Source organism: Nocardioides sp. GXQ0305, from assembly GCF_050880345.1.
In the GTDB taxonomy this organism is placed as follows: Bacteria; Actinomycetota; Actinomycetes; order Propionibacteriales; family Nocardioidaceae; genus Nocardioides.
Window position 1 is genome coordinate 390,962 of sequence record NZ_JBNYXG010000001.1, and the last position, 54,789, is coordinate 445,750.

Below are 54,789 nucleotides of genomic sequence, written 5' to 3' on the forward strand. Positions count from 1 at the left end.
GTTCTACACGGCGACCGAGGAGATGCTGCTCTCCACCACCAGCCTCCGCGACCGGCTGGAGACCCTGGTCGAGTGGACCCTGGTCGCCGACAAGCAGGAGGGGCTCACCGGTGACTGGGGGCTGTGGTTCGACCTCTGGGCCCAGGCCTTCCGCCACCCGGAGGTCAAGAAGGACCGCGCCGACCTCGACGCGCAGTGGCGCAACCTGATCGTGCGCGTGGTCCGGGACGGGATCGACGCCGGCGAGATCGCATCGGTCGACGCCGAGTCGTTCGCGATCATGTGGACCTCGCTCCTCGACGGACTGGTCGTCCAGGTGGCGCTCGACGACCCCGTGGTCGACGTGCCCCGGGCCCGCGCGATCGCCCTCCGGATCGCCCACCAGGAGCTCGGTCTGCCGGCGCCCCGCAAGAAGGCGCGCCGCTAGGGAGACGTGCCCTGGTCGCGGTCGAGCACGTGCAGGGCCCGGGGTGAGACCTCCGCAGTCACCTCGCTGCCCTCGTGCAGCCACTCGGGCGGCGAGCCGGCCACGTTGCCGACCTCGGCCTCGACGCGCAGGCCCCCGCAGTCCAGCAGCACCGAGGTGTGGGCACCGCGGAAGGTGAGCGTGGTGACCCGCCCCGCCAGCACGTTCGCACCGTCGGCGGAGGCCGTCGGCGAGACCTGGACCCGCTCCGGCCGGACCATGAGGGCGACGGCGTCACCGGCACCCGCGCTCGCCGGGGCGACCACGAGGTCGACGTCGCCGACCCGGCAGCAGAGCCCGTCGGCGCTGCTCGAGACCACCTCGGCGTCCCACAGGTTGGTGGTGCCGAGGAACGTCGCGACCCGCGCGCTGGACGGGGCGCTGTAGACCTCGCTCGGGGTGCCGACCTGCAGCAGCTCGCCGGCGTCGAGCACGGCGAGCCGGTCGCTCATCGTCAGCGCCTCCTCCTGGTCGTGGGTGACGTAGACGAAGGTGGTGCCGACCGTCTTCTGCAGCGACCGCAGCTCGACCTGGAGCTGCTTGCGGAGCTTGGCGTCCAGCGCCCCCATCGGCTCGTCGAGCAGCAGCACGGTGGGCTCGAGCACGAGGGCCCGGGCCAGGGCGACGCGCTGGCGCTGGCCGCCCGAGAGCTGGTGGGGCTTGCGGCCGCTGAGGTGGCCCATCTGCACCAGCTCGAGCGCCGCCCCCACGCGCCGGCGGGTGTCCTCCTTCGTCGCGGACTGGTAGCGCAGGCCGAAGCCGACGTTGTCGGCGACGTCGAGGAACGGGAAGAGCGCGTAGGACTGGAAGACCGTGTTGACCGGGCGCTTGTGGGGCGCCACCTGCGCGAGGTCGCGGCCGTCCAGCAGGATCCGGCCCTCGTCGGGCTGCTCGAAGCCGGCGATCATCCGCAGGGTCGTGGTCTTGCCGCAGCCGGACGCGCCGAGCAGCGAGAAGAACTCGCCCTCCCCGATGTCGAGGTCGATCCCGGCGACGGCGACGGCGTCCCCGAAGGTCTTCCGCAGGCCGACCAGGCTGAGGGCGCCGGCCATCAGGGGCCGTCGCCGAGCAGCAGGTCGGCGAGGTGGTCGCAGTTGGCCACGAAGCGGTCCACGTCGTCGTCGGTGTGCTGCACGGAGACCAGCCACTGCTCGACCTTGCCCCACGGCGGCAGGAAGGCGCCGCGGTTGTGCTGGACCAGCCAGTGAGCGTGGCCGTAGCGGTCGTCGAGCTCGCGGAAGTCGCGGAAGTTGCGGATCGGGTGCGGGAGGAAGGACACGCAGCCCTTGGCGCCTGCGGTCACCACCCGCCAGGGCGCCCCGTGGCGGTCGATGACGCCCTGCAGGCCGGAGTGGAGCCGGTCCCGGAGGTGGTCGAGGTGGCGGTAGGCGTCGTCGTCGAGCACCTCGGTCAGCATCGCCCGTGCGGCCGCCATCGCCAGCGGGTTGCCGTTGAAGGTGCCGACCTGCTCGTAGGCGCCGGTCTCGATCAGGCCCATCACCTCGGCGGTGCCGCCGATCGCGGCGGTGGAGATCCCGCCGCCGAGGGCCTTGGCGAGGCAGACCAGGTCGGGGGTGACGCCCGATCGTCGGGTCACGCCGCCCGGCCCGGTCGTCAGGCCGGTCTTCACCTCGTCGAAGGCGAGCAGCGCGCCGTGCCGGTGCAGCAGGTCGGCGAGCCCGGCCAGGTAGCCGTCGTCGGGCAGGATGATGCCGGCGTTCATCATGATCGGCTCGACGATCATCCCGGCGACCTCGCCCGGGTGCCGCTCCAGCGCCGCCTCGACGGCGGCGAGGTCGTTGAAGGGCACCACGGTCACCAGCCCGGTGATGCCGTCCGGGATGCCGCTGTTGCTGGCGACGCCGTACGGCGCCTCGGCCGGGCCGATCTCGTCGTCCGGCTCGGGCAGCACCGAGACCATCACCGAGTCGTGGTGGCCGTGGTAGCCGCCCTCGACCTTGAGGATCCGGTCGCGCCCGGTCGCGGCCCGCATCAGGTGGACCGCGTCCATGGTCACCTCGGTGCCGGAGTTGCCGTACCGCCACCGCGGTAGGCCGAACCGCTCGGTGAGGTTGTCGGCGACCACGATCGCGTCGGCGGTGGGCTGTGCGAAGTGGGTGCCGCGGGTGACCCGCTCGCGCACCGCGGCGACGATCGCAGGGTGGGCGTGGCCCGCGAGGGAGACGCCGTACCCGCCGTGGAAGTCGGAGTACTCGTTGCCGTCGACGTCGTGGAGCCGGGACCCGCTGCCGTGGCTGATCCATACGGCGTGGGGCTCGGCGACCTGCCAGCTCGACGTGGCGCCGCCCGCGAGGGCGACGGCCTCCGCCGCGAGCTCCCGGCTGCGTGTCTGGCGCTCGAGGAACCGCGCTGTCTCGGCCTCGATCACGCCGTCGAGGCGGGACGAGAGCGTTGCTGCGGTCTGGGTCGCGGTCATGGGGCTCCTCACCCGGGGACGGGCCGTGGCCATCGTTGACTGATCGTTCAGTCTATGTGAGTCTGAGCGACGAGGACAAGGACTCCGGGAGGCACCCATGGGGGCACGGTCCGGACCTGCGTCGCGACGCGGCCCGCTGCTCGCTCGTCGCGCCCTGCTGCGGGGGGCGGCCGCTGCCGGGGTGGGGATCCCGCTGCTCGCGGCGTGCGACCAGCAGTCGAGCTCCACCCGGGCCCTGGAGATCCCCTCGCCCGACAATCCCGTGACCTGGCCGCTCAGCGAGGCCAACCCGGCGATCGAGTCGGGCCTGACCCCCGAGCGGGGAAGCACGCTGCGGATCTACAACTACGCCGACTACCTCTCCCCGCGGATGATGAAGGACTTCGAGGCCGAGCACGGCGTCAACATCCAGCTGACCACGTTCAACGACGCCGACGAGGCGCTGACCAAGATCGCGTCGAAGAAGCTCGGCTTCGACCTCTACTTCCCGAGCTACGACTCCCTCGGCAAGCTGGTCGGCGCCGACCTGCTGCGTCCCCTGAACGGCGACTACCTCACCAACCGGCCCAACCTGTGGCGGAGCTTCGACGACCCCTGGTACGACCAGGGCAACCGCTACACGATCCCGTACACGATCTACAGCGTCGGGATCGGCTGGCGCACCGACATGGTGTCGGAGGACATCCCGGCTCGGGACAACCCCTACGACGTCTTCTGGGACACCCAGTACGCCGGGAACATGGCCATCCTCGACGACTGGCACACCGCGATGGCGATGGTGATGCTGCGCAACGGGATCGAGGACATCAACACGACCGACCCCGACGACATGGAGCTGGTCCGCACCCAGCTGCTCGAGATCCGCGACACCATGAAGCCCCGGGTGACCATCTCGATGTACACCGAGCTGCCGGCGGGCCAGTACGGGCTGTCCCAGATGTGGTCCGGCGACGCGATCAACCTGCCCTACTACCTGCCGAAGTCGGACAGCACGGACATCCTGCGCTACTGGTTCCCGCCCGACGGCAAGGGCGAGGTCGACAACGACCTGTGCGTGTGCCTGGCCCAGGGCGACAACCCGGTCGCGGCGCACTTCTTCATGAACGCGCTCCTCGACAAGACCGAGGCAGGGAAGAACTTCGGCTTCACCGGCTACCAGCCGCCGCTGAAGCAGTTCACGCCGGACAACCTCGTCGCCCAGGGCTACCTGCCCCAGAACCTCTCCACGGCCATCGTCAAGGAGAGCGACTTCGAGGTGGGCTTCCCGCTGCTCCAGGTGCCGGCCGAGGCCGATGCCGAGTACCACCGGATCTGGCAGGAGTTCAAGGCCGGTGGCTGAGCGGGACACCCGCTCGGGCCCACCCGGTACCCGGGCCCTGTGGCCGCTCCTCGCTCTCCCCGGCGTCGTCTGGCTGGCGGTGCTGTTCGTCGCCCCGCTGTACGTCGTGCTGGCCATCCTGTTCGGCGGCGTCGACCCGATCCTCCGGCAGCCCGTGCCGGTCTGGAACCCGCTGGCGTGGAACTTCACCGAGCTCGGCTACGTGTGGGAGCACATCGTCGGCGACGACCCGTTCTTCCTGCCGGCCCTGGTCCGGACCGCGGTGTTCGTCGGCATCGCGAGCGCGCTCTGCATCCTCATCGCGTACCCGGTCGCCTACTTCACCGCCCGGTTCGCGGGTCGCTGGAAGGGGCTGTTGCTGGCCGCGCTCATCGCGCCGTTCTGGATCAGCTACATGATGCGGATGCTGGCGTGGGTGAACCTGCTGCAGACCGACGGCCTGGTCAACCAGCTGCTGAGCGGCGTCGGCCTGGTCGACGTGCACACCGCGTGGCTCAACGGGCGCGCCTCGACGGTCGTGCTGGGACTGGTCTACGGCTACGTGCCCTACACCATCCTGCCCCTGTACGCCGCCCTCGACCGGGCGCCGGCGGCGATGCTCGAGGCGGCCCGTGACCTCGGCGCCAGTCGCTGGGAGACCTTCTGGCGGGTGACCTGGCCGCTGACGCGGACCGCGGTCGTGGCCAGCCTGCTGCTGACGACGCTGCCGATGCTGGGCGACTACTTCACCGCCGACCTGCTCTCCGGCTCGCCGTCGACCTCCATGATCGGCAACCTCATCAACAACACGGTGCTCACCCCCGGCCAGACCGGCCAGGCCGGGGCCTTCGTGCTGCTGATCCTGGTCGTGTCGGTCGTGCCGATGGTGATCTACGTGCGCAGCACCCGGTCGGGGGAGGAGGTCGCAACATGACCGGGCCCCTGCAGTGGTGGCGGAACCCGTGGCGGCGGCCGTGGGGGCTCGCCCTGGTGACCCTCGGCTACCTGGTCTGGTCGCTGGCGCCTGTCCTGGTGGCCGTCCTGTTCTCCTTCAACGCCGGCCGGTCCCGGGTGACCTGGCAGGGCTTCTCGATGCGCTGGTACTACGGCGACCCGCTCCGCTCGGTCTGGCACGACCCGAGCCTGTTCAACGCGCTGACCCACACCCTGGTGCTCGGCGTGCTCGCCACCCTGGTCACCGTTCCGCTGGGCGTCGCGCTCGCGCTCGGGCTGGACCGGTGGCGGGGGCGGATCCCGGCGGGCGCCAACCTCGCCGTACTCGTGTCCTTCGTGCTCCCCGAGATCCTGATCGCGGTGGCGCTGCTGTTCGTGGCCACGGTGCTGACCACGCCGCTCCAGCTCGGCACCACCGGCCAGGTGATCGGGCTGGTGACCTACCAGCTCTCCTACCCGGTGGTGATCGTGCGCGCCCGGCTGCTCACGATCGGGCGCGACTACGAGGAAGCGGCGATCGACCTCGGGGCCTCCCCGCTGACCGCGACCAGACGCGTGCTTCTGACCATGCTGATGCCGGCGATCTTCGCCAGCGCGGTGCTGGTGTTCGCGGACGTGATCGACGACTTCATCATCGTCCGGTACCTCTCCGGCGACGCCGCCACGGAGCCGGTGTCGGTGAAGGTCTACAACACGGCTCGCGCTGCACCGACCCCGGCGCTCAACGCGCTGACCACGCTGCTGCTCCTCGCGTCGGTGCTCGCGGTGGTCATGGGGTACCTCATCCACCGGTGGCTCACCCGCGGCGAGAAGAGCGGTCGCGGCCTCGACGTGTTCACCGGCGAAGCCTAGACTGGGGCCACTGAACGGCCGTTCAGTGAGCCTCGAGACCCAGACCCGAGACAGGAGGTGCAGCGATGCGCCCGACCCCACCCGCACCCCTGGACCCGGACCAGCTCGCCCTGGCGTTGCGGCCGTTCGGCGAGAGCCGGATGCTGCCGCGCGACGCCTACCTGTCGCCCGAGGTGCTCGACTGGGAACGCCGACACCTGTTCGAGGGCTGGATGTGCCTGGGCCGGGAGAGCGACATCCCCCAGGGTGGGATGCGGGCGGAGTCGGTCGGCGACTACGGCGTGCTGCTCACGCGCGACCGCGACGGCGTGCTCCGCGGCTTCGAGAACGCCTGCCGGCACCGCGGTCACGAGCTGCTGCCGTGCGGCGGGGCGTCGACCGAGGCGAAGGCCATCGTCTGCCCCTACCACGCGTGGTCCTACCGGCACGACGGCAGCCTGATCGGGGCGCCCCACTTCCGTGAGGTCGAGTCCTTCGACCCCGGCGCGCTGTCCCTCAAGCCGGTGCGGGTGCAGCAGTGGCACGGCTGGGTCTTCGTCGACCGGTCGGGGGAGGCCCCGGACCTCACGCAGCACATCGGGGAGCTCGAGGGCATCGTGGCCGACTACGACGCGGAGTCGCTGGTGACCTGCGAGAGCCACGTCTACGACGTCGAGGCCAACTGGAAGGTCATCGTCGAGAACTACCAGGAGTGCTACCACTGCTCGATGATCCACCCCGAGCTGTGCAAGGTGACCCCGCCCGACAGCGGGGAGAACATCGAGCTCGACGGCAACTGGGTCGGAGGGTGGATGGAGCTCCGCGACGGCGTCGAGACGATGTCGTTCGACGGCCGCAGCGGCGGGGTCGCCATGGCGCGGCTGGACCAGCAGGAGCGGACCACCGTCATGTACGTCGCGGTGCTGCCCAACCTGCTGATCTCGCTGCACCCCGACTACGTCATGAGCCACCAGCTGGTGCCGCTCTCACCCGACCGGACCCGGATCACCTGCTCGTGGGCGTTCCCGCCCGACGTGGCGGCCCGCGAGGGGTTCGACCCGGCGTACGCCGTCGACTTCTGGGACCTCACCAACCGGCAGGACTGGTCGGCGTGCGAGTCGGTGCAGCGGGGCATGGTGACGCCACACTTCGAGGCGGGCCCGCTGGCGCCCGACGAGGACGGCGTCTACCACTTCGTCACCCACATGGCCCGGGCCTACCAGGGGACCTGACCCGCCACCCCGACCGGCGGCGGGTGGCCGCGCTCACTCGGCCGCGCGCCACGCCTGCTTGAGGGTGACCCGTCCCTGCGTCTGCAGCAGGGCCCGTCGGTAGAGGCGTTCGGCGAGCACGACCGTGACCGCCATCGCCCCGACCAGCAGCACGATGGCCGCCACCGGCTCCCAGGGGGCCGCGTCGCCCTGCAGCACCCGGATCGGCATCAGGACGCAGGAGAAGGGCGGGACGTACGACGCGACCGTCAGCGCCGTGCCCTCGAACAGGAACGAGCCGAAGAAGACGGCCATCATCAGGAACGACAGCGGGGTCGCCGTCGTCTGCAGGTCCTCGGCCCGGCTGGCCAGCGCCCCGGCGACCGCCCACCAGCAGGCGATGAAGCAGAACCCCACCAGGAAGAAGGCCACGAACCAGCCCACGCCCTCGGTGATCGCCGGCAGCAGGTCGGCGTGCTCGGTCAGGGAGATGCCGACCAGTCCGATCGCGACGATCACCGCGGTCTGGGCCACCGCGAGCACGGTGTTGCCGGCGATCTTGCCGATCAGCAGCTGTCGGACGGGGATCTTGGTGGTGATGATCTCGACGATCCGGTTGGCCTTCTCCTCGACGATGCTGCCGGACAGCGTGTAGCCGAAGCCGAGGGCCGCCATGTAGAACAGCAGCGCCAGGGCGATGCCCATGAACGTGGCGAAGCCCTGCTGCTCGGCGTCGCCGGCGAGGAGGTCGGTGTCGAGCCGGGTGCCCTGCTGGAGCTCCTCGACGGAGGTGCCGGCGGCCTCCGCGTTGGCGGCCAGCGCGGCGTTGCGCACCACGGTCTCGGCCGCGGCCGTCAACGCGTCGTCCGGTGGTTCCTCGTTGCCGACGAGGGCCCATCCGTCGTCGGCGGGCCGGAGCAGCACGTCGGCCGAACCGTCCTCGACGGCGGCGACGCCGGCGTCCTCGGAGTCGACCTCCGTGACCTCCACCCGCACGTCCTCGTCGACCTCGGGCACCTGGTCGGCCAGCAGCTGTGCGGTCCGCGCGGAGTCCGGGGTCGCCGCGACGCGGTAGGTGTCGGTGCCGCCCTCGGTGGCGATCTGCCAGCCCAGCAGGCCGACCACGATGCCGATCGTGAGCAGCGTCCCGACGAGGAACGCCTTGTCGGTGAGCTTGGTGATCACCTCACGCCGGGCCACGAGGAGCCAGGCGCGCTCCCCCGCGGGCGCGCCCGGCTCCCCCGTCGGGGTGGCGGTGCCGGTCGAGGTGTCGGAGTGCTGTGTGGTCGTCATGACGCGGTGACCTCCCGGTAGATCTCGGCCAGTGGTGTCTGGACGCGGGCGAGCTCGCGGACCTGTCCGCGCTGCAGTCCCTCGTCGAGCAGGGCCCGACGTACGCCGTCCCCGTCGTCGTCGGCGACCTCGAGCAGCGCGACCGGCCCGTCGACGTCGACGACGTGGAGGCCGCGCACGTCACGGACCCACCCGGCGTCGCGGTCGGTGACCAGCCGCAGCCTCTCCGGGCCGCGCGCCCGCAGGTCCTCGACCGTCCCCTGCGCGACCACCCGGCCGCCGGCCAGCACGACCAGCCGGTCGCAGAGCTGCTCGACGAGGTCGAGCTGGTGGCTGGAGAAGAGCACCGGCGTCGTCCGCGCCGTCTGCTCGCGCAGCAGGTCGACCATCGAGTCGACCGCGCGCGGGTCCAGGCCCGAGAAGGGCTCGTCGAGGATCAGCGCCTGCGGGGAGTTCATCAGCGCCGCGATGATCTGGACCCGCTGCTGGTTGCCCAGGCTGAGCTTCTCGACCCGGTCCCCGCTCCGCTCGCCGAGCCCGAAGCGCTCGAGGTGCTCCGACGCCGACGCGCGGGCGGCGGCCGCCGTCATGCCGGAGAGCTCGCCGAGGTACACGAGCTGGTCGAGGATCTTCTGCTTGGGGTAGAGGCCGCGCTCCTCGGGCATGTAGCCGAAGCGGCGGCGGTCGGCGGCGGTGATCGGGCGTCCCTCCCACAGCACCTCGCCGCCGTGCAGGCCGAGCAGCCCCATCATCATCCGCATGGTGGTGGTCTTGCCGGCGCCGTTGCCGCCGACGAAGCCCGTCAGCAGCCCCCGTGGGACGTCGAAGGAGACGTCGTCGACCGCGGTGGTGTCACCGAACCGGCGGGTCAGGCCTCGTGTCTGGATCATGGGCACCACGCTAGGGATCCCGCGGCGCTGCGTGATCCCTCGCAGGTCGGAGATCCGGTCTCCGGCTGGCGGTGGAGGGGGAGTCAGCCGGCCAGGCCGGCCCGGTGGGCGAAGACGACCGCCTGCACCCGGTCGCGCAGGTGCAGCTTGGCCAGGCAGTTCGAGACATGGGTCTTCACGGTCGCCTCGCCGACCACCAGTCGGGCCGCGATCTCGGCGTTGCTGAGTCCCTCGCCCAGCAGCACCAGCACCTCCCGCTCCCGCTCGGTCAGGAGGGCCAGCTGGGCCTCCTCCGCGGAGGCGCGGTCGGCCCGGCCGGCGCCGTCGGTCATCTGGGCGATCACGCGCCGGGTGACCTCGGGCGAGAGCAGGGCGTGCCCCTCGCCGACCGCCCGGACCGCGTCGACGAGCTGGTCGGGCTCGCAGTTCTTCAGCAGGAACCCGCTCGCACCGGAGTGCAGGGCCGCGAAGAGGTAGTCGTCGCGGTCGAACGTGGTGAGGATGACGACCTTGCCGAGGTCCTCGGCGACCAGGTCACCGGTCGCCCGGATCCCGTCGGTGCGCGGCATCTGCACGTCCATCAGCACCACGTCCGGCCGCAGCGCGCGAGCCTGCTCGAGGGCCTCGGTGCCGTCGCCGGCCTCGCCGACCACCTCGATGCCGGGCTCGACCGACAGGATCATCCGGAAACCGGACCGGACCAGTGCCTGGTCGTCGACCAGGAGCACGCGGAGCGGGTCAGCCACGCGTCGCCTCCGCGGCCCGGTCCCGCGCGTCCTGCTCGACCGGCGCGCCCGTGCTCCCCGCCACCAGGGGCAGCCGCACCCGCACCCGGTAGCCCCGGGTCGCCCGTGGCCCGATCTCGCACTCGCCGCGGTGGGAGGCCACCCGCTCGCGGATGCCCAGCAGCCCCAGGCCGGACCCGGACGTGCCGGAGCGCAGTCGCCCGTCGTCGAGCACCTCGACCTCGGCGAACGGCGTGGGACCGGACTCGCGCACCCGCAGCGTGACCGAGGCGTGCCCGGCGGTGGAGTGCCGGGTCACGTTGGCCAGGGCCTCCTGCGCCGTGCGGTAGAGGGACAGTCCGACCGCGGCGGGCAGCCGGCCTGCGGCTCCCGGCCGGTCCTCCACCGCGTCGTACGACGTCCGGAGACCTTCGCCGCTCCGGGACGACACGAGGTCGGGCAGGTCGGCGACGCCCGGGCCGGACGTGCGGGACGGCCCCGGCTCGCCCTCGGCCCCCGCCTCGATGTCACGCAGCGTCCCGAGCAGCGAGCGCATCTGGTCGACCGCCTCGCGGGAGCTCTCCTCGATCTCGCCGAGGGCGGCCGCGGCGGCGTCGGGGTCGCGGCCGAGCACCCGCCGCGCACCGGCGGCCTGCACCCCGATGACGGAGACGTGGTGGCCCACGACGTCGTGCAGCTCGCGGGCGATCCGCAGCCGCTCGTCGACCACCGCGCGGCGCCGCAGCGACTCCGCCTGCGCCGCGATGGTGCTGGCCTGGTCGGCGAGCTCGGCCCGCTGCCGGGCGCCGCGCCACGCGACCTGGCCGCCGACGATGGCGCCGAGGAAGTAGACCACGTTGACGACGAACGTCAGCAGCACCACCGCGGCGATGGGGCCGAGGAAGCCGGCGGTGTCGGGGACGCCCTCGTCGCCCAGCATCTCCTGCACGGCAGTCCCGAGCGCGAACTGCCAGGCGACCCAGCAGAGCATGAACACCAGGATCGCGCCGGAGACCAGCAGCGCCGTACGCCGGCTCCGGCCCCAGGCCATCGCCGAGAACAGCCCCACGAAGTAGCAGATCTGCAGCGACACCTGGCCCATGACCTCGGGCATGGTGACGCCGGTGACGAACATGTGGGCTGCCAGGTAGACGGCCACCACGAGGGGGAACCGGCGCCGCCAGATCAGCGCGAGCGCGCCCGCGGACAGCACCAGGTAGCTCACCCACCACGGGGCGTCGACGTCCTCGAGGGCACCCGCGCTGCGGGCCATCTCGAGGGTCAGCAGGCCCACCACCTCGACGACCGCACCGGTGACCAGGTCCCGCCGCCCGATCGCGGGGGTCGGCCGCGACCAGTCGTCGTCGAGCGCGAAGAACGCCCCGAGGCGGCTGCCGAGGGAGCGGCGGGTGGTGGGCATGCCTCCACCCTAGGGAGGGGACGGCCGCGCGACCTCCGTCGTACGGCGGAGATCGGTCTGCCGGCGGCGCGGTCCTCCGGCGACCAATGCGTGCGTCGCCGACATCGCGACACGTCGGCATCGCCGGCGCGTCGTCCGCTCACCTCTCGACGTTCTGGTCGGCCTGAGAGGTGCTCGGGGTGCCAGTGCCGGTGCCCGGAACGCGACGGATCCGGCCAGCGGGGTGGGCCCTGTACGTTCAGGAGTGTCGACGAGCGGAGGAGCGACCCGGTGATCGAGCTGACCGAGGGCCAGGAGGTCGCCCTCCCCGTCGTGGACGGCAAGCCCCTGAGCAAGGTGCAGATGGCCGTGGGCTGGGACCACGCCCCGACGGCCGGCTACATCGGCAGTGGAGCTGCGCCCATCGACCTCGACGCCTCAGCTGTGCAGTTCGCCGGTGGCCAGCTCTTCGACCTCGCCTTCTTCAACCATCTCGCGACCCGCGACGGCTCGGTGGTCCACCTGGGCGACAACACGACAGGCAAGGGCGACAGTGACGACGAGGTGATCACCGTCGACCTGAGTCGGGTCTACTCGAAGGTCGAGTCGATCCTGTTCCTGGTCACCAGCTATCAGGGGCACTCCCTGGAGTACATCCGCAACGCCTACTGCCGGCTCGTCGACGACAGCGACACCGAGCTGGCGCGCTTCACCCTCACGCTCGGGGTTCGGGAGACGGGACTCGTCATGGCGAAGCTGTTCCGCGACGGGTCGAGCTGGCGGCTCGGTGCGATCGGGACCGGCATCGACCTGAAGTCGCCGACGGACTCGATCGAGGCACTCCTTCCCTTCGTCTGAGCTTCACGGTCTCTTCGTCGGCGGGTACGGGGTCCTTCCCTGGGCGAGAGCGTCGGTGAGCTGCTCGATGCGGCGGGCGCGGGTCTCGGGGCGCACCGCGGTCTGGACGCGGTTCAGGAAGGCGAAGCGGTTGCGGCCGTCCAGCGCGGCGAAGGCGTCGGTGAGGCCGCGCGCGGCCAGGGCGTCGGCGAGGTCGTCGGGCACCACGGCGGCGGCCGGGCTGTCGTAGGCGGCGTCCCAGCGGCCGTCCGCCTTCGCCCTCTCCACCTCGGCCAGGCCGGCGGGGCGCATCCGCCCCTCGGCGGTGAGGCGCTCGATGCGCTCGCGGTTGATCTTCGACCAGACGCTCCTGGCGCGGCGCGGGGTGAACCGCTGCACGTACCACTCGTCGTCGAGCCGCCGGGCGATGCCGTCGATCCAGCCGAAGCAGAGCGCGACGTCCACGGCCGTCGTCCAGTCGATCGAGGTGACTCCGGTGCCCTTCTTGGCCATCCGCACCCAGACGTGCGAAGCGGTCGCCGCGTTGTCGACGAGCCATGCCTCGAACGCCTCGTCGTCCTCGAAGAACACCGCGTCGCTGTGGTCCATCGACATGACGGCACCCTAGGCCTCGCCGCCGACCGGCTGTTCCGTCGCAGCCATGACACCGCGACCGCGCACGAGGTGAAGGACGGCTGACGCCGTCAGTTGATGATCTCGCCCCGTTCGTCGGCGAGGATCGCGGCCAGCCGGTCGCGCCAGGCCTGCAGCGCCTCGGGGGTCTGACGGGTCCAGTCGAGCACCTCGCCGACCACCCGGAGCGGCTCGGTGCTGCGGTAGGACCGGGTGGGGTTGCCGGGGAACTTCTTGTCGGTCACGTTCGGGTCGTCCTCGAAGACACCGGTCGGCTCCACGGCGTACACCCGTGGCGGGGTGTCACCCGCGGCCAGCTCGGCGGCGAGGCCGGCGCCGTCGGGGAGCGCGGTGAAGTAGATGTGGTTCATCACCACCTCCGGTCGGTAGTTGGACCGGAAGCCGGCCGTGAGGAGGTCACCCACCCGCAGGTCCGCCTTCGTGCCGTGGAAGAACGGCCCCTCGTCCAGCACGTCGCTCACCGGGCCAGCCTAGGTGGACCCGACCGGGCCTGCGGGCCATGGCCGCTTCGGCGTTCGGGACAGAGCCTCACCGCGCGCCGACCGTGTCCAGCCAGTCGGCGAGAGCGTGCGCCCCGTGCGCCGATCGGTACCCGACATGACCGTCCGGACGCACGCCGGTGACACCGCGGCCCGGCCAGCTGTCGATGCGGTGGACGTTGACGCGCTGCCCGCGCAGGTCGGCGTGGAGTCTCCCTGTCTCCCGGGCCAGGAGCAGGTGGATTCCGGCCGAAGCGGTCAGGTCGTGCAGCCGCACCTGCCGACCCGCACACGTGACGACGCGGTCCGGCAGCCGGTCGCCGGGGCGCGGCCCTCGCCCCAGGCGCCCGTCGGTCACCGACAGGGCGCTCCCCGGGTAGCGAACCCACGGCTGCGAGAGCAGGGTGACCACGAACGCCATCGCTTGGGGCCGTCGCAGCACCGCCGGGAGCAGCGGCGCCACCCGTGGCAGCACCGAGCCCCGCAGGAGCCGGGGCAGCGAGTGGGTGGACGCCTCGGCGAAGAAGGCGACGTGGGTGAGCGCGAGCGCCTGCCGCGCCGCGGGGTGTCGTTCCTTGTCGTAGGAGTCCAGCAGTGAGACACCCGCGCGGTCGGCGTACGCGAGCTTCCACCCGAGGTTGACGGCGTCGACGATGCCCGTGTTCATGCCCTGGGCGGCAGCCGGTGAGTGCGTGTGGGCGGCGTCCCCCGCGAGGAAGAGCGGCCCTTGCCGAAACGCCCCGGCAAGGCGGTGCTGGAGTCGCACCCTCGCCGACCACGGCATCTCCACGATCTGTGCCTCCAGTCCGGCCTCGTCGATGAGGGCCTGCACCTCAGCGGCGGAGACCGCCCCGCCGGGCTGGCCGAACGGCTGGTCGCCGTCGCGGGACGGGCGGGTTCCGAGCAGTCGCCAGGTCGCCCCCTCGCCGAGGGCGAACAGGAACAGCAGGCCCGTGCGGCCGACGACCACGTGCAGGAGGTCCGGCGTGAGATCGGCCTCGATCTCGAGGTCGGCGAGCACGACCTCCTCCCGGTAGGGCCCACCCTCCCAGGCGATCCCGGCGGCGCTCCGCACCGTGCTGCCGGCACCGTCACAGCCGACGACGTACCGCGGTGACGCCGTCTCGGGGCCCTGTCGGGTCCTCAGGATGGCGTGCGTGCGCTCGTCGGCCACGTCGATCGCCTCGAGCTCCGAGCCCCACCCCACCTCGACGCCGCGCTGGCGCAGCGCCTCGATCAGTACCTCCTCGACGTCCGCCTGTCGCACCATCGTCAGGTGGGGGTACGGCGTGGCCCGCATCGGCGCCTCCGCCAGCCTGACCTCCACGACCCGGTGGTCGAGGTGAAGCTGGGCGCGTGGGCTCCGGTCGGCACGCTCGAGCAGCGCCGGCACCACCCCGAGCGGCCGCAGGCACTCGAGGGTCCGGGACTGCATGATCATGGCGCGCGAGCGGCGGAACGCCTCGCTCCGGCGATCGACGACGCGCACGGGTGCGCCGTGGTCGAGGGCCTGTAGGGCCAGGGTCAGACCGGTGGGCCCGGCCCCCACGACGAGCACGTCCGGGACGCTCATGACGTCCCGACCAGGCGCCACCATTGGGGGTCCGCAGGTCCCGGCCGGTCCCGGACGAGGAGGCCCGGGTCCGCGAGCAGGTCGTCGCGTCTGAGCCCGGGCACGACCTGGAAGTCGATCGAGCTCGGCTCGCTCACCAGCGCCAGCACCCGCCACAGAGATCGTGCGTAGTGCTCGGCGCGGTCGGCGCCGTCCCACTCGTAGACGCCGCGGTAACGACCGTGCTCGTCCTGGGCGAGCCACAGCTTGGACACGAACCCCGGGAACCCCACGAACAACGGGGTGTTCAACCAGCTCTCCCACCGGAACAGGACGTGTCCGGGGCCACGGACCAGGCGGAGCCTGAAGGACACGACCAGGAGGCACGGCTCGACCGGTGGCCGCACGACCACGGTCTCGCGGTAGACATCGCCGGTGCTCCCGTCGGCGAACCGCAGGCGACGGCCCACGTTGACGCGTGGCCAGCGGACGACACCGCTGGCCAGCATCCGCACCGACTCGAGGAAGCAACGAGCGACCGCACGCCACGCCACCGGAGGTGGCAGCGGTCCCTTCTGGTGGCCGACGGTCGATGCCGGCCCGTCCGGGCTCATCGGCGGATCCTCTCGTCCGACGGGTGGAGACGGAGTCCCTCCAACGCAACCTCACGAGCTCGTCGCCGACGAGGGGCCTTGGTCCCTACCGTGGATGACGGTCGACCGGGACGAGGTACGACGCGCAACGCACCTACAGCCAGCCGCGCTCCTCGGCGGCGCGCGCGGCCTGCGCCCGGGTGGTCGTGCCGGTCTTGCCGATCGCCGCCGACAGGTGGTTGCGGACGGTGCCGGCCGAGAGGTGCACGCGAGCGGCGATCGTGGCGACGGGTGCTCCCGAGAGCGTCTCGCGCAGGACCTCGCGCTCACGGGGGGTCAGCGGATTGGGTCCGCCTACGAGCGACTCGGTGGCGAGAGCGGGGTCGATCACGCGGAGGCCTGCGTGCACGCGTCGTACGGCGTCGGCGAGCTCCGCCGCGGGGGTGTCCTTGATGACGAAGCCGCTGGCGCCGGCCTCGAGCGCGCGGCGCAGGTAGCCCGGCCGGCTGAACGTGGTGACGATCAGCACCCGCGTGCGCGGGTCGTCGCGTCCCGCGAGGTCGGCCGCGACCTCGATGCCGTCGCGGCCGGGCATCTCGATGTCGAGCAGGCAGACGTCGGGACCGGTACGCCGGACCGCGTCGGCCACCTCGTCGCCGCGTCCGACCTCGGCGACCACCTCGATGTCGGGCTCCAGGCCGAGGAGGGCGGCCATCGCCCCCCGCACCAGGGCCTGGTCGTCGGCGAGCAGGACCCTGATCGGTCCGCTCACAGCTGCACCCGCAGGGTCGTGCCGGTGCCCGTCTCCGGGTCGCCGATGTCGACGGTGCCGCCCGCGGTGGCGGCGCGCTCCCGCAGCCCCCGCAGGCCGTTGCCCTCGGGCCGTCCGTGCCGACCGTGGCCGTCGTCGCTGACGACCAGCCAGTCGGACCCCACCTCGATGCAGCACCGCGACGCCCCGCTGTGGCGTACGACGTTCGTCACCGCCTCGCGCAACGACCAGGCGAGCACGATGCGGTGGCGCGGGTCGACCACCGTCGGGTCGTCGGGCAGCCGGGCGTCGATGCCGGCGTCGGTCAGGGCGGTGCGGCTGGCCTCGAGCTCGTCGGCCAGGCGGGCGACCCGCAGCCCACCGACCGTCGCCCGGATCTCGGCCAGGGACTGCCGGGTCAGGTCGCGGATCTGGGCCAGCTCGGCCTTGGCGCGCTCGGGGTCGGCGTCGACCAGCCGCTCGGCCAGCTCGGCCTTGACCGTGAGCACGGTCAGCGAGTGGCCCAGGACGTCGTGCACGTCGCGGGCCACCCGCTCCCGCTCGGCCACCAGGGCCAGGTCAGCGACGGTCTCCCGGTGCCGCAGGCCCCACGTCTCGAGCTGCCGCACCACGACGCCGACGGTGCCGACCAGCACGACGATCCCGACCAGGAACCACGCACCGTCCTGGCCGGACTCGATGACGACCACGACGACGGCGACCAGCAGGACGGCCCAGACCGCAAGCCCCTCGCGCAGGGGCAGCAGGAAGACGGCGAGGGAGACGACGAACGGCGCCATGCCGAGCGCCTCCACCCCCAGCAGGGCCGCCGTGCCGACCATCAGCGCAGTGGTGACCCCCACGTGGGCCCAGGCGCGCCGCGGCTCCTCGCTGAGCGCGCCCACCCGCACGAAGCCGTGGAGGTAGACCGCTGCGAAGACCACCACCAGCGCGACGGCGAGCGCCCGGAGGGCCACCGGCTGGTCGCTGGTGAACGCCGCGGCCAGCGGGAACCCGAGGAACACCAGCCAGATCGCGCCCATCACCCAGCCGTATCGGTCCCAGGGGTCCTGGGCCGGCTCGGCCCGGGCGACGGCCACGTCGGGCGGGGAGCTCACTGGCGCTCGCGACCCCGGCGCACCAGCCACACCGCCACCAGCGCGAAGATCGTCGCCCATGTGCTCACGTTAGCGACGGCCATCCACAGCGGATCGTGGTCGCCGTTCTCGAGGTGACCCTCGGTGAGCGGGTAGCGCGCCAGGGCGACGTAGCCGTAGAGCGGGGTGAACTTCGCGATGGCGAGCATCACGCCGCTCAGCGGGAAGAAGATGTTGCCGAGGAAGGCCAGCACCACGAGGATGCCGCTCGCGCCGCCGACCGCCGCCTCGGTGCGGAAGAACAGACCCACCGCCAGGCCGTAGAGCGCGAAGACGGAGGCGCCGACCAGCACGACGAGGGCGCTGAGCGTCCAGGCCCCGACGGTGCCCTCGGCGCCGGTGAACCACGCGAGCAGGTAGATCAGGACGACGGGGATGGCGGCGACCACGAGCCCGAGCAGTGCCTTGACGGCGACGAACGACGGGTCGCGCAGCGGGGTCAGGCCGAGCTGGCGGCCCCAGCCCTGGAGTCGCTCGACCGCCGCCATGCCGCCGACCCCGGTGGTCGCGGTGACCGCGCCGTACGCCGCCATCGAGATCGCGATGTAGAGCACGACGTTGCCGTTGCCGATGTCCTGGTCGGCGAACCCCTGGGTGCCGAAGATGAGGAAGAAGAACGCCGGCAGCAGCGCGATGAAGAAGACGCTGACCCGGTCGCGGAAGAAGCGTCTCAGCTCGAGCCGCAGGAAGGTGCGGTTCACCAGGCCCGGGGCGGTCTGCCGGAGCGGGTGGGTGCGGGGACGGTCCTCGGTGGTGGTCGTGGTGGTCATCGGGCGGCCTCCGTCTCGGGTTCGGGTCGGGTCGTGGGCGGGTGTGATGTGGTCTCGGCTGCGGCGGTGATGGCGAGGAAGGCGCTCTCGAGGCTGCCGGTGGTGATCTCCAGCTCCGAGCCGTGGAGCTCGGTGAGCAGGGCGAGGGCCACCGCGTCGGAGTCGGTGCAGCGCACACGCACCCGGTCGGCCAGCTGCTCCACCTCGGCGACGTCGGCGCGGGCGTGCAGCCGGGCCACGGTGGCGTCGTGGTGCGCGGCGGGAAGCGTGGCGGAGACGGTGCGACCCGTCGCCCGGGCGCGGATCTCGGCGGTCGGCCCGTCGGCGACGGTCCGCCCCTGGGCCATCAGCACGATCCGGTCGGCGAATGCGTCGGCCTCCTCGAGGTAGTGGGTGGCGAAGACGACCGTGCGGCCGGCGTCCGCGTCGGCGTGCATCGTCGCCCAGAACTCCCGCCGCGCCGTGACGTCCATCCCCGCCGTGGGCTCGTCGAGCACGAGCAGGTCGGGATCGGGCAGCAGCGCCAGGGCGAAGCGCAGTCGCTGCTGCTCCCCACCCGAGCACTTCGCGACCATGCGCCCGCCGATGTCGCTGATGCCTGCCCGGTCGAGCACCTCGTCGACGGGTCGGGCGTCCGGGTGCAGGCCGGCCACCAGATCGGCGGTCTCGCGCACGGTCAGGTCACGGAGCAACCCACCGGTCTGCAGGACGGCGGAGACCCGGCCGGCGACGACGGCCTCACGCGGATCGGCGCCGTACACCCGCGCGGTGCCGCCGGTCGGAGCGGTCAGGCCCAGCACGATGTCGAGCGTGGTGGTCTTGCCGGCGCCGTTCGGCCCGAGCAGCGCCACCACCTCACCGGTCCGGATCGTCAGGTCCAGCCCGCGTACGGCGTGCACGTCCTCGCCGTCGCGGGCCCGGAAGGTCTTGGTCAGTCCGGCGATCTCGATCGCGGGAGTCGGTGTCGTCGTCATGTGTCGAGCGTGCCCGTGCCCGAGCGAGGACACCTCGACGCAGCGTCACGCTCTGCCCATGACAGGTGTCATGCCCCGCTGTCCGGGGCGCGAGACCTCAGCTGGTCCAGGCGCGCCAGAGCGCGGCGTACTCGCCGTCCTCGAGGTCGACCAGCTCGTCGTGGCTGCCGAGCTCGGCGATCCGGCCGTCGATGACCACGGCGATCCGGTCGGCGTCGTGGGCGGTGTGCAGCCGGTGGGCGATCGCGACCACCGTGCGCCCGTCGAGCAGCGAGTGCATGGACCCCTCGAGGGTGCGCGCGGTGCGAGGGTCGATCAGCGACGTCGCCTCGTCGAGCACCAGGGTGTGGGGGTCGGCGATGATCAGCCGGGCGAGCGCGATCTGCTGCGCCTGCGCGGGCGTCAACGAGAACTGTCCGGACCCGATCCGGGTGTCGAGGCCCTGCGGCAGGCGCTCGACCCAGTCGCGGGAGCCGACCGCCGAGAGCGCGGCCCAGACCGCCTCGTCGGTCGAGTCCTCGCGGGCGAGCACGATGTTGTCGCGCACCGACCCGATGAAGACATGGTGCTCCTGGGTCACCAGCGCGACCTCGGTGCGCAGCACCTCCAGCGGCAGCTCGACCAGCTCGACGCCGCCGACCGTGGCCGAGCCGGTCCGCGGTCGGTTGATGCCGGAGAGCAACCGTCCCAGCGTCGACTTGCCCGAGCCGGAGGGCCCGACGACCGCGAGCCGTTCGCCGGTGCGCAGGTCGAGGTCGACGCCGTGCAGCACGTCGTGGCCGTCGCGGTAGGCGAACCGCAGGTCGCGGCCCTCCAGGTGCGGGCCGTGGGGCCGGGCGTCGCCGGGCTCCCGGTCCGGGGGCACCTCCGCGATGCCGAGCAGCCGGGCGGTCGAGGTGGCGCCGACCTGCAGCCGGTCGAGCTCGCCGACCAGCCGGTCGAGCGGACCGCTCAGCGCCTCGACGTACAGCACCGCGGTGGTGATCTGGCCGAGGGACAGCCAGCCCTGGGCGAAGCCCCACGCGCCGACCACGAGGGTGACCACGCGGGGAGTGTTGAACGCGATGTCGATGACGGCGAACAGCAGGTTGCGCAGCGACATCGTGTAGCGCTCGGCCTGCGCCGAGACCTCGATGTCGTCGTCGCCCTGGCGGACGCGGCTGTCGGGCAGGCCGAGCGCCTCGACGGTGCGGGCACCCTCGACGGTCTCGGTGAGCGTGGTGTTGATCCGGGAGTACGTCGCCCCCTCGGTGATGTAGCCGCGGGGCGCGGTCCGCAGGTAGCTGCGCACGGCGAAGTAGCTGGTCCCGATCACCAGCAGCGACGGCACGGCGAGCAGCACCGAGTTGAGGAGCATCGCGGCGACCGACAGGACCACGGTCAGCAGCGAGATGATCGCCATCGGGACGCCGAACTGCACCGAGTGGCTCATGGTGCTCACGTCGCGGGTCACCCGGGTCACCAGGTCGCCGGTGCTGGCGCTCTCCACCTGCCCGAGCGGCAGCCGCAGGATCACCCGCACGATGTACTCGCGGGCGGAGGCGAGCAGGTCCTGCCCGAAGAGGGTCGAGGTGGCCTGCGCGAAGAACGTGAGCACGGCCTGGGCCACCACCACGCCCACCACCAGCCACGCGAGCCGGTCGAGGCCGGCGCCGTCCCCGTCGACGGTGAGGTCGACGAGGTCGCCCAGCAGCGCGGGAACGACGAGCCCGGCCGCTGCGGCGAGCGCGTTGAGCACGACCAGCGCCACGAACATGCCGCGCCGCTCCCGGATCAGCCCCTGGAAGAACGTGAGCACCGCCCGGTCGCCGGCGACCGGCCATCCCCGTTCGGGGCGGCGGGACCCGAGGTAGACCCGGTCGGCCTCCTCCCGGCGCAGGTGGTGGCGCATCCGCCACGCGGCCAGCCGTTCGCGGGCTGCTGCGTCGCGTGGGGGTCGCAGCCGCGGGTCGACCACCGGCGGGTCGTGAGTGTGGTCGGACCAGGTGTCCTCGGAGGTGGCGAGGAGATCCGCGATCATGACAGCACCTCCTCGTCGATCGCCCGGGCGACGACGGCGCGGTAGGCGGGGTCACCGGCGAGCAGGTCGTCGTGACGGCCCTCGGCGACGACCAGGCCGCCGTCGAGCAGCACCACCCGGTCGGCGTGGTGGAGCCACAGCGGCGACACCGTGCACACCACGGTGGTCCGGCCGGCACGGAGGCGGGCGACCCGCTCGGCGATCCGGGCCTCGGTGTGCGCGTCGACCGCCGAGGTGGGCTCGACCAGCACCAGCACGGGGGCGTCCGAGCCCAACGCCCTGGCCAGGACGACCCGCTGCCGCTGGCCGCCCGACAGGCCGCGGCCGCGCTCCTCCAGCTCTCCCTGCCATCCGCCCGGGAGCGCGTCGTACACGTCCTCGGCGTTGGCGGCGAGCAGGGCCTCCTCGGCCTCCCGGCGGGTCAGCCGCCGGTGGGGGTCGACGGCGTCCTGGAGGGTGCCGGCGAACAGCTGGCTGCCGGTGTCGCTGACCAGGATCGTGCGTCGTACGTCGGCCAGGGTCGCGTCGGCCAGGTCGACGTCGCCGAGACTGGCTCCCCACGGCCCGCGGGTGCGGTCGGCGTCCTGGGCGGCGATCTCGGCGCGGCGACGGGCGCGCTCGGACCGCGCCCTCCGGGCCGCACGGCCCGTCAGCCCCTCCTCGAGCTCCTCGCTCACCGGGTCGGTGTCCGGCGGCAGGTAGCGGCCGAGCCGGTCGGCGAGCCGGGCCGACTCGTCGGGGACCGCGCTCACCACGACCGTCAGCTCGCCGGGGTGTGCGGTGAACCCGCTGCGCCCGTCTGTCAGCCCGGCCGCCGGGTCGAGTCGCAGGGGCTCGTCCGGGTCGCGCCACGGTGGGGCGGGCTCGAAGATGGCGATCGCCTTGCGGGCGCTGACCATGGCGCGGGTGAGCTTCTGCGCGAACTCGAAGAAGGTCCGGATCGGCCCGATGAGGTACAGCCCGTAGCCGAGGAAGCTGACCAGCTGGCCGATGGTGAGTCGGCCCGCGAGCACCTCACGGGTGCCGAGCCAGAGCAGCAGCACCAGGAAGACGCCGGAGAAGAGCACGCCGAGCGCCTCGATCAGGGCCTGCCACATGCCGGCCCCCACGCCCGCGGCGCGGGAGCTCTGCGACTGGGCGGCGTAGTTGCGGCCGAACGTCCGCTCGCCGCCGATGCCCCGCAGGATGCGCAGCCCGGCCACGATGTCCGTCGCCATGGACGTGAGGTCGGAGTTGCGGGTGCGCTCCAGCTCCTGGCGGCCGTGGAGCGGACGCAGGAACGGCAGCGCGACGCCGACCAGGACCGGGGCCGCCAGCAGGACGGTCACCCCGAGCAGCGGCGAGGTGTACATCACGATCGCGGCCACGGCGAGGAAGGAGACCAGCTGCGACCCGGCGCGGGCGATGATCTCGGTCATCGCCCCGAACTCGTCGGAGTCGCTCGAGGCGACGCTGAGGATCTCCCCGGTCGGCGACCTCCTCGGCAGCACGTGGCCCATCTGGGCCGCCTTGCGCGTCACCATCTTCGTGGTGCCGTAGAGGCTGATCAGCCAGCTGCGCACCACGAGGGTGTGCAGCGAGATGCCGAACACCGCACCGATCAGCGTCACCACGAGCAGGACCGCTGCGCCGACGGCGACGGCCAGTGGGTCGTCACCCACGATCCCGGCGTCGATGGCCCGGCCGAAGACCCACGGGCCGACGATGAGCGGCAGCTGCCAGAGCACGCCGAAGCCCACCCCGATCGAGATCAACGCGGTCTGCTGGCGGAGCATCCACAGCAGGAACCGGCCCGGACTGCGGGTGTCCGGGGGCGCGCCGACCCGGTCCCCCTCGGGGGACCAGAACGTCGTCACGAGGGGCGGGAAGTCACGCATGGCACCCCCGAGCGTAGGACCGCGGGGCACCCGGACGCGACGGGATTTCCTGGGGGTGGCGGCAGGTCACGCGAGGGACGCTAGGACCTCACGCGCGGTTGAGCTCAAGCTGCGAGCCGTGAGGGAAGTGGAGCAGTGAGGACGCGGAACGGCCCCGGGCCCTGGTGGACTCGGGGCCGCTCGCGCCCGGGTGACCGACGTTCAGACCGTCACTTGACCGCGACGAAGGTGTCGTCGCTCAGCATGCCCGGGGAGACGGCCAGGACGCCGTCCTGCCAGGTGTCCGCCGGGACCTCGAGCAGCTGGTCGCCCGTGACGGAGGCTCCGTTGAAGACGGTCTTGAGGGAGTCGAACTCGTTCTCCGCGATGAACATGGTCGACCCGCTCGTGGAGTCGATCGTGGTGCCGTCGGGGGAGACGAAGTCGACCGTCGCCCACGGGGTCGAGCCCTGCTCGTCGTCACCGTTGTAGGTGGCGGTCATGTTGATCGCGAGCAGCACCGAGCCGGCGGCAGGGGTCTCGCCCATCGAGTCCGCCCTGACCGTCTTGACCGAGTTGATCTTCACGGTCCAGTCGTCGCCGGTGATGCCGGAGCCGAGGGGTGCCGGGTTGTCGCGCGTCGTGCCGAGCTCGGCGTCGGAGCCGGCCTTGTCCTCGGACGCGGCCTCGTTGCCGGAACCCGAGGGAGTCTCGACCCTGGTGCTGGTCGTCTGGTCGATGGCCTCGTCGACGGCGCTGACGAACACCACGTTGATGAGCACGGCGAAGATCACGGCCAGGGCGCCGAGGACGATGCCGGCAATCGCGAGCCCCTTGCCCGCGTTCACCTTGCTGGACTTGGCGAGGCCGACACCGGCCAGGACCACGCCGAGCACGCCGAGGATGATGCCGACGACGTTGAGGAACGGGATCCACGAGGTGAGCAGGCCCAGCAGGCCGAGCACGAAGCCGGCGATCGCGAGACCGTTGCTGCCCTTCGGCGGGACGGGGGCGTAGGTTCCCGTCTGAGGAACGTGGGCAGACTGTTCTGTGTAGGACATGGGTTCTCCATCTAGGTCGTCGAGCGCCCCGAATCGGTCAACGAGCGCCTCTCGCTCGGCGAGACGGGAGAACGTTAGTTTCGGAAACGTCGCGCGCGTGGCGAAACGCGTGAAGCCGCCGCAGGTGACCCCGGGGGGTGCGCAGATCAGCCCAGGTGTGCCGTCATCCGGATGGAGACGAGGAGTCCCGGTATCTCGGCTCCCAGCCTGGCTGCGTAGCGGGCCGGCGGATCAGCCGGGAACCAGCGGGCGTACTCCTCGTTCATGCCCGCGAAGTCGCCCGGATCGGTGAGCAGCACGCCGACCTCGACGACGTCGTCGAGCGTCGCCCCGGCCTCTCGCAGGATCGCCTCGCAGTTCGCCAGCGCCTGGCGGGTCTGGGCCTGGATGGTGTCACCGGCCATCTGGCCGCTGCTCGGGTCCATCCCGGTGGTCCCCGAGACGAAGACCTGGGAGCCGGCCTTGACTCCCTGGCTGAACAGCGGCGAGCTCGGTGCGCTCGATGTCGTGATGGTCTGACGCGGCATCCGGGACCTCCCGGCCGATCGTCCCACGGTCCGAGGGGCCGGGGAAGGTCCTCCTCAGGGGCCATGGTCGGAGGAGGGGGTGTGGGCCCCGACGTCTGACCACGAGTCGTCCACAGGGGCCCTTGGATGCCGGTTCTCCACAGGTGTCAACGGACTCGATGCCTTCGAACATGTGTGCGACTAGGTTCGGGGCATGACGGCAGTCCTGGATCTGCACCCCACGCCCGGCCACCCGGCCGCGGCGGCTGCGGCGGTGCACGAGGCCCTCGACGCTGTCGACGGCGACGTGACCGGGTTGGCGCCGGAGCAGTACGCACGGGTGATCGCCGAGCTCGCGCGGGCCCGGTCGCGGATCCACGCGCTCGAGCTGAAGCTGGTGGCCGCGGCGGATCGGTCGAGGGTGGCCGAGACCGCGGGCTGCGCGTCCACCGGGTCGTGGCTCTCAAGCGTGACCCGGTCAGGCACGGCCGCGGCGTCCCGCTCGACCAAGCTGGCCAAGGAGCTCGACGACAAGCTGCCGGCCACGCAGAGCGGGCTCGCCGAGGGTGAGATCTCCGCCGAGCACGCCGCCGTCATCGCCCACGCGATCGCGAAGCTGCCCCGGGGGCTCGCCGGCGACCAGGTCGCCACGGTCGAGCGGCGCCTGGTCGCACAGGCTCGACGGGTCGACCCGACCCAGCTCCGCAGGCTCGCGTGGCGTGCCCTGGCGGCCGTCGAACCGGACCAGCAGAAGGTGGACGTCCACGAGAACGCCCAGGTCCACGAGGAGGAGCAAGCGGCGCTGGCCCGGGCCAGGCTGACCCTGCACGACAACGGCAACGGCACCATGTCGGGTCACTTCACCGTCCCGACCCTGGCCGGATCGATCCTGAAGAAGGTCGTCGACGCCCTGACCTCGCCCCGCCGCGGCAGACTCGGCGCCACCGAGGCGCAGGCGGGCGACCAGCGGGTCGACCGTGACTGGGCCCACCTCCGCGGGGTCGCGTTCACCCAGATCCTCGAACACCTGCCCACCGACCGGCTCCACGGCAGGGTTGCCGCGACCGTGATCGTCAAGCTCGACCTCGACGTCCTCCGCGGCCAGCTCCGGGCCGCCGGCCTCGATACCGGCGACCTCGTCTCCGCCGCCGAGGCGCGCCGGCTCGCGTGCAGCGCGGGGCTCGTGCCCGCCGTCCTCGGCGGAGCCTCGCAACCCCTCGACCTCGGGCGGAGCAGCCGACTGTTCACCGAGACCCAGCGCGTGGCCGGCGCCCTCCGGCACACCAGCTGCCTTGCCGATGGCTGCCAGACGCCGTACGCCTGGTGCGAGCTCCATCACCGACGACCCTGGAGCCATCACGGCGACACCGACCTCGCCGACATGGTCCCGCTGTGCGGGTTCCACCACCGGAGGATCCACGACCCCGGGCACCTCCACCGACGCCTGCCCGACGGCTCGATCAGGTTCGCCCGACGAACGTAGACCGCGGGCCCCAGGAGCTCAGCCGCCGGTGGCCTTCCGGCGTTCGGCGTCGTCGGTGGCATCCGCCTCCAGGCGCCGCAGCCCGGCGACGAGCAGGGGGTCCGCCTGGTCGGTGTACCCGCCGTCAGGGGCCAGCAGGTCGTGGAGTCGGCGGCGCATGCGAGGGTCCCAGAACTTCTCCAGGTGGGTCCCGATCTGGACCGCGGCGGCCTCGGCCCCGAGATGGGCGAACTGGCGGGCGATGTCGTTGCCCATGCGGATCTCGGGAGGAAGACCTCCGCTCACTGACGGCCCGCCATCTCGCGCTGGGCCGCCGCGCCCTCGGCACGGTTCCCCGCGTTGGCGACGCCGACCTGGACTGCCGTGACCTTGTACTCCGGGCAGTTCGTGGCCCAGTCGGAGTTCTCCGTCGTGACCACGTTGGCGCCCGTGACGGGGTGGTGGAACGTCGTGTAGACGACGCCCGCCGGCATCCGCTCGGACACCACCGCGGTCAGCGTGGTGGTGCCCACCCGCGAGGACAGCTCCACCCGGTCGCCGGTGGAGATCCCGCGCATGTCCGCATCGGCCGGATGGATCTCCAGCACGTCCTCGGGGTGCCAGGTCTGGTTGGCGGTCCGCCGGGTCTGCGCCCCCACGTTGTACTGGCTGAGGATCCGGCCCGTCGTCAGCACCAGCGGGTACCGGCGGTTGGTGCGCTCGGTCGTCGGCACGTAGACCGTCTCCACCAGCTTGCCCTTGCCGCGCACGAACTCGCCGATGTGCATCGTGGGAGTGCCGTGGGGTGCGGCGTCGTTGACCGGCCACTGCATCGAGCCCTCGGCGTCCAGCGCCGCGAACGAGACACCGGCGAAGGTGGGCGTGGTCTGGGCGATCTCGTCCATGATCTCCGCCGCCGAGGCGTAGTGCATGTCGTAGCCCATGGCCTGCGCGATCTCGCACACGACCTGCCACTCGTCCTTGCCGACCCGGCTGGGGAAGACCGGACGCACCCGGTTGATCCGGCGCTCGGCGTTGGTGAAGGTCCCGTCCTTCTCCAGGAAGCTGGAGCCGGGCAGGAAGACGTGGGCGAAGCGGGCGGTCTCGTTGAGGAACAGGTCCTGCACGACGACCAGCTCCATCGCCGACAGCGCCGCCTCCACGTGCTGGGTGTTGGGGTCGGACTGCGCGATGTCCTCGCCCTGGACGAAGAGTCCGTGGAAGGTCCCGCCGATCGCCGAGTCGAACATGTTGGGGATCCGCAGGCCGGGCTGCGGGTCCAGCTCGAGCCCCCACAGCGACTCGTAGATGCCGCGCACCTCGTCGCGGGACACGTGGCGGTAGCCCGGGAACTCGTGGGGGAAGGAACCCATGTCGCAGGAACCCTGCACGTTGTTCTGCCCGCGCAGCGGGTTCACCCCGACACCTTCCCGGCCGATGTTGCCGGTGACCATGGCGAGGTTCGCCATGCCCATCACCATCGTCGAGCCCTGGCTGTGCTCGGTGACGCCGAGGCCGTAGTAGATGGCGGAGTTGGGTCCGGCGGCGTACAACCGGGCGGCCTCGCGCAGCTGCTCCGGGGGTACGCCGGTCGCGGCCGCGGTCGACTCCGGCGAGTTCTCCTCCAGGGCGATGAACGCGAGGTACTCGTCGACGTTCTCGCAGCGGCTCCGCATGAACTCCTCGTCGTGCAGGCCCTCGGTGACGATGGTGTGGGCCATGGCGTTGACGAAGGCGACGTTCGAGCCCGGCAGCACCGGCAGGTGGTGGGCCGCCTCGATGTGCGGCGTGCGGACGATGTCGATCCGCCGGGGGTCGGCCACGACGATCTGGGCACCCGCGCGCAGCCGTCGCTTCATGCGGGAGGCGAAGACCGGGTGGGCGTCGGTGGGGTTCGCGCCGATCAGCAGGATCACGTCGGCGCTCTCCACCGACTTGAAGTCCTGGGTGCCCGCGGAGGTGCCGAAGGTCTGGTTCAACCCGTAGCCGGTGGGCGAGTGGCACACGCGCGCGCAGGTGTCGATGTTGTTGTTGCCGAACGCCGCCCGCACCATCTTCTGGACGACGTACACCTCCTCGTTGGTGCAGCGCGAGGAGGAGATGCCGCCGATGGCGCCGACGCCGTGCTCGGCCTGGATCGCCTTGAAGCCCTCGGCCACGCGGGCGATGGCCTCCTCCCAGGAGACGACCCGCCACTCCTCGTCGATGGAGTCGCGCACCATCGGGTGCATCTGCCGGTCGTCGTGGCTGGCGTAGCCGTAGGCGAAGCGGCCCTTCACGCACGAGTGGCCCTCGTTGGCGCCGCCGTCCTTGCTGGGGATCATCCGCACCACGCGGGTGTCCGGATCGAGGGGGCCCTCGCCGGAGACCTCGGCGCGGAAGGAGCAGCCCACGCCGCAGTAGGCGCAGGTGGTCTCGACGCTTCGGGTCGGCATCCCGAGGTCCACCAGCGACTTCTCGGCGAGGGCGTCGGTCGGGCACGCCTGCACGCACGCGCCGCAGGAGACGCACTCGGAGGACAGGAAGTCGACGCCGCCGGGGGTGATGCGGGAGTCGAAGCCGCGACCCTCGACCGTCAGCGCGAAGGTGCCCTGGATGTCGTCGCACGCGCGCACGCAGCGCGAGCAGACGATGCAAGCGGCGGGGTCGTAGTCGAAGTAGGGGTTGGAGGCGTCGGTGGCCTCCTCGACGTGCTGCCGGCCCAACCCGTAGCGGACCTCGGCGGCCCCGACCCGGGTGGCCACGGACTGGATCTCGCAGTTGCCACGTGCACAGCCGTCGCAGTCGGTGGGGTGGTCGGAGAGGTAGAGCTCCATCACGCCGCGTCGCAGCTGCTGGACCTGCTCGGTGTCGGTGCGCACGACCATGCCGTCGGCGCACGGGGTGGTGCACGACGCCGGGACGCCCTTGCCGTCCTCGACCTCGACCAGGCACATCCGGCAGGAGCCGAAGGCCTTCAGGGAGTCCGTGGCGCACAGCTTGGGCACGTCGATCCCGGCGAGCGCGGCCGCGCGCATCACCGACGTGCCCTCGGGTACGTCGACCGACCGGCCGTCGATGGTGAGGGTCACGGTCTCGCCCTCGACCGGTGGCGTGCCGAGGTCGGTCTCGGGCGCCCAGCGGGTCGAGTAGCTGGGCTGCTCGGTGGTGGTCATGAGGAGACCTCCTCCTGGTGGCTGCGGTCGAAGTCCTCGGGCCAGTGCCGGATCGCGCTCTGCACGGGCATCGGGGTGAGGCCGCCCATGGCGCACAGCGACCCCTTGGTCATGGTGGTGCACAGGTCGTCGACGAGCGCGAGGTTGCGCTCGACGTCGCGGCCAGCGATCACGTGGTCGAGCGTCTCCTTGCCACGCACCGCGCCGATCCGGCACGGCGTGCACTTGCCGCACGACTCCACGGCACAGAACTCGAAGGCGAAGCGGGCCATCCGGGCCATGTCGACGGTGTCGTCGAAGACCACGACGCCGCCGTGGCCGAGCATCGCCTCGACCTCGGCGAGCTCCTCGTAGCCCATCGGGGTGTCGAACTGCTCCGGGGGCACGTAGGCGCCCAGCGGCCCGCCGACCTGCACGGCCCGCACCGGTCGGCCGGTGAGCGTGCCGCCGCCGTACCCCTCGACCAGCTCGCCGAGCGTCACGCCCATCGGCAGCTCGACGATCCCGCCGCGGGCGATGTTCCCCGCCAGCTGGAAGACCTGGGTTCCGCGCGACTTGCCGACGCCGAGCTCGGCGTAGGCCTGGCCCCCGTCGGCGAGGATCATCGGCACCGCGCAGAGGGTCAGCACGTTGTTGACCGCGGTCGGTCGGCCGAAGAGGCCCTTGAGCGCCGGGATCGGCGGCCTGGCCCGCACCTCGCCGCGCCGACCCTCGAGGCTCTCCAGCATCGAGGACTCCTCGCCGCAGATGTAGGCACCGGCCCCCACGCGCACGTGGAGGTCGAAGCCGTGCCCGCTGCCGAGGATGTCGCGGCCGAGGAAGCCGTGGGTGTAGGCGGTCTCGATCGCCCGACGCAGGGCGGTGATCGCGTGCGGGTACTCGGAGCGGACGTAGACGTAGCCCTCGCTCGCGCCGACGGCGTACGACGCGATGGCCATGCCCTCGATCAGCGTGAACGGGTCGCCCTCGACCACCATCCGGTCGGCGAAGGTGCCGGAGTCGCCCTCGTCGAAGTTGCAGGCGACGAACTTCGTGTCCGCGTCGGCCTCGAGCACCGTCTTCCACTTGATGCCGGCGGGGAAGCCGGCGCCGCCGCGCCCGCGCAGCCCGGAGTCGGTGACCTCCTCCACCACCTCGGCGGGCGCCATCGTCAGCGCGCGCCGCAGACCGGTCCAGCCGCCGAGCGCCTCGAACCCCTCGACGTCCTGGGGGTCGATCACGCCCACCCGTGCGAAGGACACGCGCCGCTGGCCGGCGAGCCACGCGTGGTCGTCCACGACCCCGAGGCACTCGCCCTCGCCGTCGAGCACGCCGGCGGCGGCCTCCGGCGTGACGTTCGCGTAGCCGACCCGTCCTTCGTCGGTCTCGACCTCCACCAGCGGCTCGGCCCAGAGCATCCCGCGGGAGCCGTTCCGGCGTACGGTCGCGCCCGCGGCCGTGAGGGCGTCGGCGACCTCGTCGGCCCCGACCGAGACGGCGGCCGCGTCGGCGGGCACCCACACCGTGGTCATCGCCACTCCCCCGTGAGGGCGGCGATCCGCTCGCCGTCGAGGCGGCCGTGCAGCTGCCCGTCGAGCATCCCGCTGGGGCCCAGCGCGCAGTTGCCGAGGCAGAACACCTCGCGCACCTCGACGTCGCTGCCCTCGTGGGCGGCGACCGCCTCGACGAAGACCCGCTCGGCGCCCACGGCCTGGCAGGCCTCGGCGCGGCACAGCGCGATGGTGTGCGCGGGCGGGGGCGTGGTGCGGAAGTCGTGGTAGAAGCTCACCACTCCGTGCACCTCGGCGACCGAGAGGTTGAGGACGTCGGCGACCGCGGCGACGTCGTCGCGGGTGATGTGCCCGAACTCCTCCATCAGGTCGTGCAGGACCGGCATCAGTGGCCCGCGCTCACCCAGGTGCTGCCCGGTGATCGTGCGCACGCGCTGGGTGTGCGCGCTGACGGACTCGGTGGTCAAGGTGCCTCCGCTGTCGGTGTGACCCGTGTCTCCGAGCCTAGTTCACACGTCGTCGTCGACCTCTGTCCACAACCTGCCCGGGTGAGGACCGACGCCCGGGCGACCGCCGTCCCGGGGGTCGCCGCCATGGTGGACGGCGTGGCACGATGGTTCCTGACATGCGGACGGCAACGATCGGATATCGGACATGACGTACTACCGCCAGGTGGGTGAGGTGCCGCCCCAGCGGCACACCCAGCACCGTGACCCCGAGGGGAACCTGTACCGCGAGGAGCTTATGGGGGAGGAGGGGTTCTCCTCCGACTCCTCGCTGCTCTACCACCGCGGCGTCCCGTCGGCGATCGTGGACAGCCAGGTGTGGGAGCTCGGGGACCAGCGGCTGGCGCCGAACCACCCGCTGAAGCCGCGCCACCTGAGGCTCCACACCCTGTTCGAGGACGGCGCGGCAGCCTGCCCCGTGGAGGGGCGGCGGCTGGTGCTCGGCAACGCCGACGTCCGGATCGCCTACGTCGTGACCGGGACCGACGCCTCCCCCCTCTACCGCAACGCGATCGGCGACGAGTGCGTGTTCGTCCAGGAGGGCACCGGCACCGTCGAGACCGTCTTCGGGGTGGTGCCCTACCGGGCGGGCGACTACGTCCTCGTGCCGCGGGCCACCGACCACCGCTGGGTCCCCGCCGAGCCGAGCCGGCTGTACGCCATCGAGGCCAACAGCCACATCCACCCGCCGAAGCGCTACCTCAGCCGGTTCGGGCAGCTGCTCGAGCACGCGCCGTACTGCGAGCGCGACCTGCACGGCTCCACCGAGCCCCACCTCGCCGAGGGCAGCGACGTCGAGGTGCTGGTCAAGCACCGCACCTCGGCCGGGATCGTCGGCAGCCGGCTGACCTACGCGACCCACCCGTTCGACGTGGTCGGCTGGGACGGCTGCCTCTACCCGCACACCTTCAACATCGACGACTACATGCCGATCACCGGCAAGGTGCACCAGCCGCCGCCGGTGCACCAGGTCTTCGAGGGCTGGAACTTCGTGGTCTGCAACTTCCTGCCGCGGAAGGTCGACTACCACCCGCTGGCGATCCCGGTGCCCTACTACCACTCCAACGTCGACTCCGACGAGGTCATGTTCTACGTGGGCGGGGACTACGAGGCGCGTAAGGGGTCGGGGATCAACATCGGGTCGATCAGCCTGCACCCCGGCGGCCACGCGCACGGCCCGCAGCCGAGCGCGATCGAGGCCTCGCTCGGCGTCGACTACTTCGAGGAGTCGGCCGTCATGGTCGACACCTTCAAGCCGCTCGATCTCGGCGAGGGCGGGCTCGCCGCCGAGGACCCGGCGTACGCCTGGACCTGGGCGGGTGGAGCCCGCCGTGGGCCGGAGGCCGGCAGGGGGCCCGAAACGGAGGGGGACGGCGACGGGGGACCGGCGGTCTACTCGAACTCGTGACCTCACCGAGCCGCCGCGTGGTCCGCGACGGCGTCCTCGCCGGCGTGGCGTTCACCCTCGGTGGCTCGCTGTTCTCCTGCGGCGCCGCCATGGCCCAGGCCGGGGCCGAGCTCGTCGCCGTGAACCTCACCTACCTCGTCGGCGGCGTGTTCTTCAGTGGCGGCGGCTGGGTCTCGGTGCTGGCCGCGACGGCGCGGTCGCGCGCGTGGCGCAGCGCCGTCGTCCTGTTCGTGGGCACCCTGCTGTTCGCGGTCAGCCTGGTGGCGGCCTTCGCCTCGGGCCTCACACCACGGCAGTCCGACGGGTGGATCTGGCTCCCGGACATCCTCGGCTGCGTCTGCTTCCTGGTGTCCGGTCACCTCGCGATGCTCGACGTCGGACAGGGTCGGGTGCGGGTGCTGACCGGTGACGTGGACTGGTGGATCGTCGTCGTCAACCAGGTCGGGTCGGTGCTCTTCTTCCTCGCGGGACTGGCCGCGTTCGTCCGCCCCGCGACGAGCCAGTCGGTCGACGTCGGGCTGGTGAACTGGGGGACCTTCGCGGGCGCCGCGTGCTTCGCGGTCGCGGGGATCATCCAGATCGGGGGAGGACTGCGCGCCCTGCGGCGTGCTCCGCTCGCGGGATGACCGAGCCTGACGACGCCGCCGACGTGACGCTCTTCGGCAACCGCTTCCTGACCGAGGCCGCCCCGTCGGAGGCCTTCCCGGACGAGGGCATGACCCCCACCGATGCCCTGCGCCTGGTCGCCACCGACCTGGCGATGGACGGTGATCCGCAGCGCAACCTCGCCACGTTCGTCACGACCTGGATGGAGCCCGAGGCGCAACGGCTGATCGCGGGCAACCTGCACCGCAACTTCATCGACCACGCGGAGTACCCGATCTCGGCCGAGATCGAGCAGCGGTGCGTGCGGATGCTCGCCGACCTGTTCCGGGCCCCGGGGGCCACGACCGGCTGCCGGACCCAGGGCTCGTCCGAGGCGATCATGCTCGGCGCGCTGTCCCTGAAGTGGAAGTGGCGGGAACGCCGCCAGGCCGCGAACCTCGCGGTCGACCGTCCCAACCTGGTGTTCGGGGGCGACGTGCACGTCGTCTGGGAGAAGTTCTGCCGCTACTTCGACGTCGAGCCGCGGATCGTGCCGCTCGCCGAGGACAAGTACACGATCGGTCCCGACGACGTGGAGCCCTTCCTCGACGAGAACACGATCGGGGTGGTGGGCGTGCTCGGCACCACCTTCACCGGCCACCGCGACGACCTCGTCGGGATCAACGAGCTCCTCCTGCGGGTGAGGGAGGAGCGTGGCCTCGACATCCCGATGCACATCGACGGCGCGAGCGGCGGGTTCGTCTGGCCGTTCCTGTACCCCGACTCGCCGTGCGACTTCCGGCTCGAGCAGGTCCGCTCCATCAACGTCTCGGGGCACAAGTACGGCCTGGTCTACCCCGGCATCGGGTGGCTGGTCTTCCGCGAGGAGTCCGACCTCGCCCAGGACCTCGTCTTCTACGAGAACTACCTCGGAAAGACCGACGCCACGTTCACGCTCAACTTCTCCACGGGTGCCTCGATGGTGCTGGCCCAGTACTACAACTTCGTCCGGCTGGGGAGGAAGGGCTACACCTACGTGATGCGGCAGATGCAGCAGAACGCGCAGGCCCTCGCCGAGGGGTTGCGCGCGAGCGGGCGGTTCGAGGTGATCGGCGCCGACGAGGAGCAGCTCCCCCTGGTGGCCTTCCGGCTCGCCGGTGAGCACTCGTCGTACGACGAGTCCGACATCGCCTGGCAGCTGTCCGCCGAGCGCGGCTGGATGGTTCCGGCGTACACCCTCCCGCCCAACGCCCAGAACGTGAAGATCCTGCGGGCCCTGGTCAAGGAGACGATGAGCCGCGGGCAGGTCGACCAGTTCCTGCGCGACATCGCCGACGCGTGCGCGACCCTGGACGAGAAGGGCGGCGCCAGCGAGACCGAGCGGCAACAGGTCAAGACCGGCAGCGGCTACTGACCCGGGCTTGCCCGGCGCGTCCCACGCTTGACTCCCGCGTGAGGATGGACCCATGAGCCGTCACGCACCGGACCTGGACGGGTCGCCCGACGGGCGGGCTGAGCCGTGACCAACCCCGAGCGCGACCCCGACGAGCTGGTCCTCGACCCCTGCGCCGGGGTCGACGGGGTCGAGGTGCTGCCGCCGCGCGACGTGCCCCTGGGCGGTCCCCGTGCGATGCGGGTACGCCGGACCCTCCCGCAGCGGCACCGGTCCCTGATCGGGGCGTGGTGCTTCGTCGACCACTACGGGCCCGACGACGTCGCCGACACCGGCGGCATGTCGGTCGCCCCCCACCCCCACACGGGGCTGCAGACCGTGAGCTGGCTGTTCACCGGCGAGGTCGAGCACACCGACTCCGCGGGCCACCACGCGATGGTGCGTCCCGGCGAGGTCAACCTGATGACCGCGGGGCACGGCATCAGTCACTCCGAGGTGTCGACCCGGACCACCACGACCCTGCACGGTGCGCAGCTCTGGGTGGCGCTCCCCGACGCGTCCCGCGACGTCGCCCCGGGCTTCGACCACCACGCCCCCGACGCCGTCACCGGCGACGGCTGGGAGGCGCGGGTCTTCCTGGGGTCGCTGCTCGGCACCACGTCGCCGGTGCCCACCCACACGCCGCTGCTGGGGGCCGAGCTGCTGCTCGACGCCGGAGCCGACGTCACCCTCGACGTCGACCCGACCTTCGAGCACGGCGTCCTGGTCGACACCGGTGTGGTCACCGTCGACGGCACCGAGGTCAAGCAGGGCAACCTCGGCTACACCGCCCCGGGCCGGACGACGCTGACGCTGGCCGGCGGCGCCGAGCGCGTGCGGCTGCTGGTGCTGGGCGGGCCGCCGTTCGGCGAGCCGATCGTGATGTGGTGGAACTTCGTCGGGCGCAGCCACGACGAGGTCGTCGGCTACCGCGAGGAGTGGCAGCGCCAGATCGTCCGCGACGGGGAGGTGGTGGGCGACAGCCGCACGGTCGCCGACGGCCGGTTCGGGGTCGTCGACGACCCGCTGCCACCGATCCCCGCGCCCGAGATGCCCCACCACGTGCGGCTGCGCGAGCGTCGCTGACGTGCCGGGGCCGACCACCGGGGACGACGGCGTCCCCCGCTGCCCCTGGGGGGCCGGCGACCCGCTGCTCCGCGACTACCACGACCGCGAGTGGGGCGTCCCCATCCACGGCGAGGCCGCCCACCTCGAGCGGCTGACCCTCGAGGCCTTCCAGTCCGGGCTGTCGTGGCGGACCATCCTCGCCAAGCGGGAGAGCTTCCGCGCGGCGTTCGCGGGGTTCGACGCCGACGCGGTGGCGGCGTACGGCGACGGCGACCGTGCCCGGCTGCTGGCCGACACCGGCATCGTCCGCAACCGGCTCAAGGTCGACGCCGCGATCACCAACGCCCGGGCCACCGTCGCGCTGCGCGGGTCCGGCGGCCTCGAGGCGTTCGTCGAGGGCTTCCGTCCCGACGTCCACCCGGCGCCCTCGACGACCGAGGAGCTGGCGACCACGTCCCCGGAGTCGGTCGCGCTGTCGAAGGCCCTCAAGAAGGTCGGCTTCGTCTTCGTCGGCCCCACCACGATGTACGCCCTGATGGAGGCGATCGGGCTGGTCGACGACCACCTCGTGGGCTGCCACCGCCGCGGAGTGACTGACCGGTAACCTCCTCGGGCATGACCCGCGTGCACGCCTTCACCGACGACGCCCTCGGTCACCTCGACGCGGTGGGGCTGGTGGAGGAGATCCAGGCCCGCCGGGTGAGCATCCCGGAGGTGGTGGAGGCCGCCCTCGCCCGCACCGCGGCGGTCAACGACCGGCTCAACGCGGTCGCCCACGACGACGCCGAGGGTGCGCGCGTCCGTGCGGCCGACCCGCACGGCGGCTACTTCGCCGGGGTGCCGACCTACGTCAAGGACAACGTCGACGTCGCCGGCATGCCGACCCAGCAGGGAGCAGACGCGTGGCGGCCCAGCCCGCGGCCCACCGACGGCGACTTCGCGCGGATGTACCTCGCCACGGGGCTGCTGCCGCTCGGCAAGAGCCAGCTCTCGGAGTTCGGGTTCAGCGCCAGCGCGGAGCACCCGCGACTCGGTCCGGTCCGCTGCCCGTGGGACCCCGACCGTACGGCGGGCGCCTCGTCGGCGGGCTCGGCGGCGCTGGTGGCGGCCGGTGCCGTCCCGATCGCCCACGCCAACGACGGCGGCGGCTCGATCCGGATCCCGGCGTCCGTGAACGGCCTGGTCGGGCTCAAGCCCACGCGGGGCCGGCTGGCCCAGGACGCCATGATGCGGCAGATGCCGGTGCGGATCGTCGCCGACGGGGTGCTGACGCGCAGCGTCCGCGACACGGCCGCGTTCTACCGCGAGGCCGAGCGGGTCTACCGCGACCTGCGGCTGCCGCCGGTGGGCGACGTCCGCCACCCCGGGCACGCGCGGCGTCGGGTGGCCGTCGTGACCGAGGGTCTCGGACAGCCGGCCGCACCCGAGGTCGCCGACCTCACCTGGAAGACGGCCTCCTTGCTGGAGGAGCTCGGGCACTCCGTCACGCCGGTCGACCTGCCGCTCCCCGGGACGCTGCGCGACGACTTCCTCCTCTACTGGTCGATGCTGGCGCTGTTCACGGTCCGTACCGGACGCCGCACGTTCGGCCGGACCTGGGACGCGGGACAGCTCGACAACCTGACCCAGGGCCTCGCGGAGCACTCCCGCCGGCACGCGCACCGGCTGCCCCTGGCGATCGCGCGGCTCCGGGCCGTGCAGCGGCGCACCCGGGCGTTCTTCGACGAGTTCGACGTGGTCCTCTCGCCGACGCTGGCGCGGCAGACGCCGGAGATCGGGCACCTCGCGCCGACCCAGGACTACGACACCATCATCGCCCGGCTCGTCGACTGGGTGGCCTTCACGCCGCTCCACAACGTGACCGGCGACCCGGCGATCAGCCTGCCACTCGCGACCACCGCCGACGGGCTGCCGCAGGGCATGATGCTCGGGGCCGGCGCCGGTCGCGAGGACACCCTGCTCGAGCTGGCCCTGGAGCTCGAGGAGGCGCGACCCTGGGACCGGATCGACACCTGAGCGCGGCCCGGGTCACGAGCCGGCGCTGCCCGACGGGGTCCGGTAGTCGGCCCGCAGGACCGACGTCACCGAGTGGCCGGGATCACCGTTGTCGGCCTCGAGGCTGACGTCGATCGCGCTGTACCTCCCGAGCAACGACAGCGGCAGCCGGAAGGTGGTGCTCCCCTCGGCCTCCACCTGTCCCACCGGCAGCATCTTGTTCGTCTCCGGGTCGAGCAGCCACACGTAGTAGTAGTGACCTCCCCGGGGCCGCGGCAGTCCGGTGGTCTCGACCGTCATCGCCGCGACGTCCGAGCCGCTCATCGTGACCCGGCCGCGGCCCGGGGCGCCGTCGACGCCCTCGAGCCGGGTCTCGGCGACCTGCTCGACAGGAGGTGCCGGGGTCTCCGTCGGCTCCCGGTCGACCAGCAGGGCGGCGACCCCCGCTCCCGCGAGGACGACGGCAGCAGCGGCGATCCCGGCCACGACGCGCCTGCGCCGGTGCGGCGTCGGCGCCGGTGTGACCGGGTCCTCGGGCAGGGCCACGGCCTCCGGGGCGGCGAGGCTGCGGACCGACGCGGTCAGCAGGGAGTGGCCCACGGCCAGCTCGAGCAGCTCGTCCCGGCACTCCGAGCACCCCGCCACGTGGTCGCGGACCCGGACGACGTCGTCGGTCGACAGCTCACCGCGCAGGAGGGCGAGGAGGTCCAGGTGCGCCGTACCCGTGTCGTGATCCGTCATCGGACCTCTCCTTCCCGTTCGTCGCGCATCAGCTGCCCGAGCCGGCGGGTGCCGCGCGCCGCCCTGGCCTTCACGGTCCCGAGGGGCAGGCCGAGCCGCTCGGCGATCTCCCGCTGGGTCAGCTGCACGAAGTACGCCAGCTCGAGGACCACCCGCTCGTGCTCCGGAAGCCGTCGCAGGGTGCGGTGGACGTCCGCGGCATCGGCGAAGCGCTCCGCCGTCTCCCGACCATCGTCGCCGACCAGGTCGCGCAGTGTCTCGACATCGACCACGACCGCGCGCTTGGCGCGCAGCGCGTCGACCGCCCGGTGGTGGGCGATCGTGAACAGCCAGCTCGCCAGCCGCTGCCGCGGGTCGTACGTCGCAGCGTTGCGCCAAGCGTCCAGGAAGGTGCGCTGGAGGACGTCCTCGGCCTCGTTGCGGCCGACGTACCGGGTGAGGTAGCGCAGCAGCACCGGACCGTAGGCGCGGTAGGCCTCGGCGAGCGCCTCCTCGTCCCGCTGGGCCAGCCGGGCCCCGATCGTGTCACCGACCTCCACGTCAGGGGTTCGGAGCAGGTCGTCGGCCGGCTTGCCCGTGGGTCGCGCGTCGTCGGTCATCGCTCCGGCTCCGCGACCACGACGACGTTGTCCTGGTAGCCACCCCGGTCCGGCAGGAAGGCCCCACCGCAGGTGACGAGGTGCAGCCGGGGCGGCCCGCTCCGGCGGAACAGCGCGGGCAGGTCCAGCAGCGACTTCGCCACCTGGCGCACCGCGACCACCGAGTACGTCGTGCTCCCGTCGCGGTGGTCGAGCACGATCTCGGTGCCCTCGGCGAGGCCGGCCAGCCGGGCCAGGGGGCCGGCCCCGTCCTCCGCGGTGTCGACGTGACCGGAGACCACCACGGCGCCCCGCCGGTCGGTCGGGTCGGCGCCGTACCGGTACCAGGAGGTGGCCAAGGGGGTGGGTGGGAGCGCCATCAGGCCCTCCCGGTCCACTCCCATGGGCAGCACCGGGAGGCTCAGGCCGACGGCCCCGATGCCCAGCCGGGTCGGTGGGGTGTCCGGTGGCTGCGGCCTGGCCCGCGCCGACCGGGCCGTCGGGGCGGTCGCCTCGGCGCGCGGCGTCTCCTGCTCCGGCGCCACGACCCGGAGCGAGCGGGGGACCCGCTCCGGGTCGCGCCCGGGCGTCCCGGTCGTCCACGAGGCGCCACCGGCGACCAAGCCGCCCACGAGGGCGGCCGTCGCCACCACTCGGCCGGGCTTCGGCACGGCTGGTCCCGTCAGCTGTGCCGGGCGCTCGCCGTACGACGGACCAGGAGCCACGCGGCCGAGCCGGCCAGCAGCATGCCGGTCAGCGCCCAGGCCCACGTGGCCACCCCGTCGGACGCCGCCGCCTGGCCACCGGTGCCGCTCGGGACCCCGCCCGGGGCGGAGTGCAGCCCGCTGATCGTCTGCACCGCCAGGTCGAGGTTCTCCTCCTCGGCGCTGCCCCAGGCGTAGACGATGGTGTTCGCGCCCTCCGCCAGGTCGAGGTCGGCCGGCCCGATCGCCACGTCGGAGGTGCCCGCGAGCACCACGTCGGCCGAGACGGTGCCGGCGGGGACCTCGGTGGAGTCCTCGTTCGGGTTGGTCAGGTCGGTGAACACCGGCTCCTCGTCGGCGCGGACGTCGACGGCCGGCGCCGCTGCCGTGTGGCGGACGGTGAGCCGGGCCTGCCCGGCCGCGACCGGGGAGGTGTCGTTGACGAACGGCGTCAGGGCCGGGTCCCCGTTCGGCTGCAGGTGCGCGACGACGGTGATGTTCGCCCCGGCCGGGACGGCCACGCCGTTCGCCTCGATCAGCGCGTCGGCGTTCGGCCCGGCGCCGGCCTCGGTGACCTTCAGGTCGTACTCGCCCTGCGGCAGCGGGGTGGGGTCGGTGAGGGTGCCCGGCTCGAAGTCCGTGAGCAGCTCGTCGCCGTTGGCGTAGACGTCCACCGTCACGCCCGGGACGGCGTGCAGCACCGAGACGTCGGAGGTGCCGGCCTGGGCCGTCGCGGCCGGGCTCCCGAGCACCACGGTCCCCACGGCCAGCACTCCCGCCGCAGCCGCTCGCAGGATCTGGGTCTTCATCGCTCCACTCCTCTGGTCGCACGGCCCGTGCGTCCGGCACGGGGGGCCACCCGTGGTGGCCGCACCCGTCCTTCGCGGAGCGGTCCCGGATCGGTTGCCGCAGCACGGCGCGCGGCGCTCCCACAGGCCGTGCCGGCGGCGTCGCGTGGCTCCGGGAGAAGGGGCGTCAGGAGGCCCGTCGCGGGGCCCCGTGAGGGCCGCTCAGCCGATTTCTCGAACGCTCGGAGGACTGTGTAGTGTTCTCCGTCGTTGCCCCTTTAGCTCAGTCGGCAGAGCGTCTCCATGGTAAGGAGAAGGTCTACGGTTCGATTCCGTAAAGGGGCTCTGGACGCGGCCTTGCCCGACGGCGAGCCTCGTCCCGGTGGCGGGGTAGCTCAGGTGGTTAGAGCACACGGCTCATAATCGTGGTGTCGCGGGTTCGAGTCCCGCCCCCGCTACGACAGACCGACCGACCGCAGCACAGCGACACCCGACCGAAGGACTTCCCGTGGCCAGCAAGAGCTCCGACGTTCGCCCCAAGATCACCCTGGCGTGCCAGGAGTGCAAGGAGCGCAACTACATCACCAAGAAGAACCGGCGCAACAACCCCGACCGGCTCGAGATGTCCAAGTTCTGCCCGCGCTGCCGCAAGCACACCGCGCACCGGGAGACCCGCTGACGCCTCGTCCGCACCGACCGACCCGTCCGACGCCCGGACGGGTCGTTCGCATTTCACAGCTGGTTTCGACGCGCCGTCGCGGCCTCGCAGGCTCGGCCGCGGTCTTGCTCAACCTGTCGCCCCACGCCGTGCACTCCTTCGTCGTGCCCGACTAGGGTCGCCACATGCCGATCGACCAGTCGCTCGTCGGGCGGTCCTTCCCGCCGACCGCACCGCACCCCGTCACCGAGGAGCACGTCCGGGCCTTCGCCCGGGCGTCCGGGGGTGAGTACGACGGCGGCCCGGCCCCGGCGACGTACCCGATCGTGCTGGCCTTCGACGCCATGAACGCCTTCCTCCACGCCGAGCAGGTCGACCTGTTCCGGATCGTCCACGGCGACCAGAAGTTCTCCTACACCCGGCCGATCGTGCCCGGCGACGTGCTGACGGCCACGCTCACCGTCGCCAGCCTGCGGCAGATCGGCGGCGCCGACATCATCGGCACGAGCAGCGAGATCACCGACGCCGACGGCGCGGTCGTCTGCACCACGTCCGCGACGCTCGTCCACTCCGGCGGTGACGCGTGAACCCGGGAGACGTCCTCGAGGCACGTCGGTACGCCGTCACCCGCGCCGACCTGGTCGCGTACGCCGACGCGAGCGGCGACCACAACCCGATCCACCAGGACGAGGCGGTCGCGAGGTCGGTGGGGCTGCCCGACGTGATCGCCCACGGGATGTACACGATGGCGCTGGCGGCCCGCGCGGTCTCGGACTGGACCGGCGCCGCCGAGGTCGTCGAGCTGGGCTGCAAGTTCACCCGCCCCGTCGTGGTCCCGGCCGACGGCACCGTCACGGTCCGGGTCGCCGGGACCGTGAAGTCGGTCGACGACGGGCTGGCCACCCTCGCCCTCGAGGTCACCTGCGACGGGGAGAAGGTGCTCGGGATGCCCAAGGCCGTCGTCCGTGCCTGAGCCGGGACACCGGCTGGGCGACCACACCACCCTGCGGCTGGGCGGCCCCGCACGCCGGTGGGTCACCGCGACCACCGAGGCCGAGCTCGTCGAGGCGGTCGACGCCGCCGACCGCTCGGGCGAACCGGTGCTGGTCCTCGCGGGTGGCAGCAACCTCGTCGTGGCAGACGAGGGCTTCGACGGCGTGGTGGTCGAGGTGGCGACCCGGGGCGTGCACCCCGACGTCGACGACGACGTCTCGTGCGGTGGCGTGATGGTGACCGTGGCTGCCGGTGAGAGCTGGGACGACCTGGTCGGCACCGCGGTCGAGCGCGGCTGGATCGGCATCGAGGCCCTGTCGGGCATCCCTGGGTCGGTCGGCGCGACGCCGATCCAGAACGTCGGCGCCTACGGCCAGGAGGTCTCCCAGACGGTGGCCAGCGTCCGCGTCTGGGACCGGCGGCTGCACGGCGTCCGCACCTTCGCCAACGCCGACTGCGGCTTCGGCTACCGCCACTCCCGGTTCAAGGCCGACCCCGGCCGGCACGTCGTCCTCGACGTGACCTACCAGCTCGCGCAGGGGACCCTGGGCACCTCGGTGACCTACGCCGAGCTGTCGCGGCGGCTCGGCATCGAGTCCGGCGAGCGGGCTCCGCTCGCCGAGGTCCGCAACGCCGTGCTGGCGCTGCGCCGCGGCAAGGGCATGGTGCTCGACCCCGACGACCACGACACCTGGAGCGCCGGGTCGTTCTTCACCAACCCGGTGGTCGACGCGGCCGCCCTGCCCGACGGTGCGCCGGCCTGGCCGCAGCCCGACGGGCGGGTGAAGACCAGCGCCGCCTGGCTGATCGAGCGCGCCGGGTTCGGCAAGGGGTACGGCCTGGAAGGGGGAGCCGCCGTCTCGTTGTCCGCCAAGCACACCCTCGCGCTCACCAACCGGGGCGGTGCCACCACCGCCGAGCTGCTCGAGCTGGCCCGCACGGTCCGCGACGGGGTCGAGGCGGCGTTCGGGATCCGGCTGGTCAACGAGCCGGTGCTCGTGGGCTGCGAGCTCTGACCGCTCAGCGGCGGCGGGCCCGGACGACGGTGTCCAGGAGGTGACCCCGCTGCCCGTCGGGGCCGGTCGCGTCGCGCTCGCGCACCTCCGCGACCTCTATCTGCCACCCGTCGTCGAGGGCGAGGTCGGCGAGCTCGCGCTCGACGGTCGGGAACTCGTCGTGGCGGTCGGCGGGGACGTCGGACCACGGCGGCGGCGCGGCGTGCGCGACCACCAGCAGCCGGCCGCCCGGCGCGACGAGGGTGGCCGCCCGGCGCAGCACCGCGGCGCGCGGGAACTCCAGGGGTGACTGGAGGAAGCACCCGATGACCAGGTCGTACGGCGCGTCGTCCGGCCAGGTCGCCAGGTCGGCCAGGTCGGCGACCAGCCAGTGCGTCCGGTCGTCGAGACGGGCTGCCCGGGCGGCCGCGTCCGCCCGGCCCAGCGCAGTGGGGGAGAGGTCGAGGCCGGTGACGGTCCAGCCCCGCGCGGCCAGCCAGAGCGCGTCCCCGCCCTCGCCGCAGCCCAGGTCGAGCGCGTGGCCCGGCGCCAGGTCGGTCGCCTCGTCGACCAGCGCTCGGTTGGGCTCTCCCGACCAGATCCCCGAGGCCCCGGCGTACTTCTCCTCCCAGAAGTCCGTCGGGTCGCCGCTGGCGGAGTGATCGTGGGCATGGCGGTGCTCGGTCATCCTCCCAGCCTCCCGGGCTCCGCGCCCGGGGGCAAACGCTGTTGCCGTTCCGGCAACGTCAGGCCGGACTGCCGAGCCAGGCGTCGATGTCGGCGAGACCGGCGGAGACCACGTCGGACGGCGCGCGCGAGGCCCGGAAGGACATCCGGGCGAGCTCCGCGAGCTGGTCGTCGGTGAGCTCGTGGGCGGCGCGCATGGTGGCGTACTGACCCGCCAGCCGCGACCCGAAGAGCAACGGGTCGTCGGCGCCGAGGGCGACGGTCGCGCCGGCCTCGAGCAGCTCGGGGAGCGGCACCGAGGTGAGGTCGGAGTACACGCCGAGGGCGACGTTGGAGACCGGGCACACCTCCAGCGGGATGCCCGCCTCCACGATCTCGCCGAGCAGCCCGGGGTCCTCGGCCGCGCGGACCCCGTGGCCGAGCCGGCCGGGACGCAGCGTGTCGAGGCAGACCCGGACGTGGTCGGGCCCGCGCAGCTCGCCGCCGTGCGGCACCAGCAGCAGCCCCGCCCGCTCGGCGATGGCGAACGCCGGCGCGAAGTCGGCGGTCGACCCGCGCCGTTCGTCGTTGGACAGCCCGAACCCGATCACCCCGCGGCCGGCGTACTGGGCGGCCAGCCGGGCCAGGGTCCGGGCGTCGAGCGGGTGGCGGGTGCGGTTGGCGGCCACCACGAGCGCCATGCCGAGACCGGTGTCCCGGGAAGCCTCGGCCACCGCGTCGAGCACCAGGTCGGTGAAGGCGGTGATCCCGCCGAAGCGGGCGGCGTAGCCGGACGGGTCGACCTGGATCTCCAGCCAGCGGCCCCCGTCGCCGACGTCGTCCTCCGCCGCCTCGCGCACCAGCCGGCGTACGTCGTCCTCGGTGCGCAGCACCGACCGCGCCACGTCGTAGAGCCGCTGGAACCGGAACCAGCCCTTCTCGTCGGCCGCGGAGAGCTCCGGCGGCCACTCGCTCACCAGGGAGTCGGGCAGGTGGATCCCGTCACGCGCGGCGAGCTCGAGGAGGGTGCCGTGCCGCATCGAGCCGGTGAAATGAAGGTGGAGATGGGCTTTTGGCAGGGCCGCGAGCGGCCTCTGCCTCGTGCGCACCTGACGTCCCTCGCGCTCCGCGCTCGTCATGGTTGGGCGTCGGAGGTTGAGGTGCGAGGAGCGCCAGCGACGAGCCTCGAAACCCCGGGACCCACCCGGGGCCTCAGGCGAAGAGCTTCTGGAGGCGGGTGATCCCCTCGACCAGGTCGTCGTCGCCGAGGGCGTAGGAGAGCCGGAGGTAGCCGGGGGAGCCGAACGCCTCACCGGGCACGACCGCGACCTCCGCCTTCTCGAGGATGTACTCGGCGAGGTCGGCGGAGGTGTCGATCCGGGTGCCCTCGTGGTCGCGACCGAGCAGCCCCTTGACCTGTGGGTAGGCGTAGAACGCGCCGTGCGGGGTCGGGCACTCCACCCCCTCGATCTCGTTGAGCATCGACACGATCGTGCGGCGGCGCCGGTCGAAGGCGGTCTTCATCTCCTCGACGGCCGCCAGGTCGCCCGATACGGCCGCGATGGCGGCGCGCTGGGAGACGTTGGCGACGTTGGAGGTGGCGTGCGACTGCAGGTTCGTCGCCGCCTTGACCAGGTCGGGCGGCCCGATCATCCAGCCGACCCGCCAGCCCGTCATCGCGTAGGTCTTGGCGACGCCGTTGACCACCACGCAGTTGTCGGCGACGTCCGGGCACAGCACCGGGAGGGACCCGGTCTCGACGCCGTCGTAGACGAGGTGCTCGTAGATCTCGTCGGTCAGCACCCACAGCTCGTGGTCCTCGACCCAGCGGCCGATCTCCCGGATCTCCTCGGCCGTGTAGACGGCACCGGTCGGGTTCGACGGCGAGACGAACAGCAGCACCTTGGTCTGGGGGGTCCGGGCCGCCTCCAGCTGGTCGACGGTCACCTTGTAGTCCTGGGTCTCGTCGGCGAGCACCTCGACCGGGACGCCACCGGCCAGGCGGATCGCCTCCGGGTACGTCGTCCAGTACGGCGCCGGGACAATGACCTCGTCGCCCGGGTCGAGCATCGCCGCGAACGCGTCGTAGATGGCCTGCTTGCCGCCGTTGGTCACCAGCACCTGCGACGGGGCCACCTCGAGCCCGCTGTCGCGACGGGTCTTGTCGACGATCGCCTGCTTGAGCTCGGGCAGTCCGCCGGCGGGGGTGTAGCGGTGGTTGCGGGGGTCGCGGCACGCCTCGACCGCCGCCTCCACGACGTAGCCCGGCGTCGGGAAGTCGGGCTCACCCGCACCGAAACCGATCACGGGCCGGCCCTCGGCCTTGAGCGCCTTGGCCTTCGCGTCGACCTTCAGGGTGGCCGACTCGGCGATGCCGCCGAGCCGCTCGGAGACGCGTCGGGCACGAGGAGACGTCGCGGGGCTGGTCATGGCCCCATCGTAGGCGCGGCAGGCGTTTGGACGAGGGCGAGGTGCACCCCGTAGACTGCGGCGTTGGTGGACTCCCCCCAATGCTTCGGCCTGCCCCAGAGAACCTGGAACAGGTGGTCCGGCCATGGGGATGCCACGTGGAGGGCACTAGCTCAACTGGCAGAGCATCGGTCTCCAAAACCGAAGGTTGGGGGTTCAAGTCCCTCGTGCCCTGCGAGGACCCGACGGTCCTGACGGAAACGACGAAGAACGAGAAGCCACGAGGCGGACGAGGAAGAGGTAGAGGCTGCGATGACGGACAGTCGTGCAGATCGCCGCGACGACACCCGGCAGCGGACCAGCCCGGTCACGTTCTACCGGCAGGTCGTCGCCGAGCTGCGCAAGGTCGTCTGGCCGACCCAGGAACAGCTGGTCACCTACTTCATCGTGACCCTCGTGTTCGTGGCCTTCTTCATGGTCCTGGTGTCCGCGCTCGACCTCGCGTTCGGAGAGCTCGTGTTCGAGATCTTCACGCGGGGCGAGTCCTGAGCCGACGCCGGGAACAGCAGGGGCCGAGCGCCCACCACCCAGGTCCGGACCACCGGACGAACGAGATGAGCGGATGACGGAGCAGAGCGTGTCGGAGCAGCAGCACCCCGAGGTCGACGAGGCCACCGAGGCCGCCGAGGCCGAGGACGCCCCCGAGCCGGTCGACGAGGCCGACGCCGGCGCCTCGGACCCCGTGACGGTCGACGAGACGGTCGGGCCTGCCGCCGAGGAGTCCGCGCCGGCCGACGAGGCGGACGAGCCTGACGAGGCGGACGAGCCCGCTGCCGAGGAGTCCGCTGCGGCCGACGCCGAGGACCCCCTCGAGGCGTTCCGCCGGGAGCTGCTGGCCAAGCCCGGTGACTGGTTCGTCGTGCACACCTACTCCGGCATGGAGAAGCGGGTGAAGTCCAACCTCGAGAACCGCATCAACTCGCTGAACATGGAGGACTACATCCACGAGGTCGTGGTCCCCACCGAGGACGTCGCGGAGATCAAGAACGGCCAGCGCAAGATGGTCAACCGCACCCGGTTCGCCGGCTACGTCCTGGTCCGGATGGACCTCACCGACGAGTCCTGGGCCGCCGTACGCCACACGCCGTCGGTGACCGGGTTCGTGGGCCACGCCCACCAGCCGGTGCCGCTGAGCATGGACGAGGTCGAGAACTGGCTCGCCCCCACGTTCACCGCCCCCGAGGCGGAGGCCGTACCGGCGGGCGAGGGCGCTGCCGCGAGTGCGGGCGCCCCGGCCAAGCGGCCCGTCGAGGTCGCCGACTTCTCCGTCTCCGACTCGGTGATGGTGGTCGACGGCCCGTTCGCGACGCTGCACGCGACGATCACCGAGATCAACGCCGACACCCAGAGGGTCAAGGCCCTCGTCGAGATCTTCGGCCGGGAGACCCCGGTCGAGCTGAGCTTCAGCCAGATCCAGCGGGTCTGAGGCCGGCAACACCAGGTGGCAGGGCCGGTCCGGCCCGCATGACCACGACGTACGACACGAAGGACAGGACAGGCAATGCCTCCCAAGAAGAAGGTCGCTGCACTCGTCAAGGTGCAGCTGCAGGCCGGTGCCGCGACGCCGGCCCCGCCCGTCGGTACCGCGCTCGGTCCCCACGGCGTCAACATCATGGACTTCTGCAAGGCCTACAACGCCCAGACGGAGTCCATGCGCGGCAACGTCATCCCCGTGGAGATCACCATCTACGAGGACCGGTCGTTCACGTTCATCACCAAGACGCCGCCGGCCGCTGAGCTGATCAAGAAGGCCGCGGGCCTGCAGAAGGGCTCCGGCGTCCCCCACAAGGAGAAGGTCGGCAAGCTCACCAAGGACCAGGTCCGCGAGATCGCCCAGACCAAGCTCCCCGACCTCAACGCCAACGACATCGACGCCGCGATGAAGATCGTCGAGGGCACCGCCCGCTCGATGGGCGTCACGACGGAGGGGAACTGACATGCAGCGCAGCAAGACCTACCGCGCCGCGGCGGAGCAGATCGCCCCGGACGAGCTGTACGCCCCACTGACCGCGATCAAGATCGCCAAGGGTGGCTCGAAGAAGAAGTTCGACGAGACCGTCGACGTCGTCATGCGTCTCGGTGTCGACCCCCGCAAGGCGGACCAGATGGTGCGCGGCACCGTCAACCTGCCCCACGGCACCGGCAAGACCGCCCGCGTGCTCGTGTTCGCGGGCGGCGACAAGGCCGAGGCCGCTCGTGAGGCCGGCGCCGACGTCGTCGGTGGCGACGAGCTGATCGAGAAGGTGTCCGGCGGCTGGCTCGACTTCGACGCCGTCGTCGCGACCCCGGACATGATGGGCAAGGTCGGCCGGCTCGGTCGCGTGCTCGGTCCCCGTGGCCTGATGCCGAACCCCAAGACCGGCACCGTCACCCCCGACCCGGCCAAGGCCGTCTCCGACATCAAGGGCGGCAAGATCGAGTTCCGGGTCGACCGCCACGCCAACCTGCACTTCATCATCGGCAAGGCGTCGTTCTCCGAGGTCCAGCTGGCCGAGAACTACGCCGCCGCCCTCGAGGAGGTGCTGCGGCTCAAGCCCGCCAGTTCCAAGGGTCGCTACATCAAGAAGGTGACGCTGTCGACCACGATGGGTCCCGGCGTCCCGATCGATCCCAACCGCACCAAGAACGTCGCTGCCGAGGACGCCGCTGCCGAGTGACCTCCCCCGCGCCGTACGACGGCCTGGTGCCCTGCGGGGCGCCGGGCCGTCGGCGATTTGTGGTGGTCGCGACCCCGCCCGTAGAGTGACCGCCGTAACCAGAGACCGCCGGTGGCCCACCAGGGCCGAAGGTTCCGCAGCCGCGGACGGCCAGCGCAGGTGACAGAGCAGGACCCTCGCCCTGAGGACACCGTCCACGCCCTGAGCCTGTGCTCAGGGCGTTCGTCGTCTCGGGGCCGGAGTCCGGACCACCGGGTCTCACCAGTTCCGGAAGGAGACCCATGGCGCGGGCAGACAAGCAAGCAGCCGTAGCGGAGATCGTTGAGTCCTTCAACGAGGCTTCGGGTGCCGTGCTGACCGAGTACCGCGGTCTCACCGTCAAGCAGCTGCAGGACCTGCGGCGCTCGCTCGGTGACCACGCGAACTACGCCGTGGTCAAGAACACGCTCGCCAAGCTCGCCGCCTCCGAGGCGGGGATCGACGGCTTCGACGACCTGCTGGTCGGTCCCACCGCCATCGCCTTCATCAACGGCGATGTCGTGGAGGCCGCCAGGGGTCTGCGTGACTTTGCCAAGGCGAACCCCACCCTGGTCATCAAGGGTGGCGTCCTGGACGGCAAGCCCCTCGACCCGAACGAGATCGGCAAGCTGGCCGACCTCGAGTCGCGCGAGGTGCTCATGGGCAAGCTGGCCGGCGCGATGCTCGCGTCGCTCAGCCAGGCCGTCCACCTGCTCAACGCCCCGATCTCGCAGGCTGCCCGGCTCGCCGGCGCCCTGCAGGCGAAGGCCGAGAGCGACCCCACGATCCTCGCAGGTGGTGCCGGTCAGCCGGCCGCTGTCGAGGACACCCCGGCCGCGGAGGAGACCGAGGAGGCCGTCACCACCGAGTCCGGTGGGGCGACCGACGAGGCCACCACCGAGTCCGAGTCCACCGACGCCTGAGTCCAGGCCGACGTACACCACCTGAGACACGCAACAAGGAAGGAAGCCATCATGGCGAAGCTCAGCACCGACGAGCTGCTCGACGCGTTCAAGGAGATGACGCTGATCGAGCTCAGCGAGTTCGTGAAGCAGTTCGAGGACACCTTCGGCGTCACCGCCGCCGCTCCGGTCGCCGTCGCGGCCGCCCCGGGCGCTGCCGCTGCCGGCGGCGAGGCCGGCGGCGACGCCGCCGCCGAGAAGGACGAGTTCGAGGTCGTCCTCGAGTCCGCCGGCGACAAGAAGATCAACGTCATCAAGGAGGTGCGCGCGCTCACGTCCCTCGGCCTGAAGGAGGCCAAGGACCTCGTCGAGTCCGCCCCCAAGACGGTTCTCGAGAACGCCTCCAAGGAGGCCGCCGAGAAGGCCAAGGAGTCCCTCGAGGGCGCCGGCGCCACCGTCACCCTCAAGTGACACCGGCCGGACCGCTGTGAGGTCCGGCACACCGTCCGACGGGGCGGGCACCCGCGCGGTGCCCGCCCCGTCGGTGTCCACGCCCCCGCCGCCGGGCTCTTCGGGCCCGACGTCCCGCAACGCGCGCCACGCGCGGGTCACCGCACGGTGACGGGAAGCGAAAATGTGCGTAACCTCCCGGGCCACAGCACGTTGTTACTGGCGAGTGGGGCGCCACAGATGCACGGCCGTGCCCCCTCGCTGCGGAGCAGCGGACCCCGAGGCTGAGGAGGGAGGGCCCAGGCATGGGAGTCGAGATCCAGGTCGACGACCTCACGAAGTCGTTCGGCAGCCAGCTGATCTGGGGCGACGTGACCCTCACGATCCCGGCCGGTGAGATCTGCGTGATGCTGGGCCCGTCCGGCACCGGCAAGTCGGTCTTCCTGAAGACCCTCATCGGGCTCCTCAAGCCCGACCAGGGCTCCATCGTCATCGAGGGCACCGACATCGCGAGCTGCTCGGAGAAGGATCTCTACGAGATCCGGAAGCTGTTCGGCGTCCTCTTCCAGGACGGCGCGATGTTCGGCTCGATGAACCTCTACGACAACGTCGCCTTCCCGCTGCGCGAGCACACCAGGAAGTCCGAGTCCGAGGTCCGTGACATCGTCATGGAGAAGATGGACCTCGTCGGCCTGATCGGCGCGGAGGACAAGCTCCCGGGCGAGATCTCCGGCGGCATGCGCAAGCGCGCGGGACTGGCCAGGGCGCTGGTGCTCGACCCCGAGATCGTGCTCTTCGACGAACCCGACTCCGGGCTCGACCCGGTCCGCACCGCGTTCCTCAACCAGCTGATCGTCGACCTGAACGCCCAGATCGACGCGACGTTCCTGATCGTCACCCACGACATCAACACCGCACGTACCGTCCCCGACAACATCGGGCTGCTCTACCACCGCCACCTGGCGATGTTCGGGCCCCGCGAGATGCTGCTGTCCTCCGAGGAGCCGGTCGTGCGCCAGTTCCTCAACGCGCAGAAGGTCGGCCCCATCGGCATGTCCGAGGAGAAGGACGCCGACGAGCTCGCGGCCGAGAAGGACGAGGACCTGCCGCCGCTGCCGCCGATCCCGCTGCAGCTGGAGCCGTCCAACGGCATCCCGCGCCGGAGCCAGCAGGCACCGGGCGCCTGGTGCCGCGACAACGGCGTCACCCCGCCCCCGGGCTCCTTCGAGGAGAACATGACGATGGCGACGGGCGGGTGACGTGGCCACCCTGACCAGCTCCCGGGCGCTGCAGCCGATCGGGACCGCGGGCAAGCTGTTCGCCTTCGGTCTCGACGTCGGCCGCAACCTCTTCCGGCGCCCCTTCCAGCTGCGGGAGTTCCTCCAGCAGGCCTGGTTCATCGCCTCGGTGACCATCATCCCGACGGCGCTGGTCGCGATCCCCTTCGGCGCGGTCATCGCGCTCCAGGTGGGTGGCCTGATCAAGCAGTTCGGCGCGCAGTCCTTCACCGGCTCCGCCGCGGTCCTCGCCGTGATCCGTGAGGCCGGCCCGATCGCCACCGCGCTCCTGATCGCCGGCGCCGGCGGGTCCGCGATCGCCGCCGACCTCGGCTCCCGCAAGATCCGCGAGGAGCTCGACGCGATGATGGTGCTCGGCATCGACCCCATCCAGCGGCTCGTCGTCCCCCGGGTGCTGGCCGCGATGCTGGTGGCGGTCTTCCTCAACGGCCTGGTCAGCGTCGTCGGCGTCGCGGGCGGCTACGTCTTCAACGTGGTCCTGCAGGACGGGACACCCGGCGCCTACCTGGCGAGCTTCACCGCGCTCGCCCAGCTACCGGACCTGTGGCAGGGCATGATCAAGGCGGTCGTCTTCGGGCTGATCGCCGCCATCGTGGCCTCCTACAAGGGGATGAACGCGGCCGGCGGGCCCAAGGGCGTGGGCGACGCCGTGAACGAGTCGGTGGTCATCACGTTCCTGCTGCTGTTCATCGTCAACGTCGTCATGAGTGCCATCTACTTCCAGCTCGTCCCACCGAAGACGGGCTGAGGCGATGGCATCCCTGCGCGCGGTCATCGACAGGCCGCTGACCAGCCTCGACAAGCTCGGCGCCGAGCTGTCGTTCTACCTGCGCGCCCTGGCGTGGACCCCGCGCACGATCCGCCGCTACAAGAAGGAGATCATGCGGATCCTGGCCGAGGTCACCCTCGGCTCGGGCTCGCTGGCCGTCATCGGCGGCACGACCGGTGTCATCACGATGATGTGCTTCTTCACCGGCACCAACGTCGGCCTCCAGGGGTACGCCGCGCTCAACCAGCTCGGCACCGCCGCCTTCTCCGGCTTCGTGTCGGCGTACTTCAACACCCGCGAGATCGCCCCGCTGGTCGCCGGCATCGCACTGGCCGCCACGGTGGGATGCGGCTTCACCGCCCAGCTGGGCGCGATGCGGATCTCCGAGGAGGTCGACGCCCTCGAGGTGATGGCGATCCCGTCGCTGCCGTTCCTGGTCACCACCCGCATCATCGGCGGCCTGATCGCGATCGTCCCGCTCTACGTCGTGGGGCTGCTGTCCTCCTACTTCGCGACCCGGATGACCGTCACCCTGTTCTTCGGGCAGTCACCGGGGACCTACGACCACTACTTCAACCAGTTCCTGCCACCGGGGGACGTGTTGTGGTCCTTCGGCAAGGTGCTCGTCTTCGCCGTGACCGTGATCCTCATCCACTGCTACCACGGCTACAACGCCTCGGGCGGCCCGGCCGGGGTGGGCGTGGCCGTCGGACGGGCGGTCCGGACCAGCATCGTCGCCGTGAACGTCATCGACCTGTTCCTGTCGATGGCCATCTGGGGCACGACCACGACCGTGCGGCTGGCGGGGTGAGGTCGCGATGAAGGTGCTGGCCGCCCACAAGGCCCTCGGCGTGGTCTTCCTCTGCCTGCTGCTGCTCGCGGTGTGGCTGACCTACGCGATCTTCACCAAGAAGTTCGCCGACTACGACGAGGTGTCCCTCCAGACGAGCAAGATCGGACTGCAGCTGCCGGAGCGGGCGGACGTCAAGGTCCGCGGCGTCATCGTCGGCGAGGTCCTCGACTTCGAGGCGAACACCGAGGGCGCGCGGCTCACCCTCGGCCTCTACCCGGGGCAGATCGACGAGGTCCCGGCCGACGTGACCGGCTCCATCGTCCCCAAGACGCTGTTCGGCGAGAAGTACGTCTCGCTCGAGATCCCCGAGGGGAGCAGCCCGGGCGAGGGGGAGGCGTTGCAGGCCGGGGCCACGATCCCGCGCACCGAGGTGTCCATCGAGGTCGAGAAGGTGCTCTCCGACCTCTACCCGCTGCTCCGCACGGTGCAGCCCGCCGAGCTGAACATGACCCTGAACGCCATCGCCACCGCCCTCGAGGGGCGCGGCGAGCGGCTGGGGGAGAACCTCGAGACCCTCGACTCCTACCTGAAGCGGCTCAACCCGCAGATCCCGCAGATCCTCGACGACCTGCGGCTGACCGCCCGGGTCTCCAACACCTACGCCGACGTGATGCCCCAGATCGCCGAGATCCTGCGCAACACGATCACCACCACCACGACCCTGGAGGAGCGCGACGCCAAGGTGCGCGCGCTCTACACCGACGTGGCGGCGTTCTCGCGCACCACCGAGGGGTTCCTCCGGACCAACGGCGACAACCTGATCCGGCTGGGCGAGGTCAGCGAGGCGCAGCTGCGCGTGCTCGCCAAGTACGCACCCGAGTACCCCTGCCTGCTCGAGGGCATCGTGCGGGCCGCCCCGATGCAGGCCGAGGCGTTCCGCGGCTTCACCCTCCACATCGTGCTCGAGACCCTCCCCCACCAGCCGCGCGGCTACAACGCAGGTGACCGGCCGGTGTTCGGCGACAAGCGCGGACCGTCCTGCGCCACCAGCCTGCCCGCCGACAACTACTCCCAGGCCAAGCCCGCCCGCACGCAGCCCGACTTCGTGGACGGCGTCGACCAGCCCACGGGCAAGGGCACCAGCCGGGTTGCTCCGTCGTACGCCGTGCGCGGCGCCGGCTACTCCGGCAGCTCGGCCGAGGCCGGGCTGCTCAACGCGATGCTGGCGCCCGGCCTGGGGGTCCCCGCCGAGGACGTGCCCGACCTCGGGGCGCTGCTCGTCGGGCCGATGGCCCGTGGCGGGGAGGTGAGCCTGCGATGAGCGCGCTCGACAAGGCGACCATGGGCGCCCTGGTCAAGCTCACGATCTTCGTGGTCGTGACCACGCTGGCGACCTCGATGCTGGTGGTGACGATCGGCAACATCTCGTTCACCGACAAGACCGAGTACCAGGCGGAGTTCGTCGACGCGACGGG

At 71.9% G+C, this 54,789-nt stretch carries 57 protein-coding genes and 3 tRNA genes (2 of these 60 only partly in view); 31 read left to right on the forward strand and 29 right to left on the reverse strand.

The window, feature by feature from the left end:
• Positions 1–427: the 3' portion of a TetR/AcrR family transcriptional regulator gene (locus tag ACQ1X7_RS01900; RefSeq protein ID WP_432476450.1), read on the forward strand. It extends 212 nt beyond the left edge of the window; the window shows 427 of its 639 coding nt (coding positions 213–639); its start codon lies beyond the left edge, outside the window; it ends in the stop codon at positions 425–427.
• Here the strand turns inward: ACQ1X7_RS01900 and ACQ1X7_RS01905 are convergent.
• Positions 424–1,518 (reverse strand): ABC transporter ATP-binding protein, encoded by a 1,095-nt coding sequence (locus ACQ1X7_RS01905; protein WP_432476451.1) that lies wholly within the window; start codon positions 1,516–1,518, stop codon positions 424–426. The two genes, ACQ1X7_RS01900 and ACQ1X7_RS01905, sit on opposite strands and share 4 nt — an antisense overlap.
• Positions 1,518–2,903: an aspartate aminotransferase family protein gene (locus ACQ1X7_RS01910; RefSeq protein ID WP_432476452.1), complete on the reverse strand. Its 1,386-nt coding sequence runs from the start codon at positions 2,901–2,903 to the stop codon at positions 1,518–1,520. Before ACQ1X7_RS01910 ends, ACQ1X7_RS01905 begins: the two co-directional genes overlap by 1 nt.
• Before the next feature lie 97 nt (positions 2,904–3,000).
• On the opposite strand from ACQ1X7_RS01910, the gene ACQ1X7_RS01915 reads away from it, so the two are divergent.
• From ACQ1X7_RS01915 to ACQ1X7_RS01930, 4 genes are all read left to right on the forward strand, one after another.
• Positions 3,001–4,242: a polyamine ABC transporter substrate-binding protein gene (locus tag ACQ1X7_RS01915; protein WP_432476453.1), complete on the forward strand. Its 1,242-nt coding sequence runs from the start codon at positions 3,001–3,003 to the stop codon at positions 4,240–4,242.
• On the forward strand, positions 4,235–5,155 hold the full coding sequence (locus ACQ1X7_RS01920) for an ABC transporter permease (protein ID WP_432476454.1): 921 nt from the start codon (positions 4,235–4,237) through the stop codon (positions 5,153–5,155). The genes ACQ1X7_RS01915 and ACQ1X7_RS01920 overlap by 8 nt, the downstream gene beginning before the upstream one ends.
• Positions 5,152–6,027, forward strand: a complete 876-nt coding sequence (locus ACQ1X7_RS01925) for an ABC transporter permease (protein WP_432476455.1) — start codon at positions 5,152–5,154, stop codon at positions 6,025–6,027. The genes ACQ1X7_RS01920 and ACQ1X7_RS01925 overlap by 4 nt, the downstream gene beginning before the upstream one ends.
• A gap of 65 nt (positions 6,028–6,092) precedes the next feature.
• Entirely contained in the window at positions 6,093–7,238 is a 1,146-nt protein-coding gene (locus tag ACQ1X7_RS01930; RefSeq protein ID WP_432476456.1) for an aromatic ring-hydroxylating oxygenase subunit alpha, read from the forward strand.
• 33 nt (positions 7,239–7,271) lie between these two features.
• On the opposite strand, the gene ACQ1X7_RS01935 is transcribed toward ACQ1X7_RS01930, so the two are convergent.
• The 4 genes from ACQ1X7_RS01935 to ACQ1X7_RS01950 all read right to left on the reverse strand — a co-directional run bounded on the left by ACQ1X7_RS01935 (position 7,272) and on the right by ACQ1X7_RS01950 (position 11,545).
• On the reverse strand, positions 7,272–8,510 hold the full coding sequence (locus ACQ1X7_RS01935; RefSeq protein WP_432476457.1) for an ABC transporter permease: 1,239 nt from the start codon (positions 8,508–8,510) through the stop codon (positions 7,272–7,274).
• Entirely contained in the window at positions 8,507–9,400 is an 894-nt protein-coding gene (locus ACQ1X7_RS01940) for an ABC transporter ATP-binding protein (protein ID WP_432476458.1), read from the reverse strand. Before ACQ1X7_RS01940 ends, ACQ1X7_RS01935 begins: the two co-directional genes overlap by 4 nt.
• Before the next feature lie 83 nt (positions 9,401–9,483).
• Positions 9,484–10,146: a response regulator gene (locus ACQ1X7_RS01945; RefSeq protein WP_432476459.1), complete on the reverse strand. Its 663-nt coding sequence runs from the start codon at positions 10,144–10,146 to the stop codon at positions 9,484–9,486.
• Positions 10,139–11,545 (reverse strand): sensor histidine kinase, encoded by a 1,407-nt coding sequence (locus ACQ1X7_RS01950; RefSeq protein ID WP_432476460.1) that lies wholly within the window; start codon positions 11,543–11,545, stop codon positions 10,139–10,141. Before ACQ1X7_RS01950 ends, ACQ1X7_RS01945 begins: the two co-directional genes overlap by 8 nt.
• A 270-nt stretch (positions 11,546–11,815) precedes the next feature.
• Here ACQ1X7_RS01950 and ACQ1X7_RS01955 point away from each other — a divergent pair, with 270 nt between their 5' ends.
• Positions 11,816–12,382 (forward strand): TerD family protein, encoded by a 567-nt coding sequence (locus ACQ1X7_RS01955; RefSeq protein ID WP_432476461.1) that lies wholly within the window; start codon positions 11,816–11,818, stop codon positions 12,380–12,382.
• Between the two features lie 3 nt (positions 12,383–12,385).
• On the opposite strand, the gene ACQ1X7_RS01960 is transcribed toward ACQ1X7_RS01955, so the two are convergent.
• The 12 genes from ACQ1X7_RS01960 to ACQ1X7_RS02015 all read right to left on the reverse strand — a co-directional run bounded on the left by ACQ1X7_RS01960 (position 12,386) and on the right by ACQ1X7_RS02015 (position 24,755).
• The gene (locus ACQ1X7_RS01960; protein WP_432476462.1) at positions 12,386–12,976 is read right to left on the reverse strand and encodes a YdeI/OmpD-associated family protein; all 591 of its coding nucleotides are present in this window, start codon (positions 12,974–12,976) and stop codon (positions 12,386–12,388) included.
• An 89-nt stretch (positions 12,977–13,065) separates the two neighbouring features.
• Entirely contained in the window at positions 13,066–13,476 is a 411-nt protein-coding gene (gene arr, locus ACQ1X7_RS01965) for an NAD(+)--rifampin ADP-ribosyltransferase (RefSeq protein ID WP_432476463.1), read from the reverse strand.
• Positions 13,477–13,543: 67 nt separating this feature from the next.
• Entirely contained in the window at positions 13,544–15,067 is a 1,524-nt protein-coding gene (locus ACQ1X7_RS01970) for an FAD-dependent monooxygenase (protein ID WP_432476464.1), read from the reverse strand.
• On the reverse strand, positions 15,064–15,660 hold the full coding sequence (locus tag ACQ1X7_RS01975; RefSeq protein ID WP_432476465.1) for a hypothetical protein: 597 nt from the start codon (positions 15,658–15,660) through the stop codon (positions 15,064–15,066). The genes ACQ1X7_RS01970 and ACQ1X7_RS01975 overlap by 4 nt, the downstream gene beginning before the upstream one ends.
• Before the next feature lie 133 nt (positions 15,661–15,793).
• Positions 15,794–16,411, reverse strand: a complete 618-nt coding sequence (locus tag ACQ1X7_RS01980; RefSeq protein ID WP_432476466.1) for a response regulator transcription factor — start codon at positions 16,409–16,411, stop codon at positions 15,794–15,796.
• The gene (locus tag ACQ1X7_RS01985) at positions 16,408–17,508 is read right to left on the reverse strand and encodes a sensor histidine kinase (protein WP_432476467.1); all 1,101 of its coding nucleotides are present in this window, start codon (positions 17,506–17,508) and stop codon (positions 16,408–16,410) included. Before ACQ1X7_RS01985 ends, ACQ1X7_RS01980 begins: the two co-directional genes overlap by 4 nt.
• A complete protein-coding gene (locus ACQ1X7_RS01990; protein ID WP_432476468.1) occupies positions 17,505–18,317 on the reverse strand; it encodes an ABC transporter permease in 813 nt (270 codons plus the stop codon). Before ACQ1X7_RS01990 ends, ACQ1X7_RS01985 begins: the two co-directional genes overlap by 4 nt.
• Entirely contained in the window at positions 18,314–19,291 is a 978-nt protein-coding gene (locus ACQ1X7_RS01995) for an ABC transporter ATP-binding protein (protein WP_432476469.1), read from the reverse strand. The genes ACQ1X7_RS01990 and ACQ1X7_RS01995 overlap by 4 nt, the downstream gene beginning before the upstream one ends.
• A 97-nt stretch (positions 19,292–19,388) precedes the next feature.
• Entirely contained in the window at positions 19,389–21,311 is a 1,923-nt protein-coding gene (locus ACQ1X7_RS02000; RefSeq protein ID WP_432476470.1) for an ABC transporter ATP-binding protein, read from the reverse strand.
• A complete protein-coding gene (locus tag ACQ1X7_RS02005) occupies positions 21,308–23,188 on the reverse strand; it encodes an ABC transporter transmembrane domain-containing protein (protein WP_432476471.1) in 1,881 nt (626 codons plus the stop codon). The genes ACQ1X7_RS02000 and ACQ1X7_RS02005 overlap by 4 nt, the downstream gene beginning before the upstream one ends.
• 209 nt (positions 23,189–23,397) lie before the next feature.
• Positions 23,398–24,228, reverse strand: coding sequence for a hypothetical protein (locus tag ACQ1X7_RS02010; RefSeq protein WP_432476472.1), 831 nt, complete (start codon positions 24,226–24,228; stop codon positions 23,398–23,400).
• Positions 24,229–24,374: 146 nt separating this feature from the next.
• On the reverse strand, positions 24,375–24,755 hold the full coding sequence (locus tag ACQ1X7_RS02015) for a RidA family protein (protein WP_432476473.1): 381 nt from the start codon (positions 24,753–24,755) through the stop codon (positions 24,375–24,377).
• Positions 24,756–24,948: 193 nt separating this feature from the next.
• On the opposite strand from ACQ1X7_RS02015, the gene ACQ1X7_RS02020 reads away from it, so the two are divergent.
• The gene (locus ACQ1X7_RS02020) at positions 24,949–26,217 is read left to right on the forward strand and encodes a DUF222 domain-containing protein (protein ID WP_432476474.1); all 1,269 of its coding nucleotides are present in this window, start codon (positions 24,949–24,951) and stop codon (positions 26,215–26,217) included.
• A gap of 18 nt (positions 26,218–26,235) precedes the next feature.
• Here the strand turns inward: ACQ1X7_RS02020 and ACQ1X7_RS02025 are convergent, their stop codons facing one another.
• Genes ACQ1X7_RS02025 through ACQ1X7_RS02040 form a run of 4 tightly spaced genes read right to left on the reverse strand, consistent with a single transcriptional unit; the run spans position 26,236 to position 31,308 of the window.
• Positions 26,236–26,472, reverse strand: coding sequence for a formate dehydrogenase subunit delta (locus tag ACQ1X7_RS02025; RefSeq protein WP_432476475.1), 237 nt, complete (start codon positions 26,470–26,472; stop codon positions 26,236–26,238).
• 26 nt (positions 26,473–26,498) lie between these two features.
• Complete coding sequence (fdhF, locus tag ACQ1X7_RS02030) at positions 26,499–29,351, reverse strand: formate dehydrogenase subunit alpha (RefSeq protein ID WP_432476476.1); 2,853 nt, start codon at positions 29,349–29,351, stop codon at positions 26,499–26,501.
• A complete protein-coding gene (locus ACQ1X7_RS02035; RefSeq protein ID WP_432476477.1) occupies positions 29,348–30,862 on the reverse strand; it encodes an NADH-ubiquinone oxidoreductase-F iron-sulfur binding region domain-containing protein in 1,515 nt (504 codons plus the stop codon). Before ACQ1X7_RS02035 ends, fdhF begins: the two co-directional genes overlap by 4 nt.
• Positions 30,859–31,308: an NAD(P)H-dependent oxidoreductase subunit E gene (locus ACQ1X7_RS02040; RefSeq protein WP_432476478.1), complete on the reverse strand. Its 450-nt coding sequence runs from the start codon at positions 31,306–31,308 to the stop codon at positions 30,859–30,861. Before ACQ1X7_RS02040 ends, ACQ1X7_RS02035 begins: the two co-directional genes overlap by 4 nt.
• Before the next feature lie 187 nt (positions 31,309–31,495).
• On the opposite strand from ACQ1X7_RS02040, the gene ACQ1X7_RS02045 reads away from it, so the two are divergent.
• The 6 genes from ACQ1X7_RS02045 to ACQ1X7_RS02070 all read left to right on the forward strand — a co-directional run bounded on the left by ACQ1X7_RS02045 (position 31,496) and on the right by ACQ1X7_RS02070 (position 37,856).
• Positions 31,496–32,755 carry a homogentisate 1,2-dioxygenase gene (locus ACQ1X7_RS02045; protein WP_432476479.1) on the forward strand — a complete coding sequence of 420 codons (1,260 nt, stop codon included), beginning with the start codon at positions 31,496–31,498 and terminating at the stop codon, positions 32,753–32,755.
• On the forward strand, positions 32,752–33,381 hold the full coding sequence (locus ACQ1X7_RS02050; RefSeq protein WP_432476480.1) for a hypothetical protein: 630 nt from the start codon (positions 32,752–32,754) through the stop codon (positions 33,379–33,381). The genes ACQ1X7_RS02045 and ACQ1X7_RS02050 overlap by 4 nt, the downstream gene beginning before the upstream one ends.
• Entirely contained in the window at positions 33,378–34,754 is a 1,377-nt protein-coding gene (locus ACQ1X7_RS02055; RefSeq protein ID WP_432476481.1) for a glutamate decarboxylase, read from the forward strand. Before ACQ1X7_RS02050 ends, ACQ1X7_RS02055 begins: the two co-directional genes overlap by 4 nt.
• A gap of 105 nt (positions 34,755–34,859) precedes the next feature.
• On the forward strand, positions 34,860–35,858 hold the full coding sequence (locus ACQ1X7_RS02060) for a pirin family protein (RefSeq protein WP_432476482.1): 999 nt from the start codon (positions 34,860–34,862) through the stop codon (positions 35,856–35,858).
• A 1-nt stretch (position 35,859) separates the two neighbouring features.
• Positions 35,860–36,444 (forward strand): DNA-3-methyladenine glycosylase I, encoded by a 585-nt coding sequence (locus ACQ1X7_RS02065; RefSeq protein ID WP_432476483.1) that lies wholly within the window; start codon positions 35,860–35,862, stop codon positions 36,442–36,444.
• Between the two features lie 11 nt (positions 36,445–36,455).
• Positions 36,456–37,856: an amidase gene (locus ACQ1X7_RS02070; protein ID WP_432476484.1), complete on the forward strand. Its 1,401-nt coding sequence runs from the start codon at positions 36,456–36,458 to the stop codon at positions 37,854–37,856.
• A gap of 12 nt (positions 37,857–37,868) precedes the next feature.
• Here the strand turns inward: ACQ1X7_RS02070 and ACQ1X7_RS02075 are convergent, their stop codons facing one another.
• Genes ACQ1X7_RS02075 through ACQ1X7_RS02090 form a run of 4 tightly spaced genes read right to left on the reverse strand, consistent with a single transcriptional unit; the run spans position 37,869 to position 40,667 of the window.
• Entirely contained in the window at positions 37,869–38,576 is a 708-nt protein-coding gene (locus tag ACQ1X7_RS02075; RefSeq protein WP_432476485.1) for an anti-sigma factor, read from the reverse strand.
• Entirely contained in the window at positions 38,573–39,175 is a 603-nt protein-coding gene (locus ACQ1X7_RS02080; protein WP_432476486.1) for an RNA polymerase sigma factor, read from the reverse strand. The genes ACQ1X7_RS02075 and ACQ1X7_RS02080 overlap by 4 nt, the downstream gene beginning before the upstream one ends.
• The gene (locus tag ACQ1X7_RS02085; protein ID WP_432476487.1) at positions 39,172–39,825 is read right to left on the reverse strand and encodes a class F sortase; all 654 of its coding nucleotides are present in this window, start codon (positions 39,823–39,825) and stop codon (positions 39,172–39,174) included. Before ACQ1X7_RS02085 ends, ACQ1X7_RS02080 begins: the two co-directional genes overlap by 4 nt.
• A gap of 11 nt (positions 39,826–39,836) precedes the next feature.
• Complete coding sequence (locus tag ACQ1X7_RS02090) at positions 39,837–40,667, reverse strand: DUF4397 domain-containing protein (RefSeq protein ID WP_432476488.1); 831 nt, start codon at positions 40,665–40,667, stop codon at positions 39,837–39,839.
• A gap of 251 nt (positions 40,668–40,918) precedes the next feature.
• Here ACQ1X7_RS02090 and ACQ1X7_RS02095 point away from each other — a divergent pair.
• The 6 genes from ACQ1X7_RS02095 to ACQ1X7_RS02120 all read left to right on the forward strand — a co-directional run bounded on the left by ACQ1X7_RS02095 (position 40,919) and on the right by ACQ1X7_RS02120 (position 43,313).
• Positions 40,919–40,991: transfer RNA gene (locus ACQ1X7_RS02095), tRNA-Thr, on the forward strand.
• A 39-nt stretch (positions 40,992–41,030) separates the two neighbouring features.
• A tRNA-Met gene (locus tag ACQ1X7_RS02100) sits at positions 41,031–41,104 on the forward strand.
• A gap of 50 nt (positions 41,105–41,154) precedes the next feature.
• Positions 41,155–41,325, forward strand: a complete 171-nt coding sequence (gene rpmG, locus ACQ1X7_RS02105; RefSeq protein WP_432476489.1) for a 50S ribosomal protein L33 — start codon at positions 41,155–41,157, stop codon at positions 41,323–41,325.
• A 164-nt stretch (positions 41,326–41,489) separates the two neighbouring features.
• On the forward strand, positions 41,490–41,891 hold the full coding sequence (locus ACQ1X7_RS02110) for an FAS1-like dehydratase domain-containing protein (protein ID WP_432476490.1): 402 nt from the start codon (positions 41,490–41,492) through the stop codon (positions 41,889–41,891).
• Positions 41,888–42,277, forward strand: a complete 390-nt coding sequence (locus ACQ1X7_RS02115) for a MaoC/PaaZ C-terminal domain-containing protein (RefSeq protein WP_432476491.1) — start codon at positions 41,888–41,890, stop codon at positions 42,275–42,277. Before ACQ1X7_RS02110 ends, ACQ1X7_RS02115 begins: the two co-directional genes overlap by 4 nt.
• Positions 42,270–43,313: a UDP-N-acetylmuramate dehydrogenase gene (locus ACQ1X7_RS02120; protein WP_432476492.1), complete on the forward strand. Its 1,044-nt coding sequence runs from the start codon at positions 42,270–42,272 to the stop codon at positions 43,311–43,313. The genes ACQ1X7_RS02115 and ACQ1X7_RS02120 overlap by 8 nt, the downstream gene beginning before the upstream one ends.
• Before the next feature lie 4 nt (positions 43,314–43,317).
• Here ACQ1X7_RS02120 and ACQ1X7_RS02125 read toward each other — a convergent pair whose 3' ends face one another.
• From ACQ1X7_RS02125 to ACQ1X7_RS02135, 3 genes are all read right to left on the reverse strand, one after another.
• Positions 43,318–43,980 carry a class I SAM-dependent methyltransferase gene (locus ACQ1X7_RS02125; protein ID WP_432476493.1) on the reverse strand — a complete coding sequence of 221 codons (663 nt, stop codon included), beginning with the start codon at positions 43,978–43,980 and terminating at the stop codon, positions 43,318–43,320.
• A gap of 58 nt (positions 43,981–44,038) precedes the next feature.
• Positions 44,039–45,097 (reverse strand): adenosine deaminase, encoded by a 1,059-nt coding sequence (locus tag ACQ1X7_RS02130; protein WP_432476494.1) that lies wholly within the window; start codon positions 45,095–45,097, stop codon positions 44,039–44,041.
• Positions 45,098–45,170: 73 nt separating this feature from the next.
• Entirely contained in the window at positions 45,171–46,388 is a 1,218-nt protein-coding gene (locus ACQ1X7_RS02135; RefSeq protein WP_432476495.1) for a pyridoxal phosphate-dependent aminotransferase, read from the reverse strand.
• Positions 46,389–46,529: 141 nt separating this feature from the next.
• Here ACQ1X7_RS02135 and ACQ1X7_RS02140 point away from each other — a divergent pair.
• The 12 genes from ACQ1X7_RS02140 to ACQ1X7_RS02195 all read left to right on the forward strand — a co-directional run.
• Positions 46,530–46,602 (forward strand) — tRNA-Trp (locus ACQ1X7_RS02140).
• A gap of 77 nt (positions 46,603–46,679) precedes the next feature.
• On the forward strand, positions 46,680–46,916 hold the full coding sequence (gene secE, locus ACQ1X7_RS02145) for a preprotein translocase subunit SecE (protein ID WP_432476496.1): 237 nt from the start codon (positions 46,680–46,682) through the stop codon (positions 46,914–46,916).
• Between the two features lie 73 nt (positions 46,917–46,989).
• Positions 46,990–47,853, forward strand: coding sequence for a transcription termination/antitermination protein NusG (gene nusG / locus ACQ1X7_RS02150; RefSeq protein ID WP_432476497.1), 864 nt, complete (start codon positions 46,990–46,992; stop codon positions 47,851–47,853).
• Positions 47,854–47,928: 75 nt separating this feature from the next.
• Positions 47,929–48,363, forward strand: coding sequence for a 50S ribosomal protein L11 (rplK, locus tag ACQ1X7_RS02155; RefSeq protein ID WP_432476498.1), 435 nt, complete (start codon positions 47,929–47,931; stop codon positions 48,361–48,363).
• A 1-nt stretch (position 48,364) separates the two neighbouring features.
• Positions 48,365–49,084: a 50S ribosomal protein L1 gene (gene rplA, locus ACQ1X7_RS02160; RefSeq protein ID WP_432476499.1), complete on the forward strand. Its 720-nt coding sequence runs from the start codon at positions 48,365–48,367 to the stop codon at positions 49,082–49,084.
• Positions 49,085–49,365: 281 nt separating this feature from the next.
• On the forward strand, positions 49,366–50,025 hold the full coding sequence (gene rplJ, locus ACQ1X7_RS02165) for a 50S ribosomal protein L10 (protein WP_432476500.1): 660 nt from the start codon (positions 49,366–49,368) through the stop codon (positions 50,023–50,025).
• A gap of 51 nt (positions 50,026–50,076) precedes the next feature.
• A complete protein-coding gene (gene rplL, locus ACQ1X7_RS02170) occupies positions 50,077–50,475 on the forward strand; it encodes a 50S ribosomal protein L7/L12 (RefSeq protein ID WP_432476501.1) in 399 nt (132 codons plus the stop codon).
• A gap of 284 nt (positions 50,476–50,759) precedes the next feature.
• Entirely contained in the window at positions 50,760–51,713 is a 954-nt protein-coding gene (locus tag ACQ1X7_RS02175) for an ABC transporter ATP-binding protein (protein WP_432476502.1), read from the forward strand.
• 1 nt (position 51,714) lies between these two features.
• Positions 51,715–52,500 (forward strand): MlaE family ABC transporter permease, encoded by a 786-nt coding sequence (locus ACQ1X7_RS02180; RefSeq protein WP_432476503.1) that lies wholly within the window; start codon positions 51,715–51,717, stop codon positions 52,498–52,500.
• 4 nt (positions 52,501–52,504) lie between these two features.
• Positions 52,505–53,332, forward strand: coding sequence for an MlaE family ABC transporter permease (locus ACQ1X7_RS02185; protein WP_432476504.1), 828 nt, complete (start codon positions 52,505–52,507; stop codon positions 53,330–53,332).
• Between the two features lie 7 nt (positions 53,333–53,339).
• Positions 53,340–54,635, forward strand: a complete 1,296-nt coding sequence (locus ACQ1X7_RS02190) for an MCE family protein (RefSeq protein ID WP_432476505.1) — start codon at positions 53,340–53,342, stop codon at positions 54,633–54,635.
• Positions 54,632–54,789, forward strand: the start of a protein-coding gene (locus tag ACQ1X7_RS02195) for an MCE family protein (protein WP_432476506.1). 880 nt of this gene lie beyond the right edge of the window; only the first 158 of its 1,038 coding nucleotides appear in the window; it begins with the start codon at positions 54,632–54,634; its stop codon lies off the right edge, out of view. Before ACQ1X7_RS02190 ends, ACQ1X7_RS02195 begins: the two co-directional genes overlap by 4 nt.

Excerpts from the sequence above, each read along its gene's own strand:
- ACQ1X7_RS01960 (WP_432476462.1), bottom strand. The coding sequence starts at position 12,976 with ATGTCGATGGACCACAGCGACGCGGTGTTCTTCGAGGACGACGAGGCG.
- ACQ1X7_RS02010 (WP_432476472.1), bottom strand. The coding sequence starts at position 24,228 with ATGTCCTACACAGAACAGTCTGCCCACGTTCCTCAGACGGGAACCTAC.
- nusG (WP_432476497.1), top strand. The coding sequence starts at position 46,990 with ATGACGGAGCAGAGCGTGTCGGAGCAGCAGCACCCCGAGGTCGACGAG.
- ACQ1X7_RS02185 (WP_432476504.1), top strand. The coding sequence starts at position 52,505 with ATGGCATCCCTGCGCGCGGTCATCGACAGGCCGCTGACCAGCCTCGAC.
- ACQ1X7_RS01970 (WP_432476464.1), bottom strand. The coding sequence starts at position 15,067 with ATGAGCGTCCCGGACGTGCTCGTCGTGGGGGCCGGGCCCACCGGTCTG.
- ACQ1X7_RS01990 (WP_432476468.1), bottom strand. The coding sequence starts at position 18,317 with ATGACCACCACGACCACCACCGAGGACCGTCCCCGCACCCACCCGCTC.
- rplK (WP_432476498.1), top strand. The coding sequence starts at position 47,929 with ATGCCTCCCAAGAAGAAGGTCGCTGCACTCGTCAAGGTGCAGCTGCAG.
- ACQ1X7_RS02045 (WP_432476479.1), top strand. The coding sequence starts at position 31,496 with ATGACGTACTACCGCCAGGTGGGTGAGGTGCCGCCCCAGCGGCACACC.
- ACQ1X7_RS01930 (WP_432476456.1), top strand. The coding sequence starts at position 6,093 with ATGCGCCCGACCCCACCCGCACCCCTGGACCCGGACCAGCTCGCCCTG.
- ACQ1X7_RS02025 (WP_432476475.1), bottom strand. The coding sequence starts at position 26,472 with ATGGGCAACGACATCGCCCGCCAGTTCGCCCATCTCGGGGCCGAGGCC.
- ACQ1X7_RS02035 (WP_432476477.1), bottom strand. The coding sequence starts at position 30,862 with ATGACCACGGTGTGGGTGCCCGCCGACGCGGCCGCCGTCTCGGTCGGG.
- ACQ1X7_RS02175 (WP_432476502.1), top strand. The coding sequence starts at position 50,760 with ATGGGAGTCGAGATCCAGGTCGACGACCTCACGAAGTCGTTCGGCAGC.
- ACQ1X7_RS01935 (WP_432476457.1), bottom strand. The coding sequence starts at position 8,510 with ATGACGACCACACAGCACTCCGACACCTCGACCGGCACCGCCACCCCG.
- ACQ1X7_RS02110 (WP_432476490.1), top strand. The coding sequence starts at position 41,490 with ATGCCGATCGACCAGTCGCTCGTCGGGCGGTCCTTCCCGCCGACCGCA.
- ACQ1X7_RS01950 (WP_432476460.1), bottom strand. The coding sequence starts at position 11,545 with ATGCCCACCACCCGCCGCTCCCTCGGCAGCCGCCTCGGGGCGTTCTTC.
- secE (WP_432476496.1), top strand. The coding sequence starts at position 46,680 with ATGACGGACAGTCGTGCAGATCGCCGCGACGACACCCGGCAGCGGACC.
- ACQ1X7_RS02075 (WP_432476485.1), bottom strand. The coding sequence starts at position 38,576 with ATGACGGATCACGACACGGGTACGGCGCACCTGGACCTCCTCGCCCTC.
- fdhF (WP_432476476.1), bottom strand. The coding sequence starts at position 29,351 with ATGACCACCACCGAGCAGCCCAGCTACTCGACCCGCTGGGCGCCCGAG.
- ACQ1X7_RS01915 (WP_432476453.1), top strand. The coding sequence starts at position 3,001 with ATGGGGGCACGGTCCGGACCTGCGTCGCGACGCGGCCCGCTGCTCGCT.
- rplJ (WP_432476500.1), top strand. The coding sequence starts at position 49,366 with ATGGCGCGGGCAGACAAGCAAGCAGCCGTAGCGGAGATCGTTGAGTCC.
- ACQ1X7_RS02125 (WP_432476493.1), bottom strand. The coding sequence starts at position 43,980 with ATGACCGAGCACCGCCATGCCCACGATCACTCCGCCAGCGGCGACCCG.
- rplL (WP_432476501.1), top strand. The coding sequence starts at position 50,077 with ATGGCGAAGCTCAGCACCGACGAGCTGCTCGACGCGTTCAAGGAGATG.
- ACQ1X7_RS02055 (WP_432476481.1), top strand. The coding sequence starts at position 33,378 with ATGACCGAGCCTGACGACGCCGCCGACGTGACGCTCTTCGGCAACCGC.
- ACQ1X7_RS01925 (WP_432476455.1), top strand. The coding sequence starts at position 5,152 with ATGACCGGGCCCCTGCAGTGGTGGCGGAACCCGTGGCGGCGGCCGTGG.
- ACQ1X7_RS02190 (WP_432476505.1), top strand. The coding sequence starts at position 53,340 with ATGAAGGTGCTGGCCGCCCACAAGGCCCTCGGCGTGGTCTTCCTCTGC.
- ACQ1X7_RS01905 (WP_432476451.1), bottom strand. The coding sequence starts at position 1,518 with ATGGCCGGCGCCCTCAGCCTGGTCGGCCTGCGGAAGACCTTCGGGGAC.
- ACQ1X7_RS02090 (WP_432476488.1), bottom strand. The coding sequence starts at position 40,667 with ATGAAGACCCAGATCCTGCGAGCGGCTGCGGCGGGAGTGCTGGCCGTG.
- ACQ1X7_RS02000 (WP_432476470.1), bottom strand. The coding sequence starts at position 21,311 with ATGATCGCGGATCTCCTCGCCACCTCCGAGGACACCTGGTCCGACCAC.
- ACQ1X7_RS02070 (WP_432476484.1), top strand. The coding sequence starts at position 36,456 with ATGACCCGCGTGCACGCCTTCACCGACGACGCCCTCGGTCACCTCGAC.
- ACQ1X7_RS02020 (WP_432476474.1), top strand. The coding sequence starts at position 24,949 with ATGACGGCAGTCCTGGATCTGCACCCCACGCCCGGCCACCCGGCCGCG.
- ACQ1X7_RS02015 (WP_432476473.1), bottom strand. The coding sequence starts at position 24,755 with ATGCCGCGTCAGACCATCACGACATCGAGCGCACCGAGCTCGCCGCTG.
- ACQ1X7_RS02130 (WP_432476494.1), bottom strand. The coding sequence starts at position 45,097 with ATGACGAGCGCGGAGCGCGAGGGACGTCAGGTGCGCACGAGGCAGAGG.
- ACQ1X7_RS01995 (WP_432476469.1), bottom strand. The coding sequence starts at position 19,291 with ATGACGACGACACCGACTCCCGCGATCGAGATCGCCGGACTGACCAAG.
- ACQ1X7_RS01910 (WP_432476452.1), bottom strand. The coding sequence starts at position 2,903 with ATGACCGCGACCCAGACCGCAGCAACGCTCTCGTCCCGCCTCGACGGC.
- ACQ1X7_RS02005 (WP_432476471.1), bottom strand. The coding sequence starts at position 23,188 with ATGCGTGACTTCCCGCCCCTCGTGACGACGTTCTGGTCCCCCGAGGGG.
- rplA (WP_432476499.1), top strand. The coding sequence starts at position 48,365 with ATGCAGCGCAGCAAGACCTACCGCGCCGCGGCGGAGCAGATCGCCCCG.
- ACQ1X7_RS02135 (WP_432476495.1), bottom strand. The coding sequence starts at position 46,388 with ATGACCAGCCCCGCGACGTCTCCTCGTGCCCGACGCGTCTCCGAGCGG.
- ACQ1X7_RS02080 (WP_432476486.1), bottom strand. The coding sequence starts at position 39,175 with ATGACCGACGACGCGCGACCCACGGGCAAGCCGGCCGACGACCTGCTC.
- ACQ1X7_RS01975 (WP_432476465.1), bottom strand. The coding sequence starts at position 15,660 with ATGAGCCCGGACGGGCCGGCATCGACCGTCGGCCACCAGAAGGGACCG.
- ACQ1X7_RS01940 (WP_432476458.1), bottom strand. The coding sequence starts at position 9,400 with ATGATCCAGACACGAGGCCTGACCCGCCGGTTCGGTGACACCACCGCG.